General features: G+C 73.6%; 52 protein-coding genes and 1 pseudogene (2 of these 53 cut by a window edge). 23 read left to right on the forward strand and 30 right to left on the reverse strand.

Going from position 1 to position 55,544, the window contains the following annotated elements; genetic code table 11:
* Positions 1–200: the beginning of a DUF3533 domain-containing protein gene (locus AB0K80_RS24355; RefSeq protein WP_365672991.1), read on the reverse strand. Its footprint begins 820 nt before the window's first position; 200 of the gene's 1,020 nt are visible here — the first part of the coding sequence; it begins with the start codon at positions 198–200; the stop codon falls past the left edge of the window.
* A gap of 140 nt (positions 201–340) precedes the next feature.
* Here AB0K80_RS24355 and AB0K80_RS24360 point away from each other — a divergent pair, with 140 nt between their 5' ends.
* Both AB0K80_RS24360 and AB0K80_RS24365 read left to right on the forward strand, forming a co-directional pair.
* Positions 341–3,835 (forward strand): DNA polymerase III subunit alpha, encoded by a 3,495-nt coding sequence (locus AB0K80_RS24360; RefSeq protein WP_365672993.1) that lies wholly within the window; start codon positions 341–343, stop codon positions 3,833–3,835.
* On the forward strand, positions 3,832–4,806 hold the full coding sequence (locus AB0K80_RS24365) for a hypothetical protein (RefSeq protein ID WP_365672995.1): 975 nt from the start codon (positions 3,832–3,834) through the stop codon (positions 4,804–4,806). The genes AB0K80_RS24360 and AB0K80_RS24365 overlap by 4 nt, the downstream gene beginning before the upstream one ends.
* A 17-nt stretch (positions 4,807–4,823) precedes the next feature.
* Here the strand turns inward: AB0K80_RS24365 and AB0K80_RS24370 are convergent, their stop codons facing one another.
* Positions 4,824–5,198 (reverse strand): cupin domain-containing protein, encoded by a 375-nt coding sequence (locus tag AB0K80_RS24370; protein WP_365672997.1) that lies wholly within the window; start codon positions 5,196–5,198, stop codon positions 4,824–4,826.
* Positions 5,199–5,278: 80 nt separating this feature from the next.
* Here AB0K80_RS24370 and AB0K80_RS24375 point away from each other — a divergent pair, with 80 nt between their 5' ends.
* The gene (locus AB0K80_RS24375) at positions 5,279–5,725 is read left to right on the forward strand and encodes a MarR family winged helix-turn-helix transcriptional regulator (RefSeq protein WP_365672999.1); all 447 of its coding nucleotides are present in this window, start codon (positions 5,279–5,281) and stop codon (positions 5,723–5,725) included.
* A 64-nt stretch (positions 5,726–5,789) separates the two neighbouring features.
* Here the strand turns inward: AB0K80_RS24375 and AB0K80_RS24380 are convergent, their stop codons facing one another.
* Both AB0K80_RS24380 and AB0K80_RS24385 read right to left on the reverse strand, forming a co-directional pair.
* On the reverse strand, positions 5,790–6,842 hold the full coding sequence (locus AB0K80_RS24380; RefSeq protein ID WP_365673209.1) for a lytic polysaccharide monooxygenase: 1,053 nt from the start codon (positions 6,840–6,842) through the stop codon (positions 5,790–5,792).
* Positions 6,843–7,148: 306 nt separating this feature from the next.
* Positions 7,149–7,283 carry a hypothetical protein gene (locus AB0K80_RS24385; RefSeq protein ID WP_365673001.1) on the reverse strand — a complete coding sequence of 45 codons (135 nt, stop codon included), beginning with the start codon at positions 7,281–7,283 and terminating at the stop codon, positions 7,149–7,151.
* 138 nt (positions 7,284–7,421) lie between these two features.
* Between AB0K80_RS24385 and AB0K80_RS24390 the strand changes: the two genes are divergently transcribed.
* A complete protein-coding gene (locus AB0K80_RS24390; protein ID WP_365673003.1) occupies positions 7,422–8,024 on the forward strand; it encodes a class I SAM-dependent methyltransferase in 603 nt (200 codons plus the stop codon).
* A gap of 3 nt (positions 8,025–8,027) precedes the next feature.
* On the opposite strand, the gene AB0K80_RS24395 is transcribed toward AB0K80_RS24390, so the two are convergent.
* Positions 8,028–8,528 (reverse strand): DUF402 domain-containing protein, encoded by a 501-nt coding sequence (locus tag AB0K80_RS24395; RefSeq protein ID WP_365673004.1) that lies wholly within the window; start codon positions 8,526–8,528, stop codon positions 8,028–8,030.
* Positions 8,509–9,435 carry a GNAT family N-acetyltransferase gene (locus tag AB0K80_RS24400; RefSeq protein WP_365673006.1) on the reverse strand — a complete coding sequence of 309 codons (927 nt, stop codon included), beginning with the start codon at positions 9,433–9,435 and terminating at the stop codon, positions 8,509–8,511. The genes AB0K80_RS24395 and AB0K80_RS24400 overlap by 20 nt, the downstream gene beginning before the upstream one ends.
* A gap of 71 nt (positions 9,436–9,506) precedes the next feature.
* Between AB0K80_RS24400 and AB0K80_RS24405 the strand changes: the two genes are divergently transcribed.
* Positions 9,507–9,875 carry a GntR family transcriptional regulator gene (locus tag AB0K80_RS24405; protein WP_365673008.1) on the forward strand — a complete coding sequence of 123 codons (369 nt, stop codon included), beginning with the start codon at positions 9,507–9,509 and terminating at the stop codon, positions 9,873–9,875.
* Positions 9,876–10,227: 352 nt separating this feature from the next.
* Here the strand turns inward: AB0K80_RS24405 and AB0K80_RS24410 are convergent, their stop codons facing one another.
* The 6 genes from AB0K80_RS24410 to AB0K80_RS24435 form a co-directional block, all read right to left on the reverse strand.
* Positions 10,228–11,001, reverse strand: coding sequence for a DUF72 domain-containing protein (locus AB0K80_RS24410; RefSeq protein WP_365673010.1), 774 nt, complete (start codon positions 10,999–11,001; stop codon positions 10,228–10,230).
* A gap of 29 nt (positions 11,002–11,030) precedes the next feature.
* Complete coding sequence (locus AB0K80_RS24415) at positions 11,031–12,125, reverse strand: DUF5925 domain-containing protein (RefSeq protein WP_365673013.1); 1,095 nt, start codon at positions 12,123–12,125, stop codon at positions 11,031–11,033.
* A gap of 66 nt (positions 12,126–12,191) precedes the next feature.
* Positions 12,192–12,989 carry a polysaccharide deacetylase family protein gene (locus AB0K80_RS24420; RefSeq protein ID WP_365673014.1) on the reverse strand — a complete coding sequence of 266 codons (798 nt, stop codon included), beginning with the start codon at positions 12,987–12,989 and terminating at the stop codon, positions 12,192–12,194.
* Positions 12,982–13,986: a glycosyltransferase family 2 protein gene (locus AB0K80_RS24425; protein ID WP_365673015.1), complete on the reverse strand. Its 1,005-nt coding sequence runs from the start codon at positions 13,984–13,986 to the stop codon at positions 12,982–12,984. The genes AB0K80_RS24420 and AB0K80_RS24425 overlap by 8 nt, the downstream gene beginning before the upstream one ends.
* The gene (locus tag AB0K80_RS24430; RefSeq protein WP_365673016.1) at positions 13,983–14,804 is read right to left on the reverse strand and encodes a glycosyltransferase family 2 protein; all 822 of its coding nucleotides are present in this window, start codon (positions 14,802–14,804) and stop codon (positions 13,983–13,985) included. The genes AB0K80_RS24425 and AB0K80_RS24430 overlap by 4 nt, the downstream gene beginning before the upstream one ends.
* A 546-nt stretch (positions 14,805–15,350) precedes the next feature.
* Positions 15,351–16,559, reverse strand: a complete 1,209-nt coding sequence (locus tag AB0K80_RS24435; RefSeq protein WP_365673212.1) for a S8 family peptidase — start codon at positions 16,557–16,559, stop codon at positions 15,351–15,353.
* Between the two features lie 313 nt (positions 16,560–16,872).
* Here AB0K80_RS24435 and AB0K80_RS24440 point away from each other — a divergent pair, with 313 nt between their 5' ends.
* Positions 16,873–17,679: an SGNH/GDSL hydrolase family protein gene (locus AB0K80_RS24440; protein WP_365673018.1), complete on the forward strand. Its 807-nt coding sequence runs from the start codon at positions 16,873–16,875 to the stop codon at positions 17,677–17,679.
* A 5-nt stretch (positions 17,680–17,684) separates the two neighbouring features.
* Here AB0K80_RS24440 and AB0K80_RS24445 read toward each other — a convergent pair whose 3' ends face one another.
* The 4 genes from AB0K80_RS24445 to AB0K80_RS24460 all read right to left on the reverse strand — a co-directional run bounded on the left by AB0K80_RS24445 (position 17,685) and on the right by AB0K80_RS24460 (position 24,132).
* Complete coding sequence (locus AB0K80_RS24445) at positions 17,685–19,295, reverse strand: serine/threonine-protein kinase (protein WP_365673019.1); 1,611 nt, start codon at positions 19,293–19,295, stop codon at positions 17,685–17,687.
* Between the two features lie 72 nt (positions 19,296–19,367).
* Positions 19,368–20,969 carry a nickel transporter gene (locus AB0K80_RS24450; protein WP_365673021.1) on the reverse strand — a complete coding sequence of 534 codons (1,602 nt, stop codon included), beginning with the start codon at positions 20,967–20,969 and terminating at the stop codon, positions 19,368–19,370.
* Positions 20,966–22,501 carry a tetratricopeptide repeat protein gene (locus tag AB0K80_RS24455; protein WP_365673023.1) on the reverse strand — a complete coding sequence of 512 codons (1,536 nt, stop codon included), beginning with the start codon at positions 22,499–22,501 and terminating at the stop codon, positions 20,966–20,968. The genes AB0K80_RS24450 and AB0K80_RS24455 overlap by 4 nt, the downstream gene beginning before the upstream one ends.
* 98 nt (positions 22,502–22,599) lie before the next feature.
* Positions 22,600–24,132, reverse strand: coding sequence for a DUF4331 domain-containing protein (locus tag AB0K80_RS24460; protein ID WP_365673025.1), 1,533 nt, complete (start codon positions 24,130–24,132; stop codon positions 22,600–22,602).
* Between the two features lie 281 nt (positions 24,133–24,413).
* Between AB0K80_RS24460 and AB0K80_RS24465 the strand changes: the two genes are divergently transcribed.
* The 3 genes from AB0K80_RS24465 (at position 24,414) to AB0K80_RS24475 (ending at position 26,155) form a co-directional block, all read left to right on the forward strand.
* Complete coding sequence (locus tag AB0K80_RS24465; protein WP_365673027.1) at positions 24,414–24,956, forward strand: sigma-70 family RNA polymerase sigma factor; 543 nt, start codon at positions 24,414–24,416, stop codon at positions 24,954–24,956.
* Positions 24,953–25,759: an anti-sigma factor gene (locus AB0K80_RS24470; protein ID WP_365673029.1), complete on the forward strand. Its 807-nt coding sequence runs from the start codon at positions 24,953–24,955 to the stop codon at positions 25,757–25,759. The genes AB0K80_RS24465 and AB0K80_RS24470 overlap by 4 nt, the downstream gene beginning before the upstream one ends.
* Positions 25,760–25,885: 126 nt before the next feature.
* Complete coding sequence (locus AB0K80_RS24475) at positions 25,886–26,155, forward strand: hypothetical protein (protein ID WP_365673030.1); 270 nt, start codon at positions 25,886–25,888, stop codon at positions 26,153–26,155.
* A gap of 199 nt (positions 26,156–26,354) precedes the next feature.
* Here the strand turns inward: AB0K80_RS24475 and AB0K80_RS24480 are convergent.
* The 4 genes and pseudogenes from AB0K80_RS24480 to hmgA form a co-directional block, all read right to left on the reverse strand.
* Positions 26,355–26,494: pseudogene (locus AB0K80_RS24480) on the reverse strand (ABC transporter permease); the annotation flags it as partial.
* A gap of 40 nt (positions 26,495–26,534) precedes the next feature.
* Positions 26,535–27,689 (reverse strand): type ISP restriction/modification enzyme, encoded by a 1,155-nt coding sequence (locus AB0K80_RS24485; protein WP_365673032.1) that lies wholly within the window; start codon positions 27,687–27,689, stop codon positions 26,535–26,537.
* Between the two features lie 26 nt (positions 27,690–27,715).
* On the reverse strand, positions 27,716–28,465 hold the full coding sequence (locus AB0K80_RS24490; protein ID WP_365673034.1) for a GntR family transcriptional regulator: 750 nt from the start codon (positions 28,463–28,465) through the stop codon (positions 27,716–27,718).
* A 28-nt stretch (positions 28,466–28,493) separates the two neighbouring features.
* Complete coding sequence (gene hmgA, locus AB0K80_RS24495; RefSeq protein ID WP_365673036.1) at positions 28,494–29,834, reverse strand: homogentisate 1,2-dioxygenase; 1,341 nt, start codon at positions 29,832–29,834, stop codon at positions 28,494–28,496.
* Positions 29,835–30,007: 173 nt separating this feature from the next.
* Here hmgA and AB0K80_RS24500 point away from each other — a divergent pair, with 173 nt between their 5' ends.
* From AB0K80_RS24500 to AB0K80_RS24515, 4 genes are all read left to right on the forward strand, one after another.
* On the forward strand, positions 30,008–30,622 hold the full coding sequence (locus AB0K80_RS24500; protein ID WP_365673214.1) for a TetR/AcrR family transcriptional regulator: 615 nt from the start codon (positions 30,008–30,010) through the stop codon (positions 30,620–30,622).
* Between the two features lie 341 nt (positions 30,623–30,963).
* Positions 30,964–33,228, forward strand: a complete 2,265-nt coding sequence (locus tag AB0K80_RS24505; RefSeq protein WP_365673037.1) for a molybdopterin oxidoreductase family protein — start codon at positions 30,964–30,966, stop codon at positions 33,226–33,228.
* Between the two features lie 87 nt (positions 33,229–33,315).
* Positions 33,316–34,773, forward strand: coding sequence for a citrate:proton symporter (locus AB0K80_RS24510; protein WP_365673039.1), 1,458 nt, complete (start codon positions 33,316–33,318; stop codon positions 34,771–34,773).
* 30 nt (positions 34,774–34,803) lie between these two features.
* Positions 34,804–36,033 (forward strand): MFS transporter, encoded by a 1,230-nt coding sequence (locus AB0K80_RS24515; protein ID WP_365673040.1) that lies wholly within the window; start codon positions 34,804–34,806, stop codon positions 36,031–36,033.
* Here AB0K80_RS24515 and AB0K80_RS24520 read toward each other — a convergent pair.
* Positions 36,027–36,929, reverse strand: coding sequence for a DMT family transporter (locus tag AB0K80_RS24520; protein ID WP_365673042.1), 903 nt, complete (start codon positions 36,927–36,929; stop codon positions 36,027–36,029). The genes AB0K80_RS24515 and AB0K80_RS24520 overlap by 7 nt on opposite strands.
* 43 nt (positions 36,930–36,972) lie before the next feature.
* On the reverse strand, positions 36,973–37,308 hold the full coding sequence (locus AB0K80_RS24525; protein WP_365673216.1) for a hypothetical protein: 336 nt from the start codon (positions 37,306–37,308) through the stop codon (positions 36,973–36,975).
* 280 nt (positions 37,309–37,588) lie between these two features.
* Between AB0K80_RS24525 and AB0K80_RS24530 the strand changes: the two genes are divergently transcribed.
* From AB0K80_RS24530 to AB0K80_RS24550, 5 genes are all read left to right on the forward strand, one after another.
* The gene (locus AB0K80_RS24530; RefSeq protein ID WP_365673044.1) at positions 37,589–38,110 is read left to right on the forward strand and encodes a hypothetical protein; all 522 of its coding nucleotides are present in this window, start codon (positions 37,589–37,591) and stop codon (positions 38,108–38,110) included.
* A gap of 195 nt (positions 38,111–38,305) precedes the next feature.
* Positions 38,306–38,812, forward strand: a complete 507-nt coding sequence (locus AB0K80_RS24535) for a potassium channel family protein (protein WP_365673046.1) — start codon at positions 38,306–38,308, stop codon at positions 38,810–38,812.
* 188 nt (positions 38,813–39,000) lie between these two features.
* Complete coding sequence (locus AB0K80_RS24540) at positions 39,001–40,389, forward strand: aldehyde dehydrogenase family protein (RefSeq protein ID WP_365673047.1); 1,389 nt, start codon at positions 39,001–39,003, stop codon at positions 40,387–40,389.
* Between the two features lie 16 nt (positions 40,390–40,405).
* Positions 40,406–41,491 (forward strand): Zn-dependent alcohol dehydrogenase, encoded by a 1,086-nt coding sequence (locus AB0K80_RS24545; RefSeq protein WP_365673049.1) that lies wholly within the window; start codon positions 40,406–40,408, stop codon positions 41,489–41,491.
* A 204-nt stretch (positions 41,492–41,695) separates the two neighbouring features.
* Entirely contained in the window at positions 41,696–43,051 is a 1,356-nt protein-coding gene (locus tag AB0K80_RS24550; RefSeq protein WP_365673050.1) for an MFS transporter, read from the forward strand.
* Here the strand turns inward: AB0K80_RS24550 and AB0K80_RS24555 are convergent.
* The 3 genes from AB0K80_RS24555 to AB0K80_RS24565 all read right to left on the reverse strand — a co-directional run bounded on the left by AB0K80_RS24555 (position 43,040) and on the right by AB0K80_RS24565 (position 45,713).
* Complete coding sequence (locus tag AB0K80_RS24555; protein WP_365673219.1) at positions 43,040–43,990, reverse strand: DMT family transporter; 951 nt, start codon at positions 43,988–43,990, stop codon at positions 43,040–43,042. The two genes, AB0K80_RS24550 and AB0K80_RS24555, sit on opposite strands and share 12 nt — an antisense overlap.
* 324 nt (positions 43,991–44,314) lie before the next feature.
* On the reverse strand, positions 44,315–45,025 hold the full coding sequence (locus tag AB0K80_RS24560; RefSeq protein WP_365673052.1) for a winged helix-turn-helix domain-containing protein: 711 nt from the start codon (positions 45,023–45,025) through the stop codon (positions 44,315–44,317).
* Between the two features lie 46 nt (positions 45,026–45,071).
* Complete coding sequence (locus AB0K80_RS24565) at positions 45,072–45,713, reverse strand: TetR/AcrR family transcriptional regulator (protein ID WP_365673054.1); 642 nt, start codon at positions 45,711–45,713, stop codon at positions 45,072–45,074.
* An 84-nt stretch (positions 45,714–45,797) separates the two neighbouring features.
* Between AB0K80_RS24565 and AB0K80_RS24570 the strand changes: the two genes are divergently transcribed.
* The 3 genes from AB0K80_RS24570 to AB0K80_RS24580 all read left to right on the forward strand — a co-directional run bounded on the left by AB0K80_RS24570 (position 45,798) and on the right by AB0K80_RS24580 (position 48,025).
* A complete protein-coding gene (locus AB0K80_RS24570; RefSeq protein ID WP_365673056.1) occupies positions 45,798–46,949 on the forward strand; it encodes an acyl-CoA dehydrogenase family protein in 1,152 nt (383 codons plus the stop codon).
* 75 nt (positions 46,950–47,024) lie between these two features.
* Complete coding sequence (locus tag AB0K80_RS24575; RefSeq protein WP_365673058.1) at positions 47,025–47,270, forward strand: YiaA/YiaB family inner membrane protein; 246 nt, start codon at positions 47,025–47,027, stop codon at positions 47,268–47,270.
* 98 nt (positions 47,271–47,368) lie between these two features.
* Positions 47,369–48,025, forward strand: coding sequence for a TetR/AcrR family transcriptional regulator (locus AB0K80_RS24580; RefSeq protein ID WP_365673060.1), 657 nt, complete (start codon positions 47,369–47,371; stop codon positions 48,023–48,025).
* On the opposite strand, the gene AB0K80_RS24585 is transcribed toward AB0K80_RS24580, so the two are convergent.
* Entirely contained in the window at positions 48,016–48,477 is a 462-nt protein-coding gene (locus AB0K80_RS24585; RefSeq protein WP_365673062.1) for a MaoC family dehydratase, read from the reverse strand. The two genes, AB0K80_RS24580 and AB0K80_RS24585, sit on opposite strands and share 10 nt — an antisense overlap.
* 105 nt (positions 48,478–48,582) lie before the next feature.
* Here AB0K80_RS24585 and soxR point away from each other — a divergent pair, with 105 nt between their 5' ends.
* Positions 48,583–49,071, forward strand: a complete 489-nt coding sequence (soxR, locus tag AB0K80_RS24590) for a redox-sensitive transcriptional activator SoxR (RefSeq protein ID WP_365673063.1) — start codon at positions 48,583–48,585, stop codon at positions 49,069–49,071.
* Between the two features lie 618 nt (positions 49,072–49,689).
* Here soxR and AB0K80_RS24595 read toward each other — a convergent pair.
* The 3 genes from AB0K80_RS24595 to AB0K80_RS24605 all read right to left on the reverse strand — a co-directional run bounded on the left by AB0K80_RS24595 (position 49,690) and on the right by AB0K80_RS24605 (position 52,289).
* Positions 49,690–50,757: an RNA ligase (ATP) gene (locus AB0K80_RS24595; protein WP_365673065.1), complete on the reverse strand. Its 1,068-nt coding sequence runs from the start codon at positions 50,755–50,757 to the stop codon at positions 49,690–49,692.
* 84 nt (positions 50,758–50,841) lie between these two features.
* A complete protein-coding gene (locus AB0K80_RS24600) occupies positions 50,842–51,561 on the reverse strand; it encodes a 3-keto-5-aminohexanoate cleavage protein (protein WP_365673066.1) in 720 nt (239 codons plus the stop codon).
* A 125-nt stretch (positions 51,562–51,686) separates the two neighbouring features.
* Positions 51,687–52,289, reverse strand: coding sequence for a hypothetical protein (locus AB0K80_RS24605; RefSeq protein WP_365673068.1), 603 nt, complete (start codon positions 52,287–52,289; stop codon positions 51,687–51,689).
* Positions 52,290–52,553: 264 nt separating this feature from the next.
* On the opposite strand from AB0K80_RS24605, the gene AB0K80_RS24610 reads away from it, so the two are divergent.
* Complete coding sequence (locus AB0K80_RS24610) at positions 52,554–55,349, forward strand: penicillin acylase family protein (protein ID WP_365673069.1); 2,796 nt, start codon at positions 52,554–52,556, stop codon at positions 55,347–55,349.
* Between the two features lie 134 nt (positions 55,350–55,483).
* On the opposite strand, the gene AB0K80_RS24615 is transcribed toward AB0K80_RS24610, so the two are convergent.
* Positions 55,484–55,544: the end of a DUF1343 domain-containing protein gene (locus AB0K80_RS24615; RefSeq protein WP_365673071.1), read on the reverse strand. 1,193 nt of this gene lie beyond the right edge of the window; 61 of the gene's 1,254 nt are visible here — the last part of the coding sequence; the start codon falls outside the window, past its right edge; the stop codon is at positions 55,484–55,486.

The following is a 55,544-nucleotide window of genomic DNA, read 5'->3' on the forward strand; positions in this document are numbered from 1 at the left end:
ACCGCCTGCCCGGCCGCGGCGCGGGGGGCCACCACACCGAAGGGCACGTCCCGGGGTTTGGGGTCGTGCAGGGCGCCTACATAGGAGGCGATGAAGAGGAGCTGGAGGGCCAGGACGCCGACCACCAGCAGTGTGGCCCGCGGGGTGACGGCGTCCCTCAGTTCGGTCCCGAACGAGGGACGCGGAGAGTCGGCGTGCATGCCCCCACCGTCCTGGGCGGAGGGTGTTTGCGCAGGTGGACGGGGCCGAACGGATGTCGCACACACATTCGAAAATTGGTTTATGGTGGGAGTGCGATAGCTGGGAACAGACGTTCGAGAGTCTGGTGGGAGGTGCGTGTTTGTCCGGGTTCACGCATCTGCACACCGTCTCCGGGTTCTCCGTGCGGTACGGGGCCTCCCACCCGGAGCGGCTGGCCGAGCGCGCCTGCGAGCGGGGGATGGACGCGCTGGCGCTCACCGACCGGGACACCCTCGCGGGCACGGTCCGCTTCGCCAAGGCCTGTGCGAAGGCGGGCGTCCGCCCGCTGTTCGGCGCGGAGCTGGCGGTGGCGGGAGCCGAACCCGTACGGAAGGAGAAGCGGCGCACCCCGGTGCGCGGCGGCGCCTTCGTCGACGAGTCGGCGCCCCGCGTCACCTTCCTGGCCCGGGACGGCGCCCGGGGCTGGGCCGAGCTGTGCAGAATCGTTACTGCGGCGCATGCGGGCGAGGGCGTGCCCCTGCTGCCCTGGGCGGAGCACCGCGGCGAGGGGCTGACCGTCCTGCTCGGCTCCGACTCCGACGTCGGCCGGGCGCTGGCCGCCGGGCGGCCCGACCGGGCCGCGCGGCTCCTCGCGCCCTGGCGGGAGGTCTACGGCGACGCCCTGCGGCTGGAGGCGGTCTGGCACGGCCGCAAGGGGACCGGCCCCGGCTCCCTGCGCCTGGCCGCCCGGACCCTGGGTTTCGCCGCCGAGCAGCGGGTGCGGCCCGTGCTCAGCAACGCCGTGCGCTACGCCGACCCCGGCCTGGGGCCGGTCGCCGACGTCCTGGACGCCGCCCGCCGGCTGGTTCCCGTCGACCCCGCCAAGGGGCTGGACTCCGGTGAGGCCTGGCTGAAGGACGCGGGCGCCATGGTCCGGGCGGCCGAGCGGGTCGTGGAGGCCGCGGGGTTCCGGCGGGAGGCCGCGCACCGGCTGCTGGAGCAGACCCGGGCGACCGCGGCCGAGTGTGTCGTCGACCCCGAGGGCGACCTCGGCATCGGCACCGTCCACTTCCCCGAGCCGCACCTCGTCGGCGCCGGGCACCGCACCGCCCAGCGGGCGCTCGCCTCCCGGGCGGCGGCGGGCATGGTGCTGCTCGGGTACGACCGGCGGCGGGAGTACTGGGAGCGGATGCACCACGAGCTGGACATCATCGCCCACCACGGCTTCGCCTCCTACTTCCTGACGGTCGCCCAGGTCGTCGACGACGTACGCGCCATGGGCATCCGGGTCGCCGCGCGCGGCTCCGGTGCGGGCTCCCTGGTCAACCACCTGCTCGGCATCGCGCACGCCGATCCGGTCGAGCACGGGCTGCTGATGGAGCGGTTCCTGTCGAAGGAACGGGTGGTGCTGCCCGACATCGACATCGACGTGGAGTCCGCGCGCCGCCTGGAGGTCTACCGCGCGATCATCGACCGGTTCGGCACCGAGCGGGTCGCGACGGTCGCGATGCCGGAGACGTACCGGGTGCGGCACGCGATCCGAGACGTGGGTGCCGCCCTGTCCATGGACCCCGCCGACATCGACCGCATCGCCAAGTCCTTCCCGCACATCCGCGCCCGGGACGCCCGGGCGGCGCTGGAGGAGCTGCCCGAGCTGCGCGCCCTGGCCGGGGAGAAGGAGCGGTACGGGCGGCTGTGGGAGCTGGTCGAGGCCCTGGACGCGCTGCCGCGCGGGGTCGCCATGCACCCGTGCGGGGTGCTGCTGTCCGACGCCTCGCTGCTCGCCCGTACGCCGGTCATGCCGACCAGCGGGGAGGGCTTCCCCATGTCGCAGTTCGACAAGGACGACGTGGAGGACCTCGGGCTGCTCAAGCTGGACGTGCTGGGCGTGCGGATGCAGTCGGCGATGGCGCACGCGGTCGCCGAGGTGGAGCGGGTGACGGGGAAGCGGATCGACCTGGACGCGGTGCCGCCGGGCGATCCGGCCACGTACCGGCTGATCCGGTCCACCGAGACGCTGGGCTGCTTCCAGATCGAGTCGCCGGGGCAGCGGGACCTGGTCGGGCGGCTCCAACCGGCCACGTTCCACGATCTCGTCGTCGACATCTCGCTGTTCCGGCCCGGCCCGGTCGCCGCCGACATGGTGCGGCCGTTCATCGCGGCACGGCACGGGCGGGCGCCGGTGCGCTATCCGCACCCGGACCTGGAGGAACCGCTGAAGGAGACGTACGGGGTCGTCGTCTTCCACGAGCAGATCATCGAGATCGTCCGCATCCTGACCGGCTGCGGGCGCGGCGAGGCCGACCAGGCGCGGCGCGGGCTGTCCGACCCGGAGGCGCAGGGGCGGATCAAGGCGTGGTTCGCGCGGTGCGCGCAGGCCCGGGGGTACGACGCGGAGACGATCCGGCGGACCTGGGAGATCGTCGAGGCCTTCGGGTCGTACGGCTTCTGCAAGGCGCACGCGGTCGCCTTCGCCGTCCCGACGTACCAGTCGGCCTGGCTGAAGGCCCATCACCCCGCCGCCTTCTACGCGGGGCTGCTCACCCACGACCCCGGTATGTACCCCAAGCGGCTGCTGCTGGCGGACGCCCGGCGGCAGGGGGTGCCGATCCTGCCGCTGGATGTGAACACGTCGGGGGTCGCCCACCGGATCGAACTGGTGTCTGAATCGCCTGGGGTGTGGGGACTTCGGCTGGCCCTGTCCGACGTGCACAACATCAGCGAGGCCGAGGCGCTGCGGATCGAGGAGGGCCAGCCGTACGCCTCCCTGCTCGACTTCTGGGAACGGGCCCGGCCCAGCCGCCCGCTCGCCCAGCGGCTCGCCCAGGTGGGCGCGTTGGACGCGTTCGGCGCCAACCGCCGTGACCTGCAACTGCATCTGACCGAACTGCACCGGGGTGCGCGAGGTTCCGGCGGCGGTCAGCTCCCGCTCGCCGGCGGCCGGAAGACGGCCCCGGCCGGGCTGCCCGACCTGACCCCGGCGGAGCGGCTCAGCGCGGAGCTGGGCGTGCTGTCGATGGACGCCTCGCGCAACCTGATGGACGACCACCGGATGTTCCTCGACGAGCTGGGCGTGGTCTCGGCGCGGCGGCTGCGGCAGGCCCGGCACGGGGAGACGGTGCTGGTCGCGGGCGCCAAGGCGGCCACCCAGACCCCGCCGATCCGGTCCGGCAAGCGGGTCATCTTCACCACGCTGGACGACGGCACGGGTCTGGTCGACCTCGCCTTCTTCGACGACTCGCACGACGCCTGCGCCCACACCGTCTTCCACTCCTGGCTGCTGCTGGTGCGCGGGGTGGTGCAGCGCCGCGGCCCGCGCAGCCTCAGCGTGGTGGGCGCCGCCGCCTGGAACCTCGCCGAGCTGCTGGAGGTGCGCCGGGAGGAGGGGCTGGAGGGCGTCGCGGCCCGGCTGGCCGGCCAGGGCGGCTCCGGGGACACCGGCGCCGACGCCGACGCTGCGGCCCGCAGGCGGCTGGCCGGTTCGGACGGACAGCCCGCTCCGGCGGGTTCCGCGGCCCAGGACCCCATGGAGCAGCGGCGCATCCGGATGTCCACGGGGTACGAGATGCACCCCTGGGCCGATCTGCGCCCCGCGGGTGAGGGGCCCGCGGTGGGAAGGAAGTTGTGGCACCAGAGTCCGGGGAGTGCGGGATGACCATCCTCTGCGTACGTTTCCAGCTGCCGCCGCTGTTCGAGGACGCCCTGCCCCGGCTGCTCGGCATGCTGGAGGAGTTCACACCCGTCGTCCAGGCCCTGCCGCCGGACGCGGCGCTGGCCGATCTGGGCGGTGCCGAGCGGTACTTCGGGCGCGACGCCGTCGAACTGGCCTCGGTGATCCGGGTCCGGTCGCTCGCCCTGTACGGCGTCGACTGCGCGATCGGCGCCGGGCCCGGCCCGCTGCTGGCCCGGATGGCGGTGCGCGACGCCCCGCCCGGCGCGATCCACGCGGTCCCCGGCGAACCCGGCGCCGTCGCCGAGTTCCTCGCGCGGCAGCCGGTCGCCGCGCTGCCCGGCGTCGGTGCCGCGACCGCCCGCACCCTGGAGGAGTACGGCCTGGACACCCTCGGCCGGGTCGCCGCCGCCCCGCTGTCCACGCTCCAGCGGCTGGTCGGCGCGCGGGCCGGCCGCGAGCTGCACGACAAGGCGCACGGGATCGACCGCGGCCGGGTCGTGCCGAACGCGGTGTCCCGCTCCCTCGCCGCCGAACGGCGCTTCGGACGGGACGAGCTGGACCCCGAACGGCACCGCCGCGCCCTGCTCTCCGCCGCCGAGGAACTGGGCGCCCGGCTGCGCGCCCTGGACAAGGTGTGCCGCACTCTCACCCTCACCGTCCGCTACGCCGACCGCTCGGCCACCACCCGCAGCCGCACCCTGCGGGAACCGACCGCGCACTCGGCGGACCTGACGAGGACGGCGTACGCCCTGTACGAGGCGCTCGGCCTGCAACGCGCCCGGGTCCGGCTGGTCGCCCTGCGCGCCGAGGGGCTCGCCCCCGCCGAGCAGGCCTCCCACCAGCTCTCCCTGGACCCGGCGGACGAGAAGCTGCGCCGCATCGAGGAGGTCGCGGACCGGGCCCGGGCGAAGTTCGGGCCGCGGGCGGTGATCCCGGGGTCGCTGGCCGCCTGACGCGTCCCGGGCGGGTGTCAGTTGGCCCACGGAGGCGAGATGCGCGTGCCGTCGGCCAGCGTCGCCTCCAGACCGAGGAGGGTGGTGACCCAGGTCAGGGCGGTCCGGTCGGCCGGGTTCTCGACGGCCAGGGTGCTGCCCGCGTTGACGATCACGGTGTCCCCGGCGGTGACGCGGTGCTGCTCGCCGTCGAGGGTGACGAGCAGTTCGCCGTCGAGGAGGTGGAGGATCTCCTCCTTGGAGACGGTGTGGGCGGGGGCCTTGGTGCCGGCGGGGATCTCACCGCGCCAGGCGCAGAGGTCCTCGCTGCCGGTGTGCGGGGTGGCGTACGAGACGAAACGGACGCCGTGGATCTCGTGGACGACGGCTTCGGGCGGGTGGACGACGGGCACGGCTGCCTCCAGAAGGTCAAGTGGCTTGTCTATATGGTCAAGCTGCTTGACCAATTCGTCAAGGGTGTTTGAATGCCCCCGTGCAGAACTCCGAGGCCCTGTCCCTGTCCGCCGCCCTCCTCGCCGTCGCCGGGGACCTCACGCAGCGCATCCATGACGGCGTGGTGGCCCGCGGCTTCGAGGACGTGCGGCCCGCCCACGGATTCGCCTTCGCCCGGCTCGCCCCCGGCGGGGCGACGGCCACCGGCCTCGCGGCCCACCTCGGGGTCACCAAACAGGCCGCCGCTCAGCTCGTCGACGAGCTCGTCCGCAAGGGATACGTCGAGCGGCGGCCGCACCCGCAGGACGCCCGGGCCCGCCTGGTCGTGCTGACCGAGCGGGGCTGGGCCTGTACCCGGGCCGCGGAGGAGGCGGCCGCGGAGGCGGTGGCGGCGTGGGCCGGGGTGCTGGGGGAGGAGGAGGTGCACGCGCTGCGCGAGCGGCTGCTGCGCATCGCGCCGCAGGGGCCGGTGCGGCCCGCGTGGTGAGGCGCGGTGGACGGTGGTACGGGGCCTGTCCGGCCTGAGCCGCCGGACAGGCCCCGGGCTGTGATCAGCGGCCGTGCCGTGCGCCGCTCGTGGCGCGCCGCCGGGCCGACAGGACCAGGGCCGCCGAGCCGAGCGCCACGGTGGCCGCACCGGCGATCGCGACGTACGGGGTGCCGCCGTCGCCGCCGGTCTCGGCGAGGCCGGGGGAGGCGGCGGTTCTGGCGAGACCCGGGGAGGCGGAGGCGGCCCCGGTGGGGGTGAGGCTGCGCGGGGTGCCACCGGCCGCCTCGGGCCGGTGGGGAACGCTGCCGTGGGCGGGGGCCGAGGGGGCGGAGGCCGGTTCCGCCGACGTGGCGGGATCATCGTCGCCGTGCCCGCCGTGCTCGATCGTCGACTTGTCGGTGCCGTCCTCGATCTGCCGCTCGGTCGGCGCGGACGCGGTCGGGGCCGGGGAGCCGCCGCCTCCGGCAGGCGTGCCGGTGCCGCCGAACGTCACGTCCGAGCAGGAGTAGAACGCCTCCGGGCTGTCCGAGCGCTGCCAGACCGCGTACAGCACGTGCCGTCCGGACCGCTCGGGCAGGGTTCCGGTGAAGGCGTAGAAGCCACCCGCGGCGGCCGGGTCGGTGGCCGTCGCCACCGGGTGCGCCAGGTCCAGGTCGTCCCAGGCCAGCGGCTCGGCCGGGTCGTAGCCGGGCTTGGTGACGTACACCGTGAAGGTGCCCTTGTGCGGGGCGGTCACGCGGTACTTGAAGGAGTACGAACCGGCCTTGACGGGGGTCGCCGGCCAGTCGGCGCGGGCCAGGTCCAGGCCCTTGAACTCCTCGTTGCCCGCGCTGCACAGGTGACCGTCGGGGATGAGCTGCCGGTGGCGGCCGTTCGCGTCGCCGATGCGGATGCCGTTCCAGTCGTAGAGGGCCTGTGTGCCGCCGGCCGCGACCGCCGCGCGGCAGGCGGCCGACCTCGGGTTCTCCGGGCCCTCGGCGTAGCACTGCGACACCCGGCTGACCGGGTCGCCCATCGACCCGTGCGCGGCCGCCGGAGCGGCGCTCAGGGCGGCCAGGGCGAGCGAGGCCGTGCCGAGGGCGGCGACGGTGGCGGCCTTGCGGCGTGCGGGCATGCGGCGTGCGGGCATGCGGGAACTCCTCGAACGTTCCTGGAAGGGGACATCCCCGGGGGGCTCTCGGGGCCAGGTCGTCGGCCATCCCGCGGGGGTGATCCGAAACTAGCCCCGGAGAGCCGGGAAACCCCTGCCGGAGGCCGGACAGGGAGATCCTTAGGGTCGTCTTAAGGGAGTGCTCAGCCTGCGCTGAGACAGGGGGCGGGCCCGGGCGGGACACGGGAGGGCTTTCGTGCTCCAGGACGGCGTACGTGCCCCAGGACGGCGTGCGTCACCGTGAGCGGCGGGAGTGATCCGCCGGCCGGCTCAGGCGTCCGGCCACCAGGTGCGGGCGATGTCCTTGCGGATCTCCGGGCGCACGGCGGGGCGCTCGTCGGCTTCCTCGCGGACCCGGCGGGTGTCCGTCTTCTTCAGGGGCTTGTGCACGGTGACACGGCGCATGGCTGCCTCCCTCAGGGCCTACCGGGTTCCGTGTTCTCACGGAGGCAGACCTTTCGCGGGAGCGTTTCTCATCGCCACGGGTCTGTCAGTGGCGGCAGTCACGATCCGGTTGTCAGTGGCAGGTGTCACCCTGGGGCCATGACGGACGAGAGCGGGACCATCGACTGGGACGCCGAGGCCGCCGTCTTCGACGACGAGCCGGACCACGGACTGCGCGATGCCGAGGTGCGCCGGGCGTGGGCCGGCCGGCTGCGCTCCTGGCTGCCGGCCCGGGCCGGGGATGTGCTGGACCTCGGCTGCGGCACCGGCAGCCTGTCGCTGCTCGCCGCGGAACAGGGACACCGCGTGACCGGGATCGACCGCGCCCCGGCCATGGTGGCCCGGGCCAGGGAGAAACTGGCCGGACACGACGCGGTGTTCCTGCCCGGTGACGCGGCGGCACCGCCGGTCGGCGAGCGGCGTTTCGACGTCGTCCTGGTCCGGCACGTGCTGTGGGCGCTGCCCGATCCCGCCCGCGCCCTGCGCCACTGGCGGGGGCTGCTGCGGCCGGGCGGGCGGATGGTGCTGGTCGAGGGCGTGTGGGGCACGGTCAGCCCGGTCGGCATACCGGCGGACGTGCTCACCGCCCTGCTCACCCCGCCGGCCGGGCACGTGCGGGTGGAGCGGCTGTCGGACGACCCGCTGCTGTGGGGCAGGCAGGTGCACGACGAGCGGTACGCGGTGGTGGTGATGACGGGCTGAGCCTCAGGCCGGCGGCGCGCTCAGGCCGCCGCCGCGGGCCAGGGCCTCCAGTTCGTCGAGCGCGGCCAGGGCCGCCGACGCGGCTTCGGGGTCCGTGCGCGCCAGACCGCTCGCGGCGAACTCGTCCTCGTCCAGACGCCGTACGTCCGTGCCGTCCGCCGAGCACCACAGGTCCAGGTCGAGGTCCTCCACGACCAGCTCCGCGCCGGCACGCACGGCGGGGCGGGTGACGTCGCAGTACCAGCCCTTGAGCGCGCCCGAGGCGGCCCGGACCTCCTTCACGGCGTACCAGCGGTCCCGCCAGTAGTGCTCGGTGAACACGTCCCCGGGCTCGAAGCGGACGAAGCCGAAGTCGCGCACGCCCTCGCCCGCCCAGGGGGCGCGCACGGTGATGCGGGTGCCGTCGTCGGCCAGCAGCGCGGCCCGGTAACGGATCTTCGTCCGGCCCGCCTTGACCAGGACGACCTCCACCTCGTCCGCCGCGTCAGCCGAGCTCGCGGACATACCGCACCTCCGTCGCGCAGACCTCGTACCCGAACCACTTGTTGATGGCGATCATCGGTGTGTTGCCGGTGTCGTTGCCCGTGAAGGCCTCGGTGTACCCGGCGGTGCGGGCGCGGTGCAGGGAGTCGTTCTTGGCGAGCTTGGCCAGGCCCCGGCCCCGGTGCGCGCGGGCGGTGCCGGTCATGGCGGTGCCGTACCGGGAGCCGTCCGTGTAGGCGACGCTGAAGGCGGCGGGGCGGCCGTCCACCAGAGCCACCGAGGTCAGGCTGCGGTCGAGGAGAGGGTGCTTCCAGTACTCCTCGACCCACGCCCCGTAGTCGCTGAAGGCGGTGTCGATGTCGCTCGGTTCGTCCGACGAGGTCTCCGCGTCCAGCTCGAACAGCGGGCGTGGGTCGTCCGCGAAGTCGGCGGCCGTACGCAGCTCGACGCCGGGCGGCGGGTCCTCGCGGGGCGGCAGAGGGACGTTCGCCAGGTCCAGGCGCAGGAAGCAGGCGGAGCGGCCGGCCCGGTAGCCGTGCCGTTCGGCGAAGGCGCGGTGGTGCGGCTCGTCCAGTACCCAGGCGAACAGCTTGCGGGCGCCCAGGCCCGCCAGACGCTCCTCGGCGGTGCGCACCAGCAGCGAACCGGCGCCGCGCCTCGTCCGGTCGGGGTGCACGTAGATGTTGAGGTAGCCCTGGCCGGGCTCGGGACTGTCGTGGGCGAGGCCGACCTGGGCCGTGCCGATGATCTTCCCGTCCTCCTCCGCGACGAGCTGGGTGAAGTGGGCCTGAGGAGGGGTGTGGGTGAGGGCGTGGAGCACCGCCTCGGGGGTGGAGAGCATGAAGGGCAGGGCGAGGCGGCGGACACGGGAGAAGCCCTCGGCGTCCGCCCGCACCTCGGGACGCAGGTCGCGCACGATCACGGTCATGGGGCCGCACGCTACGCGGGGCACACACGGCCGTGCCTCTCAATTTCCGGCGGGTACGGGACAATCACTGCGTGACCTTGAAGATCTCCCTCGACCACCACGCCCCGCCCTACGAGCAGGTGCGGGCGCAGATCTCCGCACAGGCACGGTCGGGTGCGCTGCCCGTGGGCTACCGGCTGCCGACAGTGCGGGGCCTGGCCGAGTCGCTGGGCCTCGCCCCCAACACCGTGGCCAAGGCGTACCGGGCGCTGGAGGCGGACGGCGTCATCGAGACGCGGGGCCGCAACGGCACGTTCGTCGCCGCCGCGGGCTCGGCGGCGGAGCGCGAACTGGCGTCGGCCGCGCAGGCCTATGCCGAGCGGGCCCGGCGGCTGGGCCTGACGGAGGACGCCGCCCTGACCGCGGCACGGGACGCCCTGCGGGCGGCTTACGGAGAGTAGGACGCCGCCCGACAGGGGCGGGCCGCGCTGCGGTGGCCGGTGGCGGTCATGGTGCGGCAGGCGGGGAGGGCGTTGCCCCGCAGCCCCGGCCGGTGTCGCGGGCAGTCGGGCGGTGGCCGGGCTGTTCGCGGGGGCGGGTCGCGCCGCCTGCGGGTTCGGTGCCGTTGTGGTGGTGCGGCCGGGGCCGCCGTCGCGGGAGGGCGTCGCTGCCGGGCATGTGGTTGCCTTTGCCCGCCCCCGTGCGGGACCGCGGGCAGTCGGCGGTGGCCGGGGTGTCCGCAGGGGCGGGTCGCGTTGCCGGCGGTGGGTGCCGTCGTGGGGGAACGTCCGTAGGGCGGGAGAGCGGTGCGGGTCAGGCGACCCGTGTGGGGTGGGGCGGGGTGCGGGTCGTGGCCAGGCCCGCCGTTCTCGCCAGCCGGCCGAAGGCCACCGCGTCCCGTACGGCGGCCCCGCCCGGGTCGTTGTTGAAGTAGGCGTACACGTCCTGGCCGTCGGGCCAGGTGAGGGCGATGCGGTGCAACCAGGTCTCCAGCGAGCGCCGGCCGTAGTGCGGCCACGGCTGCGCGCGGCCCTGGTGGAAGCGGACGTAGCCCCAGCCGGTGGTGCGCCACAGCGGCGTCACGGGGCGGGCCAGCACGTCGGCCCAGCACAGCGCCGCGCCCCGGGCCACCAGCACCGCGCGCACCTCGGGCGTCCACCAGGAGTCGTGGCGCGGCTCGACCGCGACCCGGGTCGAGGCCGGGAAGCAGGCGAGGCAGGCGTCCAGCAGGGCCGGGTCGGCGCGCAGGGTGGGCGGCAGCTGGAGCAGGACCGGGCCCAGCCGGTCACCGAGGCCGGCCGCGTGACTCATCAGACGGCCGACCGGTTCCTCGGGGTCCTTCAGCCGCTTGATGTGGGTCAGGTAGCGGCTCGCCTTCACCGCGACCGTGAAGTCGCCGGGCACCCGCTCCCGCCACGCCTCGAAGGTCTGCCGGGACGGCAGCCGGTAGAAGGCGTTGTTGATCTCCACCGTGGCGAAGTGCGCCGCGTACTCCTCCAGCCAGAGCCGGGTCGGCAGCCCCGCGGGGTAGAGCACCTCGCGCCAGTCCTTGTACTGCCACCCCGAGGTCCCGACGAACAGGGTCATACGACCATCAAAGCACCGGCGGGTCCGGGCTACAGGTAGAGTCCCGCCTCCGTCCCGCCCCGCGGCTCCGGCAAGGCGGTCGGCGCGGTGCCCCGGCGCAGCGCGTACAGCTCGGCGAGCGTGGCCCCGTCCCGGCCGACGCCGTCCTCCCGGCCCAGCCAGCTCACCGCCTCCGTACGGGTGAGCGGGCCCACCTCGATGCGGGCCAGGCAGCGGCCCGGGCGGACGACGGCCGGGTGCAGGCGCTCCAAATCCTCGTTGGTGGTGACCCCGACCAGGACGTTGCGGCCCTGGCCGAGCAGGCCGTCGGTCAGGTTCAGCAGCCGTGACAGGGCCTGGCCCGCGGTGTGTTTGGCCTCGCCGCGGATCAGCTCGTCGCAGTCCTCCAGGAGCAGCAGCCGCCAGCGGCCCTTGCCGCTGGGATCGTCCTCGCCGATCGCGATGTCCATCAGGTAACCCACGTCGGAGAACAGCCGCTCGGGATCGAGCACGCAGTCCACCTGGCACCAGTCCCGCCAGGAACGGGCGAGGGTCCGCAGCGCCGAGGTCTTGCCGGTGCCCGGCGGGCCGTGCAGCAGGAGCAGCCGGCCCGCGATGTCCTGCGGGGTCGTCTTCATCAGGCGGTCCATGGCGTCCGCGACCGGCGCGGTGTAGTTGGCCCGCACCTCGTCCCACGTACCGGCCGCGATCTGACGGGTCGTACGGTGCGGGCCGCGCCGCGGGGAGACGTACCAGAAGCCCATGGTGACGTTCTCCGGCTGCGGTTCGGGCTCGTCGGCCGCGCCGTCCGTGGCCTGGTCGAGGATCTGCTGCGCCAGCTCGGCGCTGGTCGCGGTCACCGTGACGTCGGCGCCCCGGTTCCAGCGGGAGACCAGCAGCGTCCAGCCGTCGCCCTCCGCCAGCGTGGCGCTGCGGTCGTCGTCCCGGGCCATCCGCAGCACGCGGGCGCCGGGCGGCAGGAGGGTCACCCCGGAGCGGACGCGGTCGATGTTCGCGGCGTGCGCGTACGGCTGCTCGCCCGTCGCGAAGCGGCCGAGGAACAGCGCGTCGACGACGTCGGACGGGGAGTCGCTGTCGTCGACGGTGAGCCGGATCGGCAGAGCGTCGTGTGGGTGCGCAGACATGCCGCCCATGATCCGGCACAGGGACGCCGCGCGCACCCCGTTTCCCAGGGTGCGCGCGGCGCCCGTTCACCGTGCGCCGGCGGCCCTGCGGGCGGCCTGCCGCGCCCTGCGCACCACGGCGTACGCCTTGGTCAGGGCACGGTCCCTGGCGAAGGTCCGGGCGACGGCCCGCCCCCGCACCACCCGCTCGAACTCCTCGATGCCGGTGCGGCGCCGCACGGTGACCCGCCGCAGGGCGTACGGCCCCTGCCGGCGCCGCGCCAGGTCGTTGCCGACGGCGAGCGCCTGGGCGTACCCGGTCTCGCGCACCGCCTGCCGCACCCGGCGGCTGGAGTAGCCGTACGGATAGGCGAACGAGGCCGGTACGGTGCCCAGCCGGTCGGCGATGATCTCCTTGCAGTGGATCAGCTCGAAGCGCAGGGCCGCGTCGGACAGCTGGTCAAGCTGTGGGTGGCGGTGGCTGTGCCCGCCGATCTCCACGCCGGAGCGGGCCAGCTCGCGCACCTGGTCCCAGTCGAGCATGGTGTCCAGGGCGCCCCCGGTGTCGTACGGGCCCCGCAGCCAGCCCGTGGTGACGAACAGCGTGGCCGGGAAGCCGTGCTGGGCGAGCGCGGGCAGGGCGTGCCGGTGCACGCCCTCGTACCCGTCGTCGAAGGTGATCAGCACGGGCCGCTCGGGCAGTGCCCGCCCGTCCCGCCAGCTCGCCGCCAGGTCGGCGGTGGTGACCGGCGTGCAGCCCGACTCCGCGAGCACCGCCATCTGCTCCGCGAACGCCTGCGGCGTCACGGACAGCTCCCGGGTCGCCTCGTTCGGCGCGGCGGCGACGGCGTGGTACATCAGGATCGGCACGGGGACGTCAGCCATGCCCGGCCCCCTCCACCGGGGGCACGCAGAAGGCGGCCCCGCCCCGGCGGGCCCGCACGCTGCCCACCAGGTAACCCCCCGCCGCCGTGAGCACCCCGGTGACGATCGCGCCCGCGCGCTGCGCACCGCCGGGGCGGAGCAGCAGGGCGTCGCGCAGGCCGCGGGCGACGCCGGCGGGCAGGACCCGGGTGGTGTAGCGGCGTTCGGACTCCAGGCCCTTGTCCGCGCCGACGCTGCGGGAGACCAGGGCCTTGGACAGGCCCTCCGCGTAGGTCCGGGTGCGGAAGTACCGGAAGTGCTCGCGGGCCCGCGGCACCCGGTGGTGGATCACCGCGCGGTCGTCGATCAGCAGGACCGCGTCCGGCCGGGCACGGCTGAGGCGGATGCACAGCTCCGTCTCCTCGCAGCCCAGCGGGCGTTTGTCACCGTCCCGGCCGATGCCGGTGGCGAAGCCGCCCGCCGCGTTGAAGGCGCTGCGCCGGAACGAGGCGTTGCCGCCCAGCACGTTGCGCACCCGGACCCGGCCTCGCGGCAGGCCCCGGTACGTGCAGCCCACCACCCAGTCGAACTCCTCCGGGAACCAGGCGGGCCGGCGGCCCGACGCCCAGACCGGCTCGGTCCGGCCGCCGACCGCCATGACCCGCGGGTCGGTGTAGCCGGAAGCGAAGTGCTTCAGCCAGTCCCGCTCGGCCACGGCGTCGTCGTCGAGGAAGGCGACGACCTCACCGCGCGAGGCCGCGATCCCGGTGTTGCGGCCGGCGGACAGGCCGCGGGGGCCCGCGTTGGCGAGCACCCGGACGTCCGCGACCTCCTTGTACTCCTTGTCCAGCCGGTCCAGCAGCGCCTGGTTGTGGTCCACGACCAGCAGCGTCTCCAGCGCCGGGTACGCCTGCGCCCGCACCGAGGCGACCGCCGCGAGGATGTCCTCCCAACGGTCCTCGGTGTAGGCGCAGATGACCACGGAGATGCCGGGCGAGGACCGGTGACGGTCGCTCAAGACACCTCCCCCCGCACCGACTGCAGCATCCGCGCGTGCCGGGTACGGCGGCGCAGCGCACGCCGGTTGGAGCGCTCCTTGAGGATCACGTGGAGCACCCGGAACCCGTCCCGCACGGCCCGCAGATTGCTGGTGCCGTGGATGCGCAGGTACTCGTGGCTCGGGATCTCCTGCACCTTCAGCCCGGCCTTGACGACCCGGATGTTCATCAGCGTCTCGACCTCGAAGCCGGTGCAGTCGAGGTCGATCTTGTCCAGGCAGTGCCGCCAGAACGCGTTGTACCCGTAGCACAGGTCGGTGTAGCGGGCGCCGAACTTGCGGTTGACCACGGCGCACAGCGCCCGGTTGCCGAGCTTGCGGATGAAGGTCATGTCGTCGGTGCCGCCGCCGTTGGCGAAGCGGGAGCCCTTGGCGAAGTCCGCGCCGGAGACCAGCGCCGAGACGTACGAGACGATCTCGCCCCCGTCGGCCGAGCCGTCCGCGTCGACCATCACGATGATGTCGCCGGTGCAGGCCTGGAACCCGGTGATCAGGGCGTCGCCCTTGCCTTTGCCGCGCTGCTCGACGACCTTCACGCCGGGCCACAGCGCACGGGCCACCTCGACGGTGTCGTCGGTGGAGTTGCCGTCGACCAGGACCACCTCGTGGATCCAGTCGGGCAGGGTCTTGAAGACGTACGGCAGGTTCTCCGCCTCGTTCATGGCCGGTATCACCACGCTCACCGGCGGCGCGATGGCCAGGTGCGAGGAGACGGGCCGGTACGTCCTGGACACCGGCGGACGCGGTTCTGCCGCCGCCGGCTGGAGCACTGAGCTCATGAGTCTGGTCCCTCTCGTCCGGTGGACCGCCCGCCCCCGGGCGGCCCGGCTGTTCGTCCGGTTCGAAAGGGGGGTTGGTAGTCACCCGGGCACACCGAGGCGGAAGCTCCGGCACGCCGGGCGAGCTGGCAAAGCTGGCCGGGCCGCGGAAAAACGGCAGCCGACCGCGCGGCACGGCTCGATCCCCGTTACTGGTCACCGAGCACGGCACCCCCCTACCGCGCCCCGCGCCGGTACGTCGCGGTCCCTGAGCCCTCCCCTGGAGCCGCGTAACTGACGGACCGATGCGGGTGAGATGTATGACGGTATTGACGATTGAACCTGTATGGCAAGGCCTGGAACGAGCTCTCACGTTTTTGTTGGTTTTGCCGTCGCCGGCGTGCGTTGTGTGGGATACGGGCTGTTTCCGTCCGTCCCAGGATGACCGGAAGGCGGGCGAGCGCAACGGGGCGAAGAGGTGAGCGAACGGTTCCGGCCCTCCGGACAGCCGTGCCCCGGAGGCCGAAACGGCCACCGGGGCACGGACGTGAGAGCACGAGGTGCGGGTTACCGCACGATCTTCAGCAGCCGGTTCGGGGAGCCGCTGCCCGCGCTGGTGACCTTGCCGGTGGTGGCGCCGTTCACCAGCGCCGAGGCGACCTGCGCCGGGGTAGCCGAGGTGTGGCCCGCCAGGTAGACGGCCGCCGCGCCCGCCACGTGCGGGGTCGCCATCGACGTGCCGGAGATGGTGTTGGTGGCCGTGTCGCTGGTGTTCCAGCCCGCCGTGATGGAGGAGCCGGGCGCGAAGATGTCCAGGGCCGAGCCGTAGTTGGAGTAGCTCGCCTTGGCGTCCGTGCTGGTGGTCGCGCCGACCGTGATGGCCTCGGAGACCCGGGCCGGGGAGGACGAGGAGGCGGTGGTGCTGCTGTTGCCCGCCGCGACCGCGTAGGTGACGCCGCTGGCTATGGAGTTGCGCACGGCCGTGTCGAGCGAGGCCGAGGCGCCGCCGCCGAGCGACATGTTGGCGACCGAGGGACCGGAGTGGTTCCTGGTGACCCAGTCGATGCCGGCGATCACGCCCGCGGTGGTGCCGGAGCCGCTGTTGTCCAGCACGCGCACGGCCACGATCCTCGCCTTCTTGGCGACGCCGTACGTCGAGCCCGCCACCGTGGTGGCCACGTGGGTGCCGTGGCCGTTGCCGTCGGAGGCGGTGGTGTCACCGTCGACGGCGTCGTAGCCGTAGGAGGCCCGTCCGCTGATCTGCTGGTGCGTGATCCGGACGCCGGTGTCGATGACGTAGACCGTCACCCCGCTGCCCGCGCTGTCCGGGTAGGTGTAGGTGCCGGAGAGCGGCAGGGAGGTCTGGTCGATGCGGTCCAGGCCCCACGGGGCGCTGGACTGGGTGGTGTCGGCCAGCCGGACGCGCTGGTTCTGCTCCACGGAGGCCACCGCCGGGTCGGCGGCGAGCCGCCGGGCCTCGGCGGCGGAGAGGGTGGCCGTGTAGCCGTTCAGCGCCTTGCCGAACGTCTTGTCCACCGTGCCGCCGTACTCCTCGACGAGATCCCGGCCCGCCGCCGAAGAGGCCTTCAGTCCCGCGCCCTTCTTGAGCGTGACGATGTAGCTGTCCTTGACCGCGGTCGGGGAGTTGGCGGCGAGCACCGTCCCCTCGGCGGGGGCGGCCTGGGCGGGCAGCGCGGTGAGTCCGCCGACCAGGGCGGCAGCCGCGGCAGAGGTGAGCGCGGCGAACCGGAATCTCTTGCTGGGCAGTGGTGCCATGACGAGGGAGTCCTCCTCCAGGCGGCGCGCGCCCGGGTGGGGCACGCGCATGTGGGGGTGTGCGCGGGCTCGCGCACACGACCGGGAGCGTGGCGTTCCGCTCCGGGCCGGAGTAAAGCCTGGGTCGGCCACAGGCGCCGAACAAGGGAGTTGAACACCTGTCAACAAATCTGTCATGCCCATGAAATAAACCGCGGGGCGAGCGGGTGGGCGCTGTACGGAACAGGGTGAAAAGTCTTGGCATGGACACTTCCCGTCAACGCGCGTCATTGCTACGACAGTTAAGGCAGAGATCCTGCTAAAGGGAGGTTCCATGAGACGTTCCCGACTTGTCCTGTTCCTGAGCTCCCTGCTCCTGGCCGCCGGTACCGCCCTCACCGGGGCCGCGACGGCGCAGGCGGACCAACTCGCCGGATCCGGCGGGTATGTGGCGCTCGGCGACTCCTACTCCTCCGGTGTCGGAGCCGGCAGCTACGACAGCTCCAGCGGCGACTGCAAGCGCAGCACCAAGGCGTTTCCGTACCTCTGGGCCGCCGCCCACTCACCCTCGTCGTTCGCCTTCACGGCCTGCTCGGGTGCCCGAACGGGTGACGTTCTGGCGAATCAGCTCGGCCCCCTCAACGCCGGTACGGCCCTGGTCTCGGTGACCATCGGCGGCAACGACGCCGGTTTCGCCGACGTCATGACGACCTGTGTGATCCAGTCCGACAGCGCCTGCCTGTCCCGCATCGACACGGCCAAGGCCTACGTCGACTCCACGCTCCCGGGCAAGCTCGACAGCGTGTACTCCGCGATCCGCTCCAAGGCCCCCAACGCCCACGTCGTCGTGCTCGGTTACCCCCGCTTCTACAAGCTCGGCACCACCTGCCTCGGCCTGTCGGAGACCAAGCGCAAGGCCATCAACGCCGCCGCCGACCACCTCGACGCCGCCATCGCCAAGCGCGCCGCCGACCACGGCTTCACCTGGGGTGACGTCCGGGGCACCTTCACCGGCCACGAGATCTGCTCCGGCAGCTCCTGGCTGCACAGCGTCAACTGGCTGAACATCGGCGAGTCGTACCACCCGACGGCGGCCGGCCAGTCGGGCGGCTACCTGCCGGCCCTGAACAGCGCGGCCTGACCCGCCTACGAGGAGGGCGAACCGGAAGGAGAGGGGGAGACCTCGCCCGTCGGGGTCTCCGTCTCGCACGTCACCGAGAACGGCACCGAGCCGGACCGCGTGTCCACCGGCTCCCGCACCTCGACGCCGATCCGGCTGTCGAACGTCCCGCTCAGCGCGTACGTCGTCACGATGACCCTGTCCTGTTTCGTGTGCCCGCCGCCCCGCGGGAACGACAGCGTCTTCCACCCCGGGTCGGCCACCGAACCGTCCTTGGTCACCCAGCGGTAGCGCACCTCGGCGGGCAGCCGCCCCACCGTGAACGTCGCCGTGAACGCGGGCGCCCGCTCGCTCGGCGGCGGACAGGCACCGGAGTACTCGGTGCGGGCACCCGTCACCGTCACCCGCACCGACTGCGGCGCGGGAGCGCTCTCGCTGCTGCTGCTCGGGGTCGGCGAGGGGGAGGGAGTCCCGGTGTCCCGGGTGGGCCCGCGGCTCTCGGCCGTCGCGGCGGGCGAACTCACCCCGGCGCCCCGGTCCGTGTTCCCCGAGCCGCGGTCGCCGTCGCCCCCGTTGTTCAGCAGCACGTACGTCAGCCCGCCCACCGCCAGCGCCAGCGCGGCCGCGCCCGCGACCAGCACGCCGACGGCGCGGCGGTCGCGCTCCGGCCGGGCGGCCGCTGTCGCCCCGGCGGACCCGGCCGGCGCCGGCCCGCCCGTCACCGGCGGGGGCGGAGCGGGCGACGGCTCCCGGTGCCCGGCCACGGTGGGCGCGTAGGCACCCGCGGCGCGCGTGTCCGCCCGGGGCCTGCCGCCCGCGCCGATGATCCGCAGCTCCTGCTCCGCCCGCTCGGCCGGCAGCCGCCCGGCCGGATCCTTGCGCAACAGCCCCTCGATGACCGGGGCGAGCGGCCCGGCCCGGCGCGGCGGCGGCAGCTCCTCGTCGACGATCGCGCGCAGGGTGCTCAGCGGGGTGTTCTGGCGGAACGGGGAGTGGCCCTCGACCGCCGCGTACAGCAGCACCCCGAGCGACCACAGGTCCGACTCCGGGCCCGGCGTGCGCCCGAGCGCCCGCTCCGGGGCCAGGAACTCGGGCGAGCCGATGACCTCCCCGGTCATGGTCAGCGCCGAGCTGCCCTCCACCATGGCGATCCCGAAGTCGGTCAGCACGATCCGGCCGTCCTCGGCGATCAGCACGTTGGCGGGCTTCACGTCCCGGTGCAGCACCCCCACCGCGTGCGCGGCGCGCAGGGCGGCCAGCACCTCCGCGCCGATGTGCGCGGCGCGCTGCGGCGGCAGCGGGCCCTCGGCCTCCAGCACCTCCGCCAGGGACAGTCCGCGGACCAGTTCCATGACGACCCAGGGCCGGCCGCCGTCGGTGGCCACGTCGTACACCGTCACCACGTTGCGGTTGGCGACCCGGGCCGCCGCCCAGGCCTCCCGCTCCAGACGCGTGTACAACCGCTGCACGTCGGTGGCCGGCAGCCCGGCCGGGGCGCGCACCTCCTTGACGGCGACCTCGCGGTGCAGCACCTCGTCGCGAGCGCGCCACACCGTCCCCATGCCGCCCTCGCCGAGCGGGGACAGCAGCCGGTAACGGCCCGCGATCACCCGCTCATGGCCCGGTTCTTCGGACACGGCGCCCCCATTCGCATCCGGGCGAAATCTCCACTCCGTCTGTTTTTCCCACAGTTTCCCCACGAACGTAACTCAGCCGAGCGCGGATGCCGCCCCCCTGACCACGAGTCCGGCCCCGAGTGCCACCACGACGACGGCCGACCCCAGCGGCGCCGTCCGGCGCACCAGCGCCGCCACCGGGCCGGCCGTCCAGCGCGGCCGCCGGTCCAGCAGCCGGGACACCCCGCTGCCCGCCTTCACGACGGCGTACCCGGCGGCGGTGAGCGTCAGGGCCAGCCCGGCGCCGTAGGCGACGACGAGCAGCAGACCGAACCAGGCCTGGCCGAGCGCGGCCGCGCCGACGAGCACGACCACGGCGGACGGGCTGGGCACCATCCCGCCGGCGAAGCCGAGCAGGATCGTGCCGCGGAGGGTGGGGGCGACGGGGTGGGAGTGGGTGAACCCGCCGTGGGTGTGCTCCACGGTGTGGGGGTGGGAGTGGGCGTCCGGGTGGTCGTGGCTGTGGTCGTGCGCGTGACTGTGGCCGTGGTCGTGCCGGCTGTGCTCGTGGTCGTGCTTGTGGTCGTGGTGGTGACCGTGGTCGTGGTCGGGTGTGTGGCGGTGCGCGTGCCCGTGCGCAGGGGGGTGCGTACGGTTCCGCAGGGCCCGGCGTACGAGGCTGGCGCCCGCCAGGGTGACCAGGACCCCGCTCGCGACGCCGAGCCAGGCGATCACCGACGGGCCCGCCGCCGAGCCGGCCGTCACCAGCAGGCCGAGGGCGACCACGCCCAGCGTGTGGGTGACCGTCACCGAGGCGGCCAGCGGCAGGACGTCCTTCATCCGGGCCCGCCCGCCCCGGGCGGCGGCCGTCGCGGCCATGATGGTCTTGCCGTGGCCCGGGGCGAGCGCGTGCATCGCGCCGAGGGCGACGGCGATGAGCAGCGCGAGCGCGGCGAACCCGGCGGTGAGGTCGTGCCGGGCCACGAGGTCGTCCAGGGCGCGGGTCCACCGGTCGGCGCCGCGCGGCAGGACGGAGGCGGCCGGGGCGTCGCTCCGCGCGCTGTCGCCGGCACCGGCCAGGGCGGGACCGCCGGGCCGCACCCGCAGGGACGCGCTCGCGGTGTCGGCCGGGGAGGACAGCAACTCCTGCGGATAGCGGGTCAGTTCCCGGGAGACCGACTCCTTCGGCACGTTCGACGCGGTGAGTGTCATACGGTCGCCGCGCGCGGTGATCTCCCGCCAGCCCGGGCCGGAGGAGGCGCCCGCGCCGCGGAAGCCGATGGCCACGGTGTCCCGGCCGGGCAGGGGAGCGGTGAGCCGGCACTCCACGCGCAGGGTGTCGAGCCCGGCCTGACCGGGCCGCACGCGCGCGTGGCCGCTCACGGCGGTGAGCGGCACCGCCCGCCCGTCGACGGTGACCTCGCTGTCCTGCGCGGCCCGCGCGCACCGCTGCCGGGCCCACATCGTCAGGCCGAGCCGCTCGACGTCCGGCTTGGCCTGGGTCGCGGGGATCTCGGCGAGGTCCTCGACGTGGTGGACGCGCAGTTCGGCCGGGGCGGCCACCAGGCCGTCGTAGCGGTTGACGGTGAAGTTGCCGAGCGGATGCGCACTGGCACCGCCGGCGGGCAGGAGGGTGAGCGCACCGGCGGCCGTGAGCACGGCCGCCGCGGCGGTGAGCAGTCGGCGGGGCGTCACCGGGAGGTCTCCAGATCCTTCAGGGCCGTACGTGCCTCGCGCGCGCCGAGCGGCGAGAAGCCGGGGTTCAGCTTCAGCGCGGCGCCCAGGTGCGCGCGGGCCTCCTTCTCGTGGCCGGCGGCGCGTTCGATCACGCCCCGGTGGTAGAGGAACACGGCGTTGCGGTAGCCGGTGGCCGTGGCCCGGCGGGCATACGGCAGGGCCTCCGCGTCGCGGCCGTTGACGTGCAGGGCCCAGGCCAGGGCGTCGGCGGTGTGCACGGTGTGACGGCGCTGCCACTCGGCGCGGGCCGCCCGCAGGGCCTCCTTCCTGTCGCCGTGGTCGGCGGCGGCCAGGGCGGTGTCGAGGTCCGTCCTGACGCCGCCCGCACGGGCCAGGGCCGTCCAGGCGTCGACGAGGGCGTACTGGTCGCGGGCCCTGGCCCGGTCCCCGTCGGCGCCGCGCGCCTCGTACAGCTCGCCGAGGGCGACCAGCGGGCCGGGCAGCGGTGTCCGGGCCACGACCCGCTCCAGGCCCGTCACGGCGGCCGCCCGGTCACCGCTCGCGGCCTGGGCCCGGGCGCGGCCCTCCAGGGCGGGCAGGTACTCCTCGTCCGCGGCCAGGGCCCGCGCGTAGTACCGCAGGGCCGTGTCGTAGTCGCCCTGGCTCCAGGCGAGCTGGCCCAGGGCGGTGGCGACGTACGCCACGTCCGCGGGGGAGGCCGCACCGGCGAGCGCCTGCTCCAGCACGCGCCGCGCACCGCTGACGTCCCCGCGCAGCTCGCGCACGTAGGCGTACCGCGTGAAGACCGGCACGCCCGGCTTCCTGTCGTCGGCGGTGTCGGCGGCCCGGGCCGCGTCCCCGTACCGGCCCAGCTCGACGAGGGCGTCGATACGGGAGCACAGGGCGCGCTCGCTGTACGGGTTGCGCTTCAGGGCCCGGTCGGCGTACGTCAGGGCGCCGGTGAAGTCGTGCCGGGCGGCGGCGAGAGCGGCGCGGCCTGCCAGGGCCTGGTCGTTGCCGGGCTGCAGGTCCAGGGAGCGCTTCAGGGCCCGCTCGGCCTGCGGGTAGCGGGACGGGTCGCCCTTGGTACGGGCCTGCTCCACGTAGGCGAGCCCGAGGGTGGCCCAGGCGCCGAAGTCGCGGGGCTGGGCGCGCAGATGGCTCTGCAGGGAGCGGATGGCCGTGTCCAGGTCCGCGCCCAGCGGCGTGCCGGGAGCCGCCGGGGCCGAGACGGGGGCTTCCCGGCCGCCGTCCCGTGCCGCTCCGGCGGCGACGGCACCGGCGGTCATCGCCACCGCCAGGAGCGCGGCGCACCCGGCCAGCCGGCCGGCCCGCCATCGCCGCCCTGCGGCGGCGAACCGCCGCAGGGCGGTGACGCGCTGCTCGGCCGGGGTGCCCGCTTCCGGGCCGGGCTCGGCGCTGCCCGGGGGTTCGGCGGGCACCCCGGCGGGACGGGGGTCCGCGTCCGCCCGCGCTGTCCCGGCGGTACGACTGCCCGCAGCCGGGTCGTGCTGGTGCTTCGAAGGGCTGTCGTCGGTGCGCCCGGGCATGCCTCTCCTCGGTCGGATGGTTCGGCTGAGTCGGCGGCGCGGCCCGCCGTGGGGGATGGGGTGGACGGGCCGCGCCTGTCGGTGGGGGAGCGGGGGGACTAGTACGCCCGCTGCCGCATGCGGCGCCACCACAGCAGGCCGCCCCCGACCAGCAGGACACCGGCGGCGCCCGCGCCCGCGGACAGGGCGATCACGCCGGTGTCGCCGGAGCCGGCGGCGCCGGCCGGCTGGAGCGCGTCGCCCAGCTGGCTGCGGACGTCGTTGCCGCTGTCGACGCCCTTGGCGAGCGGACCGCGCGAACCCTCCGTCGGCAGGGCGACGTACGGGAAGGCCTTCTCGAACTCCTTGTCGTTGGCGTCCACCGCGTCGCCCAGGTCGTTCTTCGCGCCGACCAGTTCGCCCTCGACGACCTGGAGCGCGGCGTCGATGACGTCGTCGGTGAGGCGACGGCCGTTCGGGAAGCCCGCGTTGTCGCCGTCGAGGACACCGAGGCGCTTGGGCTCGGCGGCCGGCTTGATGGAGGTGTTGAGGCGCAGCTGCTCCGACGGGGTCACGTGCGGCGGCTGGTTGAGGTCCTTGACGCCCTTGAGGAACACGTCGACCAGGTCGTTGCGGGGCTCGGCCGGAGCGGGGATCTTGTAGATCGCCTCGATGAGCTTGGGCAGCTCGGGGTTGGTGACGTTCTTCAGGAACTGGGCGTCGTCCTTCGGCGCGGACGCGTTGAACCTGTCCTTGTCCTTGAGGGGGTTGACGACCTCGTTCACCAGCGGGTTGCCCAGCCGCGAGACCTGACGGAAGTGCCCCTGGGCGTTCATGCGCTGGGTGGTGGACCAGATCCCGACGACCGGCTGGTGCATCGACTCGGTGATCAGGTGGTTCGGGACCTGCAGGGCGATGGAGTTGACGTTGTAGCCCTTGAGGGTGTCGTTGCCGACCTCGGAGAGGTTCCCGCCGTACAGCAGGTCGAAGACCCGCAGGTCGAGGAAGAACGGGTCGTCGGCCTGCCCGGCGAAGGTGGCCGCGCCGCCCGCGAGCTGGTGCACGGCCTGCTTGCGCAGCGTGCCGTAGTCCGGCATGGAGGCCTTGCCCACGTTCGACGGCGCCACCGGCACATCGTCGGCGATCTTCGTCCGGGACACCGGGTACTGGTTCTTCAGGCGCACCAGCTCGATGTCGTACGTCTGCGTGATGTTGAGGTCGGGGTCGTCCAGGCTGGTGACCGGGCCCGTGTTGTAGAGGAACGTCTTCTTGTTCTTGACGTGTGTCTTGAACGTGTACCGGAAGACCAGATCCTCCTTCGCGTCGCCGTTGCTGTCGATGCGCAGGTCGTACTGGGCGTCCTCGGCGAAGGTGAAGAAGTTCGGCCCGCCGGCCGGCTCCTCGAACGGGATCCAGTTCGCGATGATGGTCGTCGTGTCCGGCTTGTCCGGGCTGACGAACGCGTACACGTCCGTGTTGTCGTACTGCGGGGTCCCCGAGATCAGCGGGGCCTCCCGGTGGCTGGAGGCGGAGGCCGCCTCAGGTTCCAGCGCGGTCACACCGGCGGCTGCGAGCCCTCCGGCGGCGAGCGCCCCACAGATCAGGGTCGCGATGCCGCGAAGTCCCGCACCGGTCCTGGGAAAAGGTGTCATGCCGTCCGTCCTCAGTGCCAACTTGCCTGACGCACCGGGATTCGGAGCCGGTGCCGGGGCGGATTGGTCGCGTCGCCGAAGTTTTTCGAACGCGTTCCGCCGCAGTCGTCCTTACGCATGCCGCACCGGCTTTTCTCACTGCTCGACCCGCGTTTTCGGCTTTCCGGTCCGTACTTCCTTCCGGAGACGTGTGCGCCGCGCCTGCCTGGTGCGGGTGAGGGGACGGTGGGATGCCTCGGGTGAGGGGACGGCTCGCGTGCGGTCGCGGAGAGGGGGACCGAGTGGAGGCGGACGAGTTGCTGCTGCGTGTGGCGGGCGGTGACCAGCTGGCGTTCGAGCAGCTGTACGCACTGGTGTCCGGACCGGTGTACGGGCTCGTACGGCGCGTGCTGCGCGACCCGGCCCAGTCGGAGGAGGTGGCCCAGGAGGTGCTGCTGGAGACGTGGCGGTCCGCCGCCCGGTTCGACCCCGGCCGGGGCAGCGCGCTGTCCTGGATCCTCACCCTCGCGCACCGTCGCGCCGTCGACCGGGTGCGCAGTGCCCGCGCGGCCGGCGAACGCGAACAGCGCGAGGCGCAGCGCTCCCACCACCCCGCCTTCGACCACGTCTCCGAGGAGGTCGAGGCCGGACTGGAACGCGAGTGGGTGCGCCGCTGCCTGGACCGGCTCACCGCCCTGCAGCGCCAGTCCGTCACCCTCGCCTACTACGAGGGCTACACCTACCGTGAGGTGGCCGAGCGGCTCTCCCTGCCGCTGGGCACGGTCAAGACCCGGATGCGCGACGGACTGACCCGGCTGCGCGACTGCCTGGGAGGCGCCGCATGAGCCTGCTGGACCGGCTGCTGCGCCGCGAGGACCCGCACTCGCTGGCCGCGCCCTACGCGCTGGACGCCCTGGAGGCGGCCGAGCGCGTCCGCTTCGAAAGACACCTGCGCGGCTGCGACCGCTGCGCCGCCGAGGTGCGGGAGCTGACCGAGGACGCCGTCCGGCTCGCCTGGTCCACGGCCGCCCCGCCGCCGGCCGCGCTGCGCGACCGGGTGCTGGCGGCCGTACGGACCACGCCGCAGGATCCGGCGCCGGGGCACACCCCCCGGTTGCCGCCCCATGTGTGGGGCGCCCAGCCGCCGCGCGCCCGGGCCCGTGCCGCCCGCCGCCGGCCCCTGTTCGCGCCGTTCGCCACGGTGACGGCCGCCGCGGCCCTGGTCGTCGCCGCGCTGTTCGCCGTCCAGGCGCACCGGACCGAGGACCAGCTGACCGCCGAACGCGACCGGGCGCGTGAGATCGCCCACGTTCTCGCGGCGCCGGACGCGCGGGCGAGCTCCGGCCGGGACGCCGGGGGCGGCACGATCGCAGTGATCGCCTCCGTGTCGGAGGGACGTGCGGTCGTCACCCTCGGCGGTCACGGCACCCTGCCGCACGGTCGTGTGCACCAGCTGTGGCTCATGCGCCCCGGCGCGCAACCGCGCTCCCTCGGGCTCTTCGACGGCGACACGCCTCTGCTCGCCTCCGGACTCGAGAAGTCCGCGACGTCACTCGCCGTGACGGTCGAACCTGACGGTGGTTCACCCCGGCCCACCAGCCAGCCCATTGTCCAACTCGCCCTGAAATCGGTCGGATTCGGAGAGTAATCAATCGGACATCGTCAACCCCCTTATGGGGAAGGTGTTTCCTGTGACCGCGATACACGCGTGCTCCACCGGGGCGATAGGGTTAACCTGCCCGGGCCGGGTGGACTCGTACGGGTGGGGAGTGACATGGAGCAGATAACAGTGCGCAGCAGGGCCAGGGTCCCTGCGATCACCTGCGGGAGCAGCGCGACCAGTTCGCGCCTCGACCGCCATCTGTCGGTGCTGGCGGGACCGGCGGTCCCGCAGCGGGAGACGATCGAGGCGACCTCGCTGATGCGTGAGCTGACGGCGCGTGACACCACGCACGACCGCAGCGGCAGGCTCGCGCGCATGCGCCGCGTCTCGCTGTTCGCGCCGCTGCGCCGACTGCGCCGTTCGCTGTTCGGCGGCCACTAGGGCGCCCGGGCGAGGCCCGCGACCAGGCAAGTCGCACCATCCCCGGCGCAGCGCTGCGCACGCTCGTCCGTCATTCCCACGGCACGCAGCCACGCCACGGTGCACTCCCGGACGCGGGCACCTCGCACCCCCTCCGGCACCGCCTCCCCGCCCGGCGGTGACCGGGGGCTTCGCTCAGTCGCGGGTCGCCTGACCTGCTTCACCGCTCCCCGTGCGCGTACCGACGCACGGCGAGCGACGCGAACACCGCCAGGAGTACGGCACACCACGCCGGCACCCCCCCGTGACGGGGCGCGCCACCGGCCACGGCGCCCGGTCCGGCACGGGAGTATTCCGGCCGGCGCTCGAACGGGTGCTGGGCGCCTTCGACCCCGACCCGTCACAGCAGGGCGAGTTGCCCCTCCGGGCCCTCCTCGGGTCCGTCGAGCACCGAGGCCGGCCTGCGGGACACGTCCGGGACCGGGAGCACACCCGCCTTCTCCAGCTCCGCCGTCGTGATCGGGTCCGGGGCCGTCAACGCTTCCTGCTGGGGCCGCAGTTCGGCGAGCAGGGCCAGGACCGTGATCAGCTCCAGGAGCTCGGAGGTCCAGGTCTGCGGCCAGGCCGCCGGGCGGATCGCCGCCAGGGTGCCCGGCTCCGGCTGCGCCGTGCGGGCCGTGAACCACTGCTCCAGCACCCGGGCTCCGGCCACCTCGAAGTCCCAGGCCCCGGGCGGCACCGGCGAGATCCGGCCCTCGTCCAGGAACAGGGCCTCCTCGTCACGGTCGTAGCGCAGGGTCAGAGGACGGGGCGGCAGCGGGGCGCGGACGTAGGGGCGACGGCCGCCCGGCAGCTTCGGGCGTTCGCCGTCGCGGCGCATCAGCCACAGCATCCGGCGGCCCACCGCCACGCCCCGCGCCCAGGCGTCGGCGTCCCCGGTGAGCGGCACGGTCAGGCCGGGGCGTGCCATCGCCGTGCACCAGGCCAGCACGTCCATCGGGGTGGGCCGCGCGCCCAGCCGGGCGCCCAGGTGCTCCAGCAGCCCGGGGGCGAGGTTGGGTTCGGTGCCGCCCGGGCGGCGGTACAGCGGGCGGATGCGGCCGGCGCGCAGCACGGGCAGCAGGGACGTCGCCAGCAGCGGCGGACCCGGGGCCTGGCTCTCCACCACGAAGACCTGGTGCCCGTCCGCCACCCGCCACAGCTCCGGGCGGGCCGCGTCGATGAGGCGGTGGTCGGGGATCAGCCACTGCTCGTCGAAGGGGCCGTGCAGCACGCGCACCGGCGGCGGGCAGGGGCCCGAGGCGCGGGCCAGTCTCCCGGTGCCGGTGGACTGGCCCGGCAGCTGCCCCACCGCCGTGTGCGGCGTGCGGGCGCGCGTCGGCTGGAACAGGGTCTCGCGGTGCGGCCCCTCGGCCTTGACCAGCGCGTCCCAACGGGCCTTCAGGGAGGCCGCGTCGGGGGCCGCCGGCCAGCCCCGGCCGAGCCGCGGCGGTGCGACGGACCACGGCATGAGGTCCGCCAGCGGCGGAGCGTCGTCGTGCGTCACGCTGGGCATCGTAGAGCCTGGTCGCGGCAGGCGGGTCAGGTGGCGTCCAGGGTCACCGTGAAGGAGAAGCGGTCGCCGCGGTAGTGGATGACGGCCACGTCCAGGGCGCGGCCGCCCGCGTCATAGGTGATGCCCGTGTAGTGCAGGATCGGGCTGAGCAGCGGCACGTCGAGCAGCCGGGCCGTCTCCGGGTCCGCGAGCCGGGCCTCGACCGTGTCCGTGATGCGGCTGATGTCCGCCCCGACGACATCCCGCAGCACCTTGGTCATCGGCCACCGGGCCAGGTCCTCCGGGTCGATACGGGCGGCGAGTTCGGGGCGGACGTAGTTGCGGGCGTGGTTGGTCGGCTCGCCCGTCTTCTCGTCGCTGCGCAGCCGGTGGTACGCCGCCACCTCGGTCAGATCCGGGAAGTGCTCGGCGAGTTCGGCCGGCACCGGGGCGGGGCCGTGCTCCAGCAGCTCGGTCGTCATGCCCGACTGCTGGGCCACGATCGCGTCCACCGAGCCCAGCAGCCGCACCGGGGCGGTACGCCGCGCGCCGGGCTCGATGAACGTGCCGCGCCGGCGGTGCCGGCTGATCAGCCCCTCGTCCTCCAGCTCCTTCAGCGCCTGCCGCATGGTCAGCACGCTCACCCCGTAGTGCCCGGCCAGCTGCTCCTCGGTGGGCAGGCGCAGCGGGTCCTGGGGCGAGCGGCCGAGGATCGAGGCGCGCAGCGACTGCGACACCTGGTACCACAGCGGCAGCTTGCGGTTCAGGACGATCGAGTCCGGGGCGAAGGAGGTCACGGCTGATATCCGTACCGGGCGGGGCCGTTCAGTGCAACGTGCCGTCCGAGGGGCGGAAGTGCCGCTCAAGGCCCTGCCACACGTCGTCGTAGCGCTGTTGCAGGTGCTCGGCCCGCACCGCCTGCGGGGTCAGCGTCACCGGCCAGCGGGTCTCGAACATGAACGCCAGCCCGTCGTCGATCTTCTGCGGCCTCAGCTCGGCGGCGCTGGCCCTCTCGAACGTCTCCCGGTCCGGGCCGTGCGCCGACATCATGGTGTGCAGCGAACCGCCGCCCGGCACGAAACCGCCTTCTCCGGCCGTCTTGGCGTCGTAGGCACCCTCGATGAGGCCCATGTACTCGCTCATCACGTTCCGGTGGAAGTACGGCGGCCGGAAGGTGTCCTCGCCCACCAGCCAGCGCGGCGCGAACACCACGAAGTCGGCGTTCGCCAGGCCCGGGGTGTCGGACGGGGAGGTCAGCACCGTGAAGATCGACGGGTCGGGGTGGTCGTAGGAGATGGTGCCCAGCACGTTGAAGCGGCGCAGGTCATAGGCGTAGGGCACATAGTTGCCGTGCCAGGCGACCACGTCGAGGGGGGAGTGGTCGTAGGTGGCCGTCCAGAGGTTGCCGCAGAACTTGTTCACCACCTCCACCGGGCCCTCGACGTCCTCGTAGGCGGCGACCGGGGCCCGGAAGTCCCGGGGATTGGCCAGTCCGTTGGCGCCGATCGGGCCGAGGTCGGGGAGGCGGAACGGGGCGCCGTAGTTCTCGCACACATAGCCCCGGGCCGACTCGTCCAGCAGCTCCACACGGAAGCGGACTCCACGAGGAATGAGCGCGACATGGCTCGGCTCCACATGCAGCAGGCCGAACTCCGTGCGCAGCAGCAGCCCCCCGCGCTCCGGGACGATGAGCAGCTCGCCGTCGGCGTCGCTGAAGACACGGTCCATGGAGGCGTTGGCGTGGTACAGGTGCACGGCCATGCCGCTGCGCTGGGTCACGTCGCCGTTGCCGCCCAGCGTCCACAGGCCCTTGAGGAAGTCGGTGCCCGGCTCGGGCTCCGGCAGCGGGTCCCAGCGCAGGCGGTTGGGGTCGGGCACCGTCTCCCGGAAGGGCGCGGTGCGGATCGAGCCGTTGCCGGTGCGGGCGAACGCCGGGTGCGCGGCCGACGGGCGGATCCGGTACAGCCAGGAGCGGCGGTTGTGCGCCCGCGGCTCGGTGAAGGCCGTGCCGCTGAGCTGCTCCGCGTACAGCCCGAGCGGAGCGCGCTGGGGTGAGTTGCGGCCCTCGGGCAGGGCGCCCGGGACGGCCTCGGAGCTGTGCTCGTTGCCGAAGCCGGACAAATAGGTCAGGCCTTCGGCGGTCTTGCGCGCCTCGTCCCCGCTCATGATCACTGCTCCCTCGCAGAACCCGATTCCTATGGGACACCGTAGGATTGCGTTTTCGCGGGCGCAAGGGGGCGGCAGGCCGGGTTCGGCGGGGTGGCCGGCGCGGATGAGTGGAACGTGCACGTGCTTGCGTACTGGGGGTGAGGTTCACCGGACCGCCCCGGAAAGGCATGATGATGCGCGTGCCCCATGCGACATCGCTCCGCCGTGCGCCCGTGCAGCGGCGCAGCGCCGAACGGCTGACCAGGATTCTCGACGCCTGCGCCGACCTCCTCGACGAGGTGGGCTACGACGACCTGAGCACGCGTGCCGTCGCCCAGCGCGCCGGTGTGCCCATCGGCTCCGTCTACCGGTTCTTCGGCAACAAGCGGCAGATGGCCGACGCGCTGGCCCAGCGCAACCTGGAGCGGTACTCCGAGCGGGTCGCCGAGCGGCTGCGCGGAACGGGTGACGGTGGCTGGCGCGCGGCCCTGGACGCCGTGCTCGACGAGTACCTCGACATGAAGCGCACCGCGCCCGGCTTCTCCCTGGTCGACTTCGGCAACCAGATACCGGTCGGCTACCGCCACGAGCCGAACCACCGGGTGGCCGACCGCATGACCGACCTGCTCTCCGGCTACCTCGGGCGCGAGACCGACGAGGATCTGCGGTGCACCTTCCTCGTCGCCGTCGAGACCGCCGACACCCTGGTCCACCTGGCCTTCCGGGTGGCGCCGCAGGGCGACGAGAAGATCATCGCCGAGATGCGGGAGATGCTGCGGGCGTATCTGGCCCGCGTGCTGGACTGACGGGGGCGGGTGCCCGGCTTGTGCCGGGCTGACGGGGGCGGGTTCCCGGCTTGTGCCGGGCTGACGGGGTGCGGGCGTATTCGGCCCGTGTGCTGGAGTGGTCGGGTGCGGGCGCGTCTGGCCCGCTGCTGGACTGACGTTTGGCGGCTCGGGGCTGGCGCTGGACGGCGGGCTCCGGGGTTTCGGGCTCGTGTTGGATCGGTGGCTGCAGGATCCCCGGTTCGTGCTGGACCGACGCGCTGAGAGGTTCCGCTCGTGCAGGCCCTCCCACGGCGTGCATACCAGTCGGTATGCTCGGCGCGACCGCGCGTCACCGCTGCCGCCGACCTCCGGGAGGTCCCGTGTCCCGCACCGCCCTGCGTATCTGTCCCCTGTGCGAGGCCACCTGCGGCCTCACCCTGACCATCGAGGGCACCCGGGTCACCGGCGCCCGCGGCGACCGAGACGACGTGTTCAGCAAGGGCTTCGTCTGCCCCAAGGGCGCCGCCTTCGGGGCCGTCGACGCCGACCCCGACCGGCTGCGCGCCCCGCTCGTCCGCCGGGACGGCGAGCTGCGCGAGGCCAGCTGGGAGGAGGCCTTCGACGCCGTCGCGGCCGGCCTTCGCCCGGTCGTCGAGCGGCACGGCCCGCACGCCGTCGGGGTCGTGCTCGGCAACCCCAACGTGCACACCATGGCCGGGGCCCTCTACCCGCCGCTGCTCATCGCCGGGCTCGGCACGCGCAGCGTCTTCACCGCCTCCACGGTCGACCAGATGCCCAAGCACGTCTCCAGCGGCCTGCTGTACGGCGACGCCCTCGCCATCCCCGTGCCCGACCTGGACCGCACCGACCACCTGCTGCTGATCGGCGCCAACCCGCTGGAATCCAACGGGAGCCTGTGCACCGCCCCCGACTTCCCGGGCCGCCTCAAGGCCCTGAAGGCGCGCGGCGGCACCCTCACCGTCATCGACCCGCGGCGCACCCGCACCGCGCGGCTCGCCGACCGGCACCTCGCGATCCGGCCCGGCACGGACGCCCTGCTGCTCGCGGCGATGGCGTACGTGCTGTTCGAGGAGGACCTCGTGGACCTCGGCGACCTGGCCCCGCACGTCGAGGGCGTCGAGGAACTCGCCGAGGAGCTGAGGGACTTCACGCCCGAGGCCGTCGCCGGTGCCTGTGACGTCGCCGCCCCCGTGATCCGTACGCTGGCCCGCGAGCTCGCCGCCGCGCCCACCGCCGCCGTCTACGGCCGCATCGGCAGCTGCACCGTTCCGCACGGCACCCTGGCCAGCTGGCTCGTCGACGTGCTCAACATCCTCACCGGCAACCTCGACCGCCCCGGCGGCGCCCTCTTCCCGCAGGCCGCCACCGACAGGACACCGCGCCCCGCCGGACCCGGGCGCGGCTTCGCGCTCGGCCGTTGGCGCTCCCGGGTGAGCGGACACCCCGAAGCGAAGGGGGAGTTGCCGCTCGCCGCCCTCGCCGAGGAGATCGACACCGCCACCGGCGAGGGCGAGCCGGTCCGCGCCCTGGTCGCCGTCGCCGCCAACCCGGTGCTCTCCGCGCCCGACGGCGACCGCCTCGACAAGGCGCTGGCCTCCCTCGACTTCATGGTGAGCGTCGACCCGTACCTCAACGAGACCTCCCGCCACGCCCACGTCGTACTGCCGCCGCCCCCGCCCTCCCAGAGCCCGCACCACGACTTCGCCTTCAACGCCCTGGCGGTGCGCAACCAGGTCCGCTACACCCGCCCCGCCGTCCCCCTGGAGCCCGGCCGCATGGCCGAGACGGAGATCCTGGCCCGGCTGGTCCTCGCCGCCACCGGCATGCACGGCACCGACCCGGCGGCCGTCGACCAGCTGGTCGTGGACCAGACCCTCGGCAAGGCGGTCATGGAGCCGCACTCCCCGGTGCACGGCCGCGACCCGCGCGAGCTCGCCGCACAGCTCACCGGCGTAAGCGGCCCCGAGCGCCGGCTGGACCTGATGCTGCGCCTGGGCCCCTACGGCGACGGCTTCGGCGTACGGCCGGACGGACTGAACCTCGCAAAGCTGCTCGCCCACCCGCACGGCATCGACCTCGGGCCGCTGCGGCCCCGCCTGCCGCAGCCGCTGAAGACCAGGAGCGGGAAGGTGGAGCTGCTGCCACGCCCGATCGCCGACGACCTGCCTCGGCTGCGGCGGGCGCTGCGGGAACGCCCGGCCGGGCTGGTGCTGGTCGGCCGCCGCCACCTGCGGTCCAACAACAGCTGGATGCACAACGTGCCGGCCCTCACCGGCGGCTCCAACCGCTGCACCCTGCACCTCCACCCGCGAGACGCCGAGCGGCTCGGCGTGCGGGACGGGGAACCCGCGCGCGTGCGAGGCGCCGGGGGAGAGGTCACCGTGCCCGCCGAGGTCACCGACGCCGTACGGCCGGGCGTGGTGAGCCTGCCGCACGGCTGGGGGCACGACCGGCCCGGCACCCGGCTGCGCCATGCCGCCACCGACCCCGGCGTCAACGTCAACCAGCTCCTCGACGGCAGCCTTCTGGACCCCCTGTCGGGCAACGCGGTCCTCAACGGCGTGCCGGTCGAGGTCGCCCCGGTGGCCGAAACCGTTAGGGCGGCGACCTGCGCAAAGCCGTGACCAGGAGTTTTGCGCTTATTGCTCGCATGTCAACGTCTTGTTAACGCCGCTTGACCGCACCTAACGTCTCGGACACCGCCGGCCCTGGTGGGATGTTCAAGGGCGAACGTTAGGTATCCACTCATGCTGACCCTCCTCGGCTTCGCCATGATCGCGACCTTCCTGGTCCTGATCATGCTGAAGAAGATGTCGCCGATCGCGGCGCTCGTGCTGATCCCCGCGCTGTTCTGCGTGTTCGTCGGCAAGGGCGCCCACCTCGGCGACTACGTCATCGACGGCGTGACCAGCCTCGCCCCCACCGCGGCGATGCTCATGTTCGCGATCGTCTACTTCGGCGTGATGATCGACGTCGGTCTCTTCGACCCGGTCGTCCGCGGGATCCTCAGGTTCTGCAAAGCGGACCCGATGCGGATCGTCGTCGGCACCGCCGTGCTCGCCGGGATCGTCTCGCTCGACGGTGACGGCTCCACCACCTTCATGATCACCGTCTCGGCGATGTACCCGCTGTACAAGCGCCTGAAGATGAGCCTGGTCGTGATGACCGGTGTCGCCGCGATGGCCAACGGCGTGATGAACACGCTGCCTTGGGGCGGCCCGACCGCCCGCGCCGCGACCGCGCTGAAGCTCGACGCCGGCGACATCTTCGTGCCGATGATCCCGGCCCTCGGCGTCGGTCTGCTCTTCGTCTTCGGTCTGTCGTACGTGCTCGGCGTGCGCGAGCGCCGCCGGCTCGGCGTGCTGACGCTGGACGAGGTGCTGGAGGAGGAGACGGAGTCCGAGACCGTCCTGGTGGGCGCCGGCGGCCCCGGCGACGGCAGGGTCTCCCTGCGCAAGGGCGCGCCCACGGGCGGCGCGGGAGCCGGCGCCGATGACCCGGGGGCGCACGAGGAGCCCGAGGAGGGCATGCAGGTCCTCGACCCCGACCGGCCCACCCTGCGCCCGAAGCTGTACTGGTTCAACGCGCTGCTCACGGTCGCCCTGCTCACCGCCATGATCATGGAGTGGCTGCCGATCCCGGTGCTGTTCCTGCTCGGCGCCGCGCTCGCGCTGACCGTCAACTTCCCGCACATGCCCGACCAGAGGGCCCGCCTCGGCGCCCACGCCGAGAACGTCCTCAACGTCTCCGGCATGGTCTTCGCCGCCGCCGTCTTCACCGGCGTGCTCCAGGGCACCGGCATGGTGGACCACATGGCCAAGTGGGTCGTCGGCAACATCCCCGACGGGATGGGACCGCACATGGCGGTCGTGACCGGCCTGCTGAGCATTCCGTTCACGTACTTCATGTCCAACGACGGCTTCTACTTCGGCATCCTGCCGGTCCTCGCCGAGGCGGGCCACGCGCACGGCGTCTCCTCCCTGGAGATCGCCCGCGCCTCGCTCGTCGGTCAGCCGCTGCACATGTCGAGCCCGCTCGTCCCGGCCGTGTACGTCCTGGTCGGCATGGCCAAGGTCGAGTTCGGCGACCACACCAGGTTCGTCGTCAAGTGGGCCGCGCTGACCTCGCTGGTGGTGCTCGGCGCGGGGATCCTGTTCGGCATCATCTGACCCGCCCCCACGATCAGGGAGGACACGACCATGGGGCCCGGTGGGAACCGCGGCTGGTTGCTCCGCCTCGTCATCGCCTTCAGCTTCGCGCAGGGGGCGGTGTCGATGGCCCGGCCCGCCGTCTCCTACCGGGCCCTCGCGCTGGGCGCCGACGAGCGGGCCGTCGGTGTCATCGCGGGTGTGTACGCCCTGCTCCCGCTGTTCGCCGCCGTGCCGCTGGGCCGCCGTACCGACCACGGCCGCTGCGCGCCCCTGCTGCCCGCCGGGGTCGTGCTCATCTCCGGCGGCTGCGTGCTGAGCGGCCTCGCCGGCTCCCTGTGGGCGATGGCGCTGTGGAGCGGCGTGATGGGCCTCGGCCACCTCTGCTTCGTCATCGGCGCCCAGTCGCTGGTCGCCCGGCAGTCGGCACCGCACGACCAGGACCGCAACTTCGGCCACTTCACCATCGGTGCCTCGCTCGGCCAGCTGATCGGCCCCGTGGCGGCGGGCGCGGTGATCGACGGCCGGGACATGGCGGGCACCAGCGCCCTCGCCCTGCTGGCCGCGGGTGCCGGGGGAGCGGTGGCGCTCACCTCCCTGTGGCGGATCGAGCACCGCCGCACGTCCCCCACGTCCCGTACGGCGGCGGCCGGCCGCGTCCCCGTGCACCGCATCCTGCGCGCCCGGGGCGTCCCCGCGGGCATCCTCATCAGCCTCTCCGTGCTGTCCGCGACCGACATCCTCACCGCCTACCTGCCGGTGGTCGGCGAGCACCGGGGCATCGCCCCGTCCGTCATCGGCCTCCTGCTCAGCCTCCGGGCGGCGGCGACCATCGCGTGCCGCCTGGTCCTGACGCCCCTGCTGAGGCTGCTCGGCCGCCCCTGGCTGCTGACGCTCACCTGCCTGCTGGCGGCCCTGCTCTGCGCGGGCATCGCGCTGCCGGTGCCGGTGTGGGCGCTGGCCGTGATCCTCGCCGCCCTGGGTTTCTGCCTGGGCGTCGGCCAGCCGCTGTCCATGACCACGGTGGTCCGGGCGGCACCCGACGGCGCCCGCTCCACGGCCCTCGCCCTGCGCCTGACCGGCAACCGCCTCGGCCAGGTCGCGGCCCCGGCGGCCGCGGGCCTGGTCGCGGGCCTCGCGGGCGTGGCGGCCCCGTTCGTGATGCTGGGGGCCCTGCTGTTGCTGTCGGCGGCCACAGGCCTGCGCGCGCCGGGTGACCCGCCCGAGTCGGCGACGGTCCCCGAGCCGTCGCGCCGGCACCGGGCCGGCACCGGTCACTGAACCGGGGGAGCGGCGTTCGAGGCAGGGCCGGGCGCCGGCTCCTCCAGCGCCGGGCCCTCCCCCCTGGCGAGGGCGACCACCCCCGCGGCGACCAGCCCGATGCCGAGCAGTTCCGGCAGCAGCCACCAGCCGGTCCGCACGTGTTCCTCGTACACCACGACGCCGAGCAGAAAGCTCACCGTGGCGTCACCGAGGGTGAGCGCGGGCTGCGACGCCACCAACGGCCCGCCCTGCATGGCGTGTTCCAGCAGCAGCACGGCGCAGACGCCCGCCACGGCGAAGCCGTACGTCTGCCAGGCGGTGAGGAACGCGCCGATGCCGTCCTCGGCGAGGATGTGCGTCGCCGTCTTCATCAGACCGGCCGTCACCGCGAAGCAGACCGCGGTGGCCGCGCCGAGGCAGCCGGCGCGAGCCGGGCCCGGAGGTCTTCTCAGCCCCGCCGCCGCCAGGACGAGGACCGCGGCGGCGCACGTGGCCAGCACGGGCAGCCAGCGGTCGAGGGCCACGTGCGTGCGGTTGCCGTCGGGCGAGGCCGACACGAGCGCCGTTCCCAGTCCGGCGACGACCAGGGACGCGGCCAGCAGCAGGGCGCCGGGCAGCCGCCTGCCGCCGATGGCCGAGGCGAACAGCAGCGCGAGCGGCAGTTCGAGGACGAACAGCGGCTGCACGAGCGTGAGCGGCCCGGTGGCGAGCGCCGCCGCCTGGCAGACCCCCGCGGCGACGACGGCCAGGATCCCCCCGAGCCACAGGGGGCGGCGCAGCAGGTCCAGGACCAGCCCGGGACGGAACCCCTCGGACCGGGGCACGGTCAGGGCCGCGCGGCGTTGCAGCACGGTGGCGAGGGCGTCGCTGCACGCGGCCAGCAGCGCGAACACCACCGGGAGCAGGGCGGCCATACCTTGGCTCACCGTCGTCCCGTGCCGGTGACGCCGTCCCGTCCTACGCCTGGACGCGGGAGCGGGGCATGCACAGCGCCCAGATGATGAAACCGTGAACGATGATCAGCACCACGGCCCACACCGGTGCGTGCGGCAGCCACACGAAGTTGGCCACCATGCCGAGGCCGGCCAGCACGATCCCCACGACCCGGGCCCACAGGGCGCCCGTGAGCAGCGCACAGCCGGCGAGCGCCACCACGATGCCGAGGATCAGGTGCAGCCAGCCCCAGCCGGTGAGGCTGAACTGGTAGGTGAAGTCCGGTGTGGCGACGAACACGTCGTCCTGTGCCAGGGCGGCGATGCCCTGGAAGACTCCCATGATCCCACCGAAGATCATCAGAGCCGCCGCGGCGGCGGTCCACCCCGTGGCCCACGGGCTGTCCGTCGCCCAGGGGGGCGTGGCGGGGCGGGCGCGGTGGTCCGATTCGGTCGCGTGGCCGGTCATACGGCGCTCCTCAGGTGCGGTGCGGGCATCGTCCCGTCGGCGGCTCTGGCACGGCCTCCGACTCAGCACCGAGGCTGGCACCGCATCGGTGGCTCGGCATCCCGGCGACCGGCCGCGATCCGCCATTCGGTTGCGCGGGCGATGACATCGTCCCTGTGATGACCATAGGAACATGACAGAGCGGACGTCCCTGGGTGAACCGGATGCCGGGCCGTCGCCCGGCCCGGCCGATCCGTCCTTCGCGGGCGCGGTCTACGGGTCGCTGCTGGCCGCCTCCGTGGTCGCCGGCACCAGCGCCGCCGGCCCGTACGCGCGTGTGGAACTGGTGCTGCTCCTGCTGTGCACCGGCCTCGTGTTCTGGGCCGCGCACACCTACTCCGCCCTGGTCGGCGAGCTGCTCCCGCACCGGCCGCTGACGTGGTCGGGTATCGCCCGGGTCTGCGTCCACGAGTGGCCGATCGCGCAGGCGGCCGTGGCCCCGGCTCTGGCCGTCGCGGTCAGCCCCCTGTTCGGCCTGGGACTGGACGGTGCGGCCTGGCTGGGGCTCGGCGTCGCCGTCGTCCAGCAGGTCTTCTGGGCCAGCGCCGCGGTCCTCAGGGCCGGGGCGTCTCGCCGCGCGGTGGTGTCGGCCGGTTCGGTCAACCTGGCGCTCGGTCTGCTCATCGTCGCCGCCAAGGTGGCGATCCAGCACTGAGACCGCACGGCCGCCCGTCCCGCGTCCGCTCCCCCGACGGCCGCCCGGGCATGCCGCTGCACGCCCGGGAGCCGACACTGGGCCCATGCCCCGATACACCGACGACCGGCCCGCGCAGGGCTGCCGTGTCCTGAGCGGTGCGCCCCGGCCGCTGCCGTCGGCCGGCGCGAGGGCCGGGGACGACAGGGAGTGACCGTGCTGCCCGGATTTCTGACCAGGGCGATCGACGTGCTGCTCGGCCGTCAGGGCCGCTCGCTCCACCTGCGGGCCGCGTGGGCCGCCACGGCCGTGCTGGGGCTGACGGCACTGGCCGGCTCCTGGGCCGTGGTGGCCGCCGAGCACGGTGCCCCCGACGCGAACCTGACGACGTATCCCCGGGCCCTGTGGTGGTCGGTCGAGACGGCGACCACGGTGGGCTACGGGGATTTCTACCCGGTGACGTTGTGGGGCCGCGTCATCGGCGCCGTGGTGATGGTCATCGGCATCACCACGTACGGCATCGGCACCGCCGCTCTGGCGACCTGGTTCGTCGGCCGGGAGGAGCAGCGCCGCCGACGCCTGGCCCGTGCCGAACAGGCCGCGCGGCACATGAGCGGCGAGGCCGTCCGCGCCCTGCACGCCCGCTTCGACGACCTGGAGCGGTTGCTCCTGGCCAGGGAGCGGCCAGGGAGCGGACCGGACGACCCGGGGCTGCCCGGGTGAAGGTCTGCTCCGGGCGCGCGAGACCTCCGGGCGGCTGTCCGGCCGGGGAGTGAGCAGCGGCACAGCCGGGCCGTTCCATGCCTGTGCTGTGATGACCGGGACGTCGGCGTACCGCTCTGGCGCACTAAAACTAACGCCGCTAGTTTGTGTGTCGGACGACGCCGCAGCACGCCCCGGAGGAAGGCACGATGAAGGCACACGACGGCATGTACATCGACGGCGGCTGGCGCCCCGCCGCCGGCCAGGACGTGATCGAGGTCGTCAACCCGGCCGACGAGCAGGTGATCGCCACCGTCCCCGCGGGCACCGCCGAGGACGTCGACGCCGCCGTACGGGCCGCCCGGGCCGCCCTGCGGGGCTGGGCCGCTACGCCGCCCGCCGAGCGGGCCGCGCGGCTGGCCGCGCTGCGGGACGGCCTCGCCGCCCGCGCGGACGAGATCGCCGAGACCGTCACCGCCGAACTGGGCTCGCCCCTGAAGTTCTCGCAGAACGTGCACGCCGCCGTGCCGATCGCCGTGGCGGGCTCCTACGCCGAACTCGCGGCGACGTACGCCTTCGAGGAGAAGACCGGCAACTCGACCGTCTTCCACGAGCCGGTCGGCGTGGTCGCCGCGATCACCCCCTGGAACTACCCTCTCCACCAGATCGTCGCCAAGGTCGCGCCAGCCCTCGCCGCCGGCTGCACGGTCGTGGTCAAGCCCGCCGAGGACACCCCGCTGGTCGCCCAGCTGTTCGCCGAGGCGGTGCACGAGGCCGGCCTCCCGGCGGGCGTGTTCAACCTGGTCACCGGCCTCGGCCCGGTCGCCGGCCAGGCGCTCGCCGAGCACCCGGACGTCGACCTGGTGTCCTTCACCGGCTCCACCGCCGTCGGCCGCCGCATCGGCGCCCTCGCCGCCGGGGCCGTCAAGAAGGTCGCCCTGGAACTGGGCGGCAAGTCCGCCAACGTCATCCTCCCCAGCGCCGACCTCGCCCGGGCGGTCAACGTCGGCGTCGCCAACGTGATGTCCAACTCCGGCCAGACGTGCAGCGCCTGGACCCGGATGCTGGTCCACCGCGACCAGTACGAGCAGGCCGTCGAGCTGGCCGCCACCGCCGCCGCCAAGTACGGCGACCGCATCGGGCCGCTCGTCAACGCCCGGCAGCAAGCCCGGGTGCGCGGCTACATCGACCAGGGCGTCGCCGAGGGCGCCCGCCTGGTCGCCGGCGGCCCCGAGGCGCCGCGCGAGAAGGGCTACTACGTCAGCCCGACTGTCTTCGCCGACGTCACGCCCGAGATGACCATCGCGCAGGAGGAGATCTTCGGCCCGGTCCTGTCGATCCTGCGGTACGAGGACGAGGAGGACGCCCTGCGCATCGCCAACGGCACGGTGTACGGCCTCGCCGGCGCCGTCTGGGCCGGGGACGAGGCCGAGGCGGTGGCGTTCGCCCGCCGCATGGACACCGGCCAGGTCGACATCAACGGCGGCCGCTTCAACCCCCTCGCCCCCTTCGGCGGCTACAAGCAGTCGGGCGTCGGCCGGGAACTCGGCGTGCACGGCCTGACCGAGTACCTCCAGACCAAGTCCCTCCAGTTCTAGAGGAGTTCCGTACGCCATGGCTGTCCGCGCCGCCGTCCTGCCCGCCGTCGGCTCCCCGCTGGAGATCACCGGCATCGAGCTGCCCGACCCCGGACCCGGGCAGGTCCGCATCCGGCTCGCCGCCGCCGGGGTCTGCCACTCCGACCTGTCCCTGTCCAACGGCACCATGCGCCTGCCGGCCCCCGCGGTCCTCGGCCACGAGGGCGCCGGCACCGTCCTCGCCGTCGGCGACGGCGTCACCCACGTCGCGCCCGGCGACGCCGTCGTCCTCAACTGGGCCCCGTCCTGCGGCGCTTGCCCCGCCTGCGGGCGCGGCGAGGTCTGGCTGTGCGCCCACGCCCTCAACGGCGCGGCCGGCGTCCACGCCCGCCGCGCCGACGACGGCACCGACCTCCACCCCGGCCTGAACGTCGCCGCGTTCGCCGAGGAGACGGTGGTCGCCGCCTCCTGCGTGCTGCCCCTGCCGGACGGCGTGCCGCTCACCGACGCCGCCCTGCTCGGCTGTGCCGTGCTGACCGGCTACGGAGCCGTCCACCACTCCGCCAGGGTCCGGCCCGGCGAGCGGGTCGCCGTGTTCGGGGCCGGCGGGGTGGGCCTGGCCACGCTCCAGGCGGCCCGTATCGCCGGAGCCTCGACGATCATCGCCGTCGACGTCTCCCCTCAGAAGGAGGAACTGGCCCGGGCCGCCGGGGCCACCGACTACCTGGTCGCCTCGGACACCACCCCCCGCGAGATCCGCGCCCTCACCGGCAAGGAGGGTGTCGACGTCGCCGTCGAGTGCGTCGGCCGCGCGAGCACCATCCGGGCCGCCTGGGACGCCACCCGCCGCGGCGGCCGTACCACGGTCGTCGGCATCGGCGGCAAGGACCAGCAGGTCACCTTCAACGCCCTGGAGATCTTCCACTGGGGCAGGACCCTGTCCGGCTGCGTGTACGGCAACACCGACCCCGCCCGCGACCTGCCGGTGCTGGCCGAGCACGTCCGCGCGGGCCGCCTTGACCTCGGCGCCCTGGTGACGGAACGGATCGCCCTGGAGGGCATCCCGGCGGCCTTCGAGAACATGCTCGCGGGCAAGGGCGGACGGGCGCTGGTGGTCTTCTAGCCCGCTCCCCTTCCGGCCCGCCGACGCGACGACCCGGCCCTGCGCACAGGGCCGGGCCACCGGCATGCCCGGGCCCGGACCCACCCGCGCGGGGAAAAACTGTGGGCGCGCAACCCGTTGACGGCCATACCGTCCGGTCAGTACGTTCCCGGAACCCGAGCCACCCCCCGGTTTCGTCCCCGCACCCACCGGAGCGTGCAGCCCATGGACACGGCACCTTCCGCTCGACCGCTCACCAGCACCGCCCCCGCCGCAGGCAACCGCCGCCGCGTCGCCACGGCAGCCGCTCTCGCCTCCGCGGTGGAGTGGTACGACTACTTCGTCTTCGGCATCGCCGCCGCGCTCGTCCTCGGCGACCTGTACTTCCCGGCCGGCAGCTCCACGGCCGGAGTCCTCGCCGCCTTCGCCACCTTCGCCGTCGGCTTCCTCGCCCGCCCGCTCGGCGGCATCGTCGCCGGGCACCTCGGCGACCGGCGCGGCCGCAAGCCGATGCTGGTCCTCGCGCTCACCCTGATGGGCCTGGCCACCACCGGCATCGGCGTGCTGCCGACGTACGAGACCATCGGCGTCACCGCCCCCGTCCTGCTGGTGCTCTTCCGTGTCGCCCAGGGCGTCGCGGTCGGCGCCCAGTGGGGCGGCGCGATGCTGCTGGCCACCGAGTACGCCCCCGAGGGCAAACGCGGCCTGTACGGCAGCGTCGTCCAACTCGGCGTGCCCATCGGCGTGGTCACCGCCAACACGGTGTTCCTGCTCGCCGGCGCCCTCACCGGCGACTCCCAGTTCGCGGCCTGGGGCTGGCGCGTGCCGTTCGTGGCCGGCCTGTTCGTCCTGGTCCTCGCCTGGTACATCCACACGCGCGTCGAGGAGACGCCCGAGTTCCGGGCGGCCGAACAGGCGCTGGCGCAGCGGGAGAAGAGCGAGCAGAGCTCACCGCTGCGCACGATCCTGCGCGGCCACCTCGGCACGGTCTTCCTCGCCGGCGGCTCCTTCGCCGTGAACACCGCGACCTTCTACATCCTCATCACCGGCGTCCTCGACTACACCACCCGCGAACTCGGCATGGCCAAGGGCGCGGTGCTCACCGTCTCGCTCTGCGTCAGCCTCACCCAGCTGGTGCTGATCCCGGCCGCCGCCGCCCTGTCCGACCGGATCGGCCGCATCCGGATCTACGCGCTCGGCGCGGCCGGCATCGCGCTGTGGGCCGTACCGATGTTCCTGCTGATCGACACCGGATCGCTGCTGTGGCTGGCGGTCGGCACGTTCGTCGCCAGCTGCTTCCTGAGCATCATGTACGGCCCTCAAGCCGCGCTGTTCGCCGAGCTGTTCACGCCCGAGATGCGCTACACCGGCGCCTCCCTCGGCTACCAGATCGCGGCCGTGTGCGGCGGCGGGCTCGCGCCGTTCCTGATGGTGCTGCTGCTGGAGGCCACGGGCACCTCGATGGCCGTCGCCGGGTACATCATCGCGCTCTCGGTGATCGCCCTGGTGTCGATCAAGGTCCTTGCCGGCCGGGCCCGTGCCCAGCAGCGGTCCACGCCGGGAACCGGCTCAGCGGACTGAGTCCGCCGCCCGCTTTGGCCGTGGCTCGGGAACCGCTCCCCGGGCCACGGTCCGGCCCGCCGCCCGCGACCGGGACACCGCCACGCCCGCCAGACACAGGGCACCGCCCGCCAGGGTGAGCGGGCCCGGCACCTCACCGAGCACCAGCCACGACATCCCGACGACCAGGGCCGGCACCGCGTAGGTGGTCGCGCCCATCCGGCCGGCGGTCGTCCGGGCCAGGGCGTACGCCCAGGTGGTGAAGGCGAGCGCGGTCGGGAACACCCCGAGGTACACCATGTTCAGCGTCGCGGACACCGGGGCGTCGGCGGCCTCCCGCACGAGCTGCCCGGCGAACGGCAGGCACACCACCGCCCCGGCCAGACACCCGTACGTCGTCACCTGCAGGGCGCTCGCCGTCGCCAGCGCGGGCTTCTGCGCCACCACCCCGCCCGCGTAGGCGACCGCCGCCAACAGGCACAGCACCACCCCGAGCACCGAGGCGCCGCCCTCGCCCGACATCGACAGCCCCACGGTCACCGCGCCCGCGAACGACACCGCCATCCCCGCCAGCAGCCGCGGCGGCACGGCGTCACCGAGCAGCCGCGCGCCGAGCAGGGCGATGAGGATCGGCCCGAGGTTCACGATCAGGGCGGCCGTTCCGGCGTCCACCTGCTGCTCGCCCCAGTTCAGGGCGACCATGTAGAAGCCGAACCACAGCACCCCCGATACCGCGATGCCACGCCAGGCCGCCCTCGGCGGCCGGCCCTCCCGCCGGACGAGACAGATCGCCCCCAGCGCCACCGCCCCGGCCAGCAGCCGCCCGAGCGCCAGCGCCCCCGGCGAGTACGCGGCCCCCGCACTGCGGATCGAGACGAAGGCGGAGGCCCACAACACGACGGTGACCGCGGCGGCACCGGCGGCGCGCAGGCCGGTACGGCGGGACAGAGGGGTGCGCATCATGCTCCAGACGCTAGGGGGTCGGTGGAATGGGGGCACGCGGATATCGGACGTCGTTTGTGCACGATCCGGTGACGGGGGCGTGCGGTGCGGCTCGGGCTGGGACAGGGGCTCTTACAGGGCTCAGTGGGCTCATCGGCTCAGTGGGCTCATCGGCTCAGCGGGCGCTGTCGCGCTGACGGGCGAGGGCTGCAAAAGGCCGGCTCCCGGGCGGATCGTGCAGCGCCCGCCGAGGCCGGCTCCCGGGCCGGGGACCGGGGCGGACGGCGCGGCGCCTGGGCGAGGGCTGACCGCGGAGGCCGCCCTCCCGGCCCGGCTCCGGGTCTACCGCAGGCCGGCCGTCTCGATGCCGAGCAGCTCCGTCAGGGCGTGCTCGCCCGCCGGCGTCAGCCGCACGGCCCGGCCGGACCCGATGCGCTCGCACCACCCGGCGTCCAGCGCGTGCCGGCACAGGGCCGCGCCCGCCGTACCCGCGAGGTGCGGGCGGCGCTCGGTCCAGTCCAGGCAGGCCCGCACCAGCGGACGCCGGCCGCGCCGGTCGAGGGAGATGCCGGCCGCCGCGAACCACGCCAGGCCCGCGTCGGTGAGCGCGAACCCGGTGTCCCGCACCAGCAGCCCCCGGTCCGTCAGCGCGTCGGTCACCGCGATGCCGAGCCGCCCGGCGAGATGGTCGTAGCAGGTGCGGCCCCGGGCCAGCGCGGAACCGGCGCTCGCCTCCCGCAGGCTGCGCGGCCCCGCGGCCGTCTCCGGCCCGACCCGCGCGGCCAGGTCCTCCACCAGCTGGGCGACCCCGGCTCCGGCCAGCCGGACGTACCGGTGCCGGCCCTGGCGTTCCTCGGCGAGCACTCCGCCCGCCACGAGCTTGTCCAGGTGCTCGCTCAGGGTCGAGGCGGCCACGCCCGCGTGCCGGGCCAGTTCGCCCGCGGTCCAAGCGCGCCCGTCGAGCAGGGCCAGCACACACGCGGCCCGCGTCTCGTCGGCCATCAGGGCGGCGAGCCGCGCCAGCCCGGCCGCCCGGGGATCCCTCGTCGTCATGGCTCCAGGATGGGCCGCGGACGGTTCGGCAGCCGCCGAACCGTGCCTACGCGGCGCCGCGCACCTGCTCGTACTGCCGCGCCAGGCCGTCCAGCAGCGCCGTCAGCCCCGTCTCGAAGGCCCGCTCGTCGATCTTCTCCTGCTGCTCGGCGAGGAGGTGGGCCTGGCCGAGGTGCGGGTAGTCGGCGGGGTCGTAGGCGCTCGCGTCGTCCACGAAGCCCCCGGCGAAGGAGCCGAGCGCGGAACCCATGATGAAGTACCGCATCAGCGCGCCGATGGAGGTGGCCTGCGCGGGCGGCCAGCCCGCCTCGACCATCGCGCCGTACACGGCGTCGGCGAGGCGCAGCGCGGCCGGGCGGCGGCCGGGGCCGCGGGCCAGGACCGGGACGATGTTCGGATGGTCGCGCAGGGCCGCCCGGTAGGAGACGGCCCAGTCGTGCAGCGCGGCCCGCCAGTCCCGCCCGTCCTCGAACATCGACAGGTCGACCTGGGCGCTGACCGAGTCGGCGACCGCCTCCAGGATCTCGTCCTTGGTGCGGAAGTGGTTGTACAGGGAGGGCCCGCTCACGCCCAGTTCGGCGGCGAGCCGGCGGGTGGAGACCGCCGCGAGGCCCTCCCGGTCCACGAGATCCCGCGCCGCGGCGACGATGCGGTCGGTGCTGAGCAGGGGCTTGCGCGGTCGGGCCATGGCGCACATAGTAGGGCTGCGACTGGAAACTAGCGGTGCTAATTAAATGGCCCGCGCGTACGGCTCTCAGTGGGGTGGCCCGTGGTGAACCTTGAGCTCAGCGAGGAGCAGACGGCTGTCCGGCAGCTCGCCCGGGACTTCGTGGCGCGGGAGGTCGCCCCGTACGCCGCCGCCTGGGACCGCGCCGAGGAGGTCGACCGCGCGCTCGTGAAGAAGCTCGGCGAGCTCGGGTTCCTGGGGCTGACGATCGACGAGCGCTACGGCGGCTCCGGCGGCGACCACCTGGCGTACTGCCTGGTGACGGAGGAGCTCGGCCGGGGCGACTCGTCGGTGCGCGGGATCGTGTCCGTCTCCCTCGGGCTGGTGGCCAAGACCGTCGCCGCCTGGGGGAGCGAGGAGCAGAAACGCCAGTGGCTGCCCGGGCTCACCTCGGGCGACCTGGTCGGCTGCTTCGGTCTGACCGAGCCCAGTACCGGCTCCGACGCGGGAAGCCTCGCCACCCGGGCGGTCCGCGACGGCGGCGACTACGTCCTCAACGGCACCAAGATGTTCATCACCAACGGCACCTGGGCCGACGTCGTCCTGCTCTTCGCCCGCTCGACCGACGCACCCGGCCACCGGGGCGTCTCCGCCTTCCTCGTCCCGGCCGGCACCCCCGGCCTGACCCGCCGCCCGGTCCACGGCAAGCTCGGGCTGCGCGGCCAGGCCACCGCCGAGCTGGTGCTGGAGGACGTCCGGGTACCCGCCTCCGCGCTGCTGGGCGAGGAGGGCAAGGGCTTCTCCGTCGCCATGTCGGCACTCGCCAAGGGCCGTATGTCGGTCGCGGCGGGCTGTGTCGGCATAGCCCAGGCCGCCCTGGACGCGGCGGTCCGGTACGCGGGTGAGCGCGAGCAGTTCGGGAAGACCATCGCCCACCACCAGCTGGTGCAGGAGCTGCTCAGCGACATCGCCGTGGACGTCGACGCCGCCCGGCTGCTGACCTGGCGGGTCGCCGACCTCGTCGACCGGGGGCAGCCCTTCGCCGTGGAGTCCTCCAAGGCCAAGCTCTTCGCCTCGGAGGCGGCCGTCCGGGCCGCGAACAACGCCCTGCAGGTGTTCGGCGGCTACGGCTACATCGACGAGTACCCGGCGGGCAAACTGCTGCGCGACGCCCGGGTGATGACCCTGTACGAGGGCACCAGCCAGATCCAGAAACTGGTCATCGGGCGGGCGCTGACGGGGGTCTCGGCGTTCTGAGCACCTGCCTTCTGAGTATCCCCCTGAGTACGACGGCGGATGCGGCCGGCGCTCGGGCGCCCGACCCTGGTCCCCATGAGTGACACACCGGTCAAGCAGCAGAACACGGCCGCCTTCTACGGCCAGGCCGTCGCCTCGTTCTCCGTCGCCATGGCCGCCACCGCCATCGGCATCTTCAAACTGAACGCCGACGCCTGGGTGCGGGCGTTCCTCGCCATCGCGGTCCTGTATCTGGTCACCTCCGCCTTCACTCTCGCCAAGGTGATCCGGGACCGTCAGGAGGCGGCGGTGCGGCCCTACGGCCCGTACGAGAAGCTCTGAGCCGCCCGCGTCGGCCAGGGGCCTGTGAGCGGGCACGCTAAGCGCCCGCTCAGCTTCGGCGGTATGGTGTTACCCCTGACCGTGATGAGGGGTGAGCGATGAGTACGGCGGAGGAGACGGCCGGCGGTGAGGCGCAGCCGTGGGGTGAGGTCACGCCCGACGCGGCCCGGCGGTTGCTGATCGCCGCCGTGGAGGCCTTCGCGGAGCGCGGCTACCACGCCACGACGACCCGGGACATCGCGGGCCGGGCCGGGATGAGCCCGGCCGCGCTCTACATCCACTACAAGACCAAGGAAGAGCTGCTGCACCGCATCAGCAGGATCGGCCACGAGAAGGCGCTCGAGATCCTGCGCACGGCGGCCCGGGGCGAGGGCAGCGCCACCGAGCGGCTCGCCGACGCGGTGAGCTCCTTCGTCCGCTGGCACGCCGGCGGCCGCACCACCGCGCGGGTCGTGCAGTACGAACTGGACTCGCTCGGACCGGACGCCCGCGCGGAGATCGTGGCGCTGCGCCGGCAGTGCGACGCCGTGGTGCGCGGCCTCATCGAGGAGGGCGCGGCGTCCGGCGAGTTCGACGTCCTCGACATGCGCGGTACGACCCTCGCCGTGCTCTCCCTCTGCATCGACGTGGCCCGCTGGTTCAACGTCGACGGCCCCTGGACGCCCGACGAGGTCGGCGCGCTCTACGCCGACCTCGTGCTGCGGATGGTCGGGGCGAAGCAGCCTCCGGCGCCCTCAGGCGGAGATCACAGGTAGTACCGCGCCACCGACTCGGCCACGCACACCGGCTTGTCGCCGCCCTCCCGCTCCACGGTGAAGGCGACCGTGACCTGGACGCCGCCGGGCACGTCCTCGACGCCGGCGATCCTCGCGGTGGCGCGCAGCCGGGAGCCGACCGGCACGGGGGCGGGGAAACGGACCTTGTTGGTGCCGTAGTTGACGCCCATCTTCACGCCCTCGACCTGGATGAGCTGCGGCCCGAACAGCGGCAGCAGCGACAGGGTCAGGTACCCGTGCGCGATGGTGGTCCCGAAGGGTCCCGCGGCCGCCTTCTCCGGGTCGACGTGGATCCACTGGTGGTCACCGGTGGCCTCGGCGAACAGGTCGATCCGCTTCTGGTCGATCTCCAGCCAGTCCGTGTGCCCCAGCTGCTCGCCCACCGCCGCCTTCAGGTCGTCGACGGACGTGAAGATCCTCGGCTCTGCCATGTCCCGGCCTCTCGTCGCAGATGTCTAAGCGACTGCTTAGCATGCTAGGGGGCGAGGGTCATGTCAACGGACCCGGCGCCGGAGGGGCTCGGTAGGGTTCGAGGAGTGCCCCAGATTCCAGAGAAGATCCACGAGCTCACGGTCGGCCAGCTGTCCGCGCGCAGCGGTGCCGCCGTCTCCGCCCTGCACTTCTACGAGTCCAAGGGCCTGATCAGCAGCCGCCGCACCGCGGGCAACCAGCGCCGCTACACCCGTGACACGCTGCGCCGGGTCGCCTTCATCCGGGCGGCGCAACGGGTCGGCATCCCGCTGGCGACGATCCGCGAGGCGCTCGCCCAGCTCCCCGAGGAGCGGACTCCCACCCGCGAGGACTGGAGCCGCCTGTCGGAGACCTGGCGGGCCGAGCTCGACGAACGCATCAGACAGCTGAACCGCCTCCGTGACCACCTCACCGACTGCATCGGCTGCGGCTGCCTGTCCCTGGACACCTGCGTCCTGTCCAACCCGGACGACGTCTTCGGCGACCGCCTGACGGGTTCCCGCCTGATGACCGAGAACCCGGCCCGCCGCCCACCGAACACCCGACGCCGCTAGCACGGCCTGCCTTTCTGTAGGAGCAGCCACCGAGCCGCCGTGCCGCTGGGACGGCCCGAGCGGTCGCACCGGCCCGGCCTCGGCGGGGACGCAGGGGCCGGGGGAACGGTGCCCCGGTGCGCGAGCTGAGCCGACGGCAGTCACGCCGCTTCGGCGGCGGCGCCGTATGAGGGCGGCGTGGTGCGCGCAGTCGACGCCGGGAGCGGTGGTGCCGTGCATGCGGCTGGGCCGTGGCGGTGATGCCGCCCGGGTGGGCGCGGCGGCATCTCACGGCGCCCGGGCCGCGCACCCGTCCGGCTTCGGCGGGGGCGCCGGGTTTCGGGTATGCGGGCGGCAGTGGTGCGCGCAGTCGACGCTGGGAGCGGTGGTGCCGTGCATGCGGCTGAGCCGTGGCGGTGATGTCGCCCGGGTGGGCGCGGCGGCATCTCGCGGCGCCCGGGCCGCACACCCGTCTGGCCCCGGCGGGGACGCCGGGGCCAAGGAGCAGGCGGCGTAGTGCACCCAGCCAAGCCGGCGGCAGTCATGCCGCACCCGCCCGGCACCGGCCCCGCGCCGGGCGGCAGGCAAGCGGGCGGCGGCGCAGACGCTGCTCAGCCGACGGCAGTCACGCCGTGCTGCTCACTCGTACTCCGTGCCGCCCTTCCTCACCAGGTACGCGGGGCTGACCGCCTTGGCGATCGCCCGGCCCCCCACCACCGCGCTGTACCGCTCGGCAACGGGCCGTATCACCACACCCTCCCGCAGATGCAGCTCCCGCCCGGACACCGTCTCGCGCCCGCTGGCGACCGCCAGCACCCGGTCGATGTCGTACGGCCCCTCGTACAGCCGCGGCACCAACGGCAGCTGTCGTTCGAGCAGTTCCGCCGCGTCCAGCCACCGCACCCGGCCGTCGATCTCGGCGGACACGTCGAACACGGCGTACCCCAGCGTGTCCCGGCGCCCGTCCGCGCCGTAGGTCAGGTCCTGGACGCCAGCCCCGTACACCTCGCCGAAGATCCCGACCCGCCGCGCGCCCAGCCGTGCGGCGAGCCGGGCCGCCGCCTCGGCCACTCCGTGTCCGCGCACCGCCCGCCAGTACAGGTTCCGTGGATCCTCCCTCAGCGCCAGGGACTTGGCCCCGAACCCCTTGGACGACACGTACACCCGCTCCTCCTCGGCGACATACGTCAGCAGGCACGCCGAGCCGTGCAGCTTCTCGGTGAGGACGACCGGCTCACCGGGCGTGAAGATGTCCGGGTAGCGCTGGATGTTCTCGATGTCGACCCAGGGCAGCAGCTCCGGCGCGGACTCCACCTCGCCGCTCATCGTCGGCGGGATCGGCGGCACCCACTTGGTGATGCCGAGCCGTTCCGCGAAGTCCGTGCCGTCCTGCGCCGCCCGCGCGAGATCGACGTCCGCGAGCGCCTTCGGCCGGCACACGATGCCCTGGGACAGCTCGCCGCGCAGCCGCACCGCCTTGACCCGGTTGTGGTCGCTGCCCGCCAGACGGCCGGTCAGCCCCAGTTCCTCGATCAGTCCGGCCGGGAGCACGGCCTGCTCGGGGATGTAGACGGCGGCCTCGCCGGTGCGGTACGCGCCCTTGGCGACGACGGCCCGGTACAGGCCCACCTGGGCCAGTTCGAGGGCGTCGGCGTTGGGATGCTCGTGGACGGCCAGCACTTCGGCGGTGACGCGCAGCGTCGACATGGGGACTCCTCGGTTCCTCAGGTGTGTTTCATCGCCCCCAACTGTCCGCAGCGGAAAGGGCTGGAGCGAGCGAATTAGTCGCTGCTACCGTGCCCGCCGGTACTCGGCCAGCCCTGCCGCCACCAGCTGCGCGTTGGACGCGGCCGGTCTGCCGTCCGGCAGGAACAGCGTGTCCTCCAGGCCGATCCGGGTCGCCAGCCGCAGCCGCCCGGCCAGGCGCAGCACCGGCCAGGCACCGCCGTTGTCCCCGTGCAGCAGCACCGGCCGGCCCCGCGCGGTACCGAGGGCGGACAGCAGCGCTCGCGCCGAGTCCTCGGCCGTGCCGGCGTCCTGGTCCGTCACCTCCGCCAGGACCCGCAGCACCTTCGGGGCCAGAGGCGAGGCGGTGAAACGCTCCACCCCGTCGGTGCCCGACCAGATGCCGGCCTCCACGCCCACACCGCGGGCGAGGAGCGCGGCGGCCACCTGCTCGGCGCCCGCCTCGTGCCAGTTGACCGAGGCGTGGTCGGGCAGCACCGTCCAGGTGCGGATCCGCTCCGCCCGGGCCGCCGGGTCCGGTTCGGCCCAGGCGCCCGTGGTCACGCCGACCGGCACGGACACCCGTGCCCGTATCGCCTCGAGCGTCGCGGCCAGCACGGGCGCCGACAGCGTGTCCTGACCGCACGGCGTCTTGGGATGGACGTGGATGTCCGTCGCCCCGGCCGCGACGGCCTGCGCCGCCGCGTCGGCCAACGCCTCAGGGGTCAGCGGCACGGCCACCCCGTCGGCCGCTCCCCGGGACCCGTTCAGACACACCTGCACCATGCCCTGATGGTGCCAGCCCCCACCGACAACGCACCCTGTGTCCCGGTCGCCGTCGCCTTCGCCGTGTCGAAACCGCCGTGTCGAAGGGGGGTGCGGCATCCCCTGCGCACCCCCGTCGTGCTCCCTCAGGCCGACACCAGCATCCTCGTCCGCCGGGCGTCCGCCACGGCATCGGGCGTGAGCACCGGGAGCGGCACCAGGATGCCGCAGTCGGTGCAGACCGGGCCCGACGAGGGTTCGTGGTCCAGGCCGTGCTTCCACACGAGCCGTTCCCCCTGGCACACGGGGCAGGACGAGCCCGGCTCGCGCTCCAGCGCGGCGATCAGCCGGCGCAGCACCTCGGCCAGCGGTTCACGGGGATGGACCGCCGGATCGTCGCACCACGCCACACCGAAACCGCCCCAGGTCATGCGGTGCCAGTCGTCCACACTGCCCGGCCTGCGCAGCCCGTCGTGCTTCTCCTTCTTGCGGCGCTCGGCGAACTCGACCTCGTAGGCCAGCCACACCGCCCGCGCCTCCTCCAGTTCCTCCAGCGCGGCCACGAGCCGCGCTGGGTCAGGAGAGCGGTCCTCGGGGCCGAACCCCGCCCGGGAGCAGAGGTGGTCCCAGGTCGCCCTGTGCCCGTAAGGGGCGAACCGCTCCAGGCATTTGCGCAGTGAGTAGCGCCGTAGCGCCAGATCGCACCGTGGGTCTCGGACCTGTCTCGCCAGACTCCGGAAACCGGCCATCGTCCTGCACCTCCGTCACACCTGCACCTGTCATCCGGTCACTTCGGCGTCGTTGTACGGACGTCGCCGAATAGACGTATCGACAAGCGAATCGGCTCCATCCTTTTTCCGATGGCCCCCATCAGCGGGCCGTGGGGCTTCTCGAGCCAACTGCCGTTGTGCCTGTGTCTGCTGTGGTGACTCCCAAAAGTGACGCTCGTTCATCTTCAATCGCGGGGCTACCGGCGGTAACATCCCGCCCACCCCTGTCGGGAGGAGCCCCCCATGCCTTGGCGCACCCCACGCACCGCCCTCGACACACTGAGAACTCCCCGGGGAATCCCCGGGTTCCTGAAGAGCGCGGCCATATGCGCTCTCGTTGCCGGTCTTTTGTCGCCGCTCTCCCCGGCGACGGCCGCAGAGCCCGCGGAAGTGAAGGCCACGGCCGCCGACGACCACTGCGGCGGCCAGTGTTCCGACATCCTGCCGCCCGGTCAGAACGGCAACGCCACCCTCGCCCAGATCCTCCTCAACCAGGCGTTCGGCACCCTGCCCGAGCACGCCTCCGACCAGCTCGGCCCGTACGCGGGCCTTGCCACGGGCTATCCCGCCCTCACCAGCGACAAGATCAACACCTTCTTCAACGACTCCTCCTTCGGGGTCCCCGCCGACCAGGTCGCCTCCACCCTGAAGCCCGCCGGCCGCGGCGACGTGACGATCGTCCGCGACAAGAAGACGGGCGTCCCGCACATCACCGGTACCACCCGGTACGGCACGGAGTTCGGCGCCGGCTACGCGGTGGCCCAGGACCGGCTGTGGCTGATGGACGTCTTCCGGCACGTCGGCCGCGGCCAGTTGACCTCCTTCGCCGGCGGCGCTCCCTCCAACCAGGGCCTGGAGCAGCAGTTCTGGCGCAACGCCCCGTACACCGAGGCCGACCTCCAGGCGCAGATCGACAACGCCGTCGCCGTGAACGGCGAGCGAGGCAAGCTCGCCCTCGCCGACGCCAAGGCCTACCTCGACGGCATCAACGCCTACATCGACGCCTCCGACAGCGGACGGTACTTCCCCGGCGAGTACGTCCTGACCGGGCACAAGGACTCGATCACCAACGCGGGGAAGATCGAGCACTTCAAGATCACCGACCTGGTCGCCCTCGGCTCGGTCGTCGGCGCGCTGTTCGGCTCCGGCGGCGGCGGGGAGGTGAACAACGCGGTCTCCCTGCTGGCCGCCCAGGAGAAGTACGGAGTTGCCGAAGGCACCAAGGTCTGGGAGTCCTTCCGCGAGCGCAACGACCCCGAGGCCGTGCTCACCGTCCACGACGGCAGCTTCCCCTACGCCACCCGGCCCGAGAACCCGCAGGGCCTGGCCCTGCCCGACCCCGGCTCGGTCGAGCAGGAGCCGCTGGTGTACGACCGCACCGGCAGCGCGGCCGCGCCCGGCGCGGCCGGCGCCTCGCGCACGGCGGCCAAGGCGGCGGTGTCCTCGGCGAAACGCGGCATGTCCAACGCGCTGGTGGTCAGCGGCAAGCACACCGCCAGTGGCCACCCGGTCGCCGTGTTCGGCCCGCAGACCGGCTACTTCGCGCCCCAGCTGCTGCTGCTCCAGGAGATCCAGGGGCCGGGCATCAGCGCCCGCGGCGCCTCCTTCGCGGGACTGAGCTTCTACGTCGAACTCGGCCGGGGTCAGGACTACGCCTGGAGCGCCACGACGTCCGGCCAGGACATCATCGACACCTACGCCGTCGAACTGTGCCAGGACGACTACCACTACCTGTACCGCGGTGTCTGCACGCCCATGGAGAAGGTCGAGCAGAAGAACGCCTGGAAGCCGACCACCGCGGACGGCACCGCGGCCGGCTCGTACACCATGCGCGTCTGGCGCACCAAGTACGGGCCCGTCGAGTACCGCGCGAGCGTCGGCGGCAAGAAGGTCGCCTACACCACCCTGCGCTCCTCCTACCTGCACGAGGCCGACTCCATCATCGGCTTCCAGATGCTGAACGACCCGGACTACGTCAAGGGTCCCGAGGACTTCCAGCGCGCGGTGCAGCACATCAACTACACCTTCAACTGGTTCTACGCCGACTCCCGGCACACCGCGTACTACAACAGCGGCGACAACCCGGTGCGCGCCACCGGCGTCGACGCCGAGTTCCCGGTCTGGGCGCGGCCCGCCTACGAGTGGCGCGACTGGGACCCCGCGACCAACACCGCCGCCTACACCCCGCCCTCGGCCCACCCCCACTCCATCGACCAGGACTACTACATCTCCTGGAACAACAAGCAGGCCAGGGACTACACGACCGCGCCCTGGGGCAACGGGTCCGTGCACCGCGGCAACCTGCTGGAAGACCGGGTGAAGAAGCTGGTCGCGGCGGGCGGGGTCACCCGGGTCTCGCTGGTGAAGGCGATGGCCGACGCCGGGCTCGCCGACCTGCGCGCCGAGGACGTACTGCCCAAGCTGCTCAAGGTGCTCACCGGTTCGGCGGTGACCGACCCGGCGGCGAAGGCGGCGGCCGACAAGCTCCAGGCCTGGGTCGCGGCCGGCGCCAAGCGCACGGAGACCGCGCCGGGGTCGAAGACGTACGCCCACGCCGACGCCATCCGGATCCTGGACGCCTGGTGGCCGCTGCTGGTCCGCGCCGAGTTCGAACCGGGTCTCGGCAGCGACCTGTACACCGCCTTCACCGCCAACCTGCCGATCGACGAGTCCCCGTCGGCCGCGCACGGCCCGACCGGCTCGCACGCCGGAAGCTCCTTCCAGTACGGCTGGTGGAGCTATGTCGACAAGGACATCCGCGCGGTGCTCGGTGAGCCGGTGAAGGGGCCGCTGGCACGGACGTACTGCGGCGGCGGCAGCCTCGGCGGCTGCCGGGACGTCCTGCTCGGCACCCTGAAGGAGGCGGCGGCCAGGACGCCCTCCCAGGTCTACCCGGGCGACGACCAGTGCGCGGCGGGCGACCAGTGGTGCGCCGACTCGATCGTCCACCGCACGCTCGGCGGCATCAAACACGGCAAGACCAGCTGGCAGAACCGCCCGACCTACCAGCAGGTCGTGGAGTTCACCTCCCACCGGTAGCCACACCGGCACACCGGCGGCGGGCCACCGACTGGAGCCCGCCGCCGGCACCGGCTGGTCAAGCCCAGGTGAGGAGACAGGCCCCGCCGCATCCTCCCGCCGGCAGGAGGGGCCGACCAGGGGGCGCAGCTCGCTCACCGGTACAGCAGGTACCGCTCCCGCACCCGTCGGAACGCCGTCAGTTCCTCCCGCCAG

Source organism: Streptomyces sp. NPDC052682, from assembly GCF_040678435.1.
GTDB lineage: Bacteria > Actinomycetota > Actinomycetes > Streptomycetales > Streptomycetaceae > Streptomyces.

Coding starts and splice junctions, on each gene's coding strand:
- AB0K80_RS24365 (WP_365672995.1), top strand. CDS start 3,832: ATGACCATCCTCTGCGTACGTTTCCAGCTGCCGCCGCTGTTCGAGGAC.
- AB0K80_RS24380 (WP_365673209.1), bottom strand. CDS start 6,842: ATGCCCGCACGCCGCAAGGCCGCCACCGTCGCCGCCCTCGGCACGGCC.
- AB0K80_RS24385 (WP_365673001.1), bottom strand. CDS start 7,283: ATGCGCCGTGTCACCGTGCACAAGCCCCTGAAGAAGACGGACACCCGC.
- AB0K80_RS24390 (WP_365673003.1), top strand. CDS start 7,422: ATGACGGACGAGAGCGGGACCATCGACTGGGACGCCGAGGCCGCCGTC.
- AB0K80_RS24395 (WP_365673004.1), bottom strand. CDS start 8,528: ATGTCCGCGAGCTCGGCTGACGCGGCGGACGAGGTGGAGGTCGTCCTG.
- AB0K80_RS24400 (WP_365673006.1), bottom strand. CDS start 9,435: ATGACCGTGATCGTGCGCGACCTGCGTCCCGAGGTGCGGGCGGACGCC.
- AB0K80_RS24410 (WP_365673010.1), bottom strand. CDS start 11,001: ATGACCCTGTTCGTCGGGACCTCGGGGTGGCAGTACAAGGACTGGCGC.
- AB0K80_RS24415 (WP_365673013.1), bottom strand. CDS start 12,125: ATGTCTGCGCACCCACACGACGCTCTGCCGATCCGGCTCACCGTCGAC.
- AB0K80_RS24420 (WP_365673014.1), bottom strand. CDS start 12,989: ATGGCTGACGTCCCCGTGCCGATCCTGATGTACCACGCCGTCGCCGCC.
- AB0K80_RS24430 (WP_365673016.1), bottom strand. CDS start 14,804: ATGAGCTCAGTGCTCCAGCCGGCGGCGGCAGAACCGCGTCCGCCGGTG.
- AB0K80_RS24435 (WP_365673212.1), bottom strand. CDS start 16,559: ATGGCACCACTGCCCAGCAAGAGATTCCGGTTCGCCGCGCTCACCTCT.
- AB0K80_RS24440 (WP_365673018.1), top strand. CDS start 16,873: ATGAGACGTTCCCGACTTGTCCTGTTCCTGAGCTCCCTGCTCCTGGCC.
- AB0K80_RS24455 (WP_365673023.1), bottom strand. CDS start 22,501: ATGCCCGGGCGCACCGACGACAGCCCTTCGAAGCACCAGCACGACCCG.
- AB0K80_RS24460 (WP_365673025.1), bottom strand. CDS start 24,132: ATGACACCTTTTCCCAGGACCGGTGCGGGACTTCGCGGCATCGCGACC.
- AB0K80_RS24470 (WP_365673029.1), top strand. CDS start 24,953: ATGAGCCTGCTGGACCGGCTGCTGCGCCGCGAGGACCCGCACTCGCTG.
- AB0K80_RS24475 (WP_365673030.1), top strand. CDS start 25,886: ATGGAGCAGATAACAGTGCGCAGCAGGGCCAGGGTCCCTGCGATCACC.
- AB0K80_RS24485 (WP_365673032.1), bottom strand. CDS start 27,689: ATGCCCAGCGTGACGCACGACGACGCTCCGCCGCTGGCGGACCTCATG.
- hmgA (WP_365673036.1), bottom strand. CDS start 29,834: ATGAGCGGGGACGAGGCGCGCAAGACCGCCGAAGGCCTGACCTATTTG.
- AB0K80_RS24500 (WP_365673214.1), top strand. CDS start 30,008: ATGATGCGCGTGCCCCATGCGACATCGCTCCGCCGTGCGCCCGTGCAG.
- AB0K80_RS24515 (WP_365673040.1), top strand. CDS start 34,804: ATGGGGCCCGGTGGGAACCGCGGCTGGTTGCTCCGCCTCGTCATCGCC.
- AB0K80_RS24520 (WP_365673042.1), bottom strand. CDS start 36,929: ATGGCCGCCCTGCTCCCGGTGGTGTTCGCGCTGCTGGCCGCGTGCAGC.
- AB0K80_RS24525 (WP_365673216.1), bottom strand. CDS start 37,308: ATGATCTTCGGTGGGATCATGGGAGTCTTCCAGGGCATCGCCGCCCTG.
- AB0K80_RS24530 (WP_365673044.1), top strand. CDS start 37,589: ATGACAGAGCGGACGTCCCTGGGTGAACCGGATGCCGGGCCGTCGCCC.
- AB0K80_RS24540 (WP_365673047.1), top strand. CDS start 39,001: ATGAAGGCACACGACGGCATGTACATCGACGGCGGCTGGCGCCCCGCC.
- AB0K80_RS24545 (WP_365673049.1), top strand. CDS start 40,406: ATGGCTGTCCGCGCCGCCGTCCTGCCCGCCGTCGGCTCCCCGCTGGAG.
- AB0K80_RS24550 (WP_365673050.1), top strand. CDS start 41,696: ATGGACACGGCACCTTCCGCTCGACCGCTCACCAGCACCGCCCCCGCC.
- AB0K80_RS24555 (WP_365673219.1), bottom strand. CDS start 43,990: ATGCGCACCCCTCTGTCCCGCCGTACCGGCCTGCGCGCCGCCGGTGCC.
- AB0K80_RS24560 (WP_365673052.1), bottom strand. CDS start 45,025: ATGACGACGAGGGATCCCCGGGCGGCCGGGCTGGCGCGGCTCGCCGCC.
- AB0K80_RS24565 (WP_365673054.1), bottom strand. CDS start 45,713: ATGGCCCGACCGCGCAAGCCCCTGCTCAGCACCGACCGCATCGTCGCC.
- AB0K80_RS24575 (WP_365673058.1), top strand. CDS start 47,025: ATGAGTGACACACCGGTCAAGCAGCAGAACACGGCCGCCTTCTACGGC.
- AB0K80_RS24580 (WP_365673060.1), top strand. CDS start 47,369: ATGAGTACGGCGGAGGAGACGGCCGGCGGTGAGGCGCAGCCGTGGGGT.
- AB0K80_RS24585 (WP_365673062.1), bottom strand. CDS start 48,477: ATGGCAGAGCCGAGGATCTTCACGTCCGTCGACGACCTGAAGGCGGCG.
- AB0K80_RS24595 (WP_365673065.1), bottom strand. CDS start 50,757: ATGTCGACGCTGCGCGTCACCGCCGAAGTGCTGGCCGTCCACGAGCAT.
- AB0K80_RS24600 (WP_365673066.1), bottom strand. CDS start 51,561: ATGGTGCAGGTGTGTCTGAACGGGTCCCGGGGAGCGGCCGACGGGGTG.
- AB0K80_RS24605 (WP_365673068.1), bottom strand. CDS start 52,289: ATGGCCGGTTTCCGGAGTCTGGCGAGACAGGTCCGAGACCCACGGTGC.
- AB0K80_RS24610 (WP_365673069.1), top strand. CDS start 52,554: ATGCCTTGGCGCACCCCACGCACCGCCCTCGACACACTGAGAACTCCC.